Genomic DNA, 57,671 nt, shown 5'->3' on the forward strand with positions numbered 1-57,671 from the left:
CCATCCTAAAAATTGAAAGAACTGTCCAAGACGTGTTTCTGCGATAAGCCGTCCCATGTTTGAAAGTGTATGATTAAGAGGTTCTAGTGGTTCCTTGACGTTATTTGAGTCTAACTACACTGCATATTGCATGTATAGATTATAAATACCTTATCAACTCAGAGCAGATTTACCTTTTTCGTCGCTGCGTTCGGTAGTAAGCACTGGTCACGTGATTGAGCTCTACATTGCTGATTTCGTCGTTCTCCCAATCCGCTTTCGCTTCATCGAGCTCTTCTTCTGATATTCGTCCGTTGACATTTTTATCATAGTCTGCAGCGATGGAGTCAAAGCTGTAAATAGGTTCGAAGACAGGTGAGTTCACACGGACACCATTTTCTCCGTCAAGATACAACTCGAATTCGACACCTGCTCCTTTATCACCTTGATACCATACCGAATCCGTGAGTGCTTGTTCCCTCAGATATTGACGACCATACTCAACATCACCGGGTGGGTTGCTGACTAATTCTCCAGTTCCACCAAACTCACCCTCGCCACAGGCGATGCGTACGACTGATGGGTCCGAGTCATCTGGAGATGGATCTTTCAGGCGGAAATCTTTGTAGAACCCCCATGCCTGTTCAACGCGCTCTCCATGAATGATCTCGTACTGGGTGGCATCGGTATAACTTTCGTGAATCCAGTACCCGTCAGGCTTTTCGGCTCCGTTAAAGACCAAATAGTCCAAAATAATGTCTGAGCCTGCCATTAGAAATCCTGGAGCGAAACCACCTGCCGGGATCGGCGTTTTTGGGATCGCAGACACACCAACAGCTGTAGCTAAGAGTTTTCCATAGCCAGGATTGTACTCGGATTCCCGATCGACTGGTCCGATCCCCTTCTTGTTCGAATCCCCTTTCGGACCCAAGTGCTCTACGGACTCTGGGCAGTCAATGTGTAAGAACTGCCCGCCGATCCCGTCTGACTGGACAGTTCTGTCGTTACGAATCGAACAAAACCCTGACCACGACATCGAAAACGTGTGCTCGTGTGTGTCAGGATCGTACCCCTCGTACTGGAGAACCGCACCCAGTTCGTAGTTTCGCGCTGTGCGCCCTCGCTTCTGGTTTCTATCGTGTTTGCCAACAGCCCAACCGGGAGTTTTTGGTTCAGTCGTTGGCGTGTCATCGGCAGCTGCGGTCGAGGCAAGTGCATTCGCAGTCACCGCCGCTGTAGAGACAGCTCCGATCCCCTTTAGAATGGTCCTCCGACTGAACTTGCTGGATTCTCCAGTCGAAGAATGAGTCTGTGTCTGGGACGGCTTCGATACATCCGTGGTCTCTCTAATGTCTTCAGGCACGTGGGAACACCACGCTCGCAACAATACCTATAGTTGCATTCACATTATTTGGTGAAACTATTTCGAACCGGTGGGGGAGGACTTCACCATTTGAGCCCGGACTCAGGTTGTGGGGGTGCCCACCAACAAATACATAACTAAAAAATACAAATATATAATGTATTATATTCATTAGATACTTATCCATCACAGAGACAACAGGGAGACATGCCCTCCAGCTGCGAACTTGACAACGTACTCTCGAAACGGTCACATCATCTACAAGCGTTAATTGAACAGCCTCGGCCAAAATCTGAGCTCGAAGACATCGTCGAATGTTCCCGATCGACGCTAAACCGTTCACTCCGTGAACTCGCCGATGTGGGACTCGGCAAATACGAAGACGGTATCTGGAAACCGACATTGCTCGGCCGATACAGTTACCAAGCTAGAGCAGACTATCGAGAGCGTTTGAGGAACCTCTCAGAGGCTGCATCCTTGCTTCAAGACCAATCATATGAATGCTCTCTCAGTAGCCAGTTCCTCGAGGGGGCGGAAGTTCACACCGCCGAGTCGTCAGTTCCGGACGCAGTCCTTCAAACGCTATTTGACTTCGAAGACAGTTCGAAAAAAGTGTGTGTCGCTACACCGACTCTCACGACTGGCTTTGCCAGACAGATTCACCATCACGTTGTCGACGGTGCGATCGAATCGCTCGAAATAGTATTCACAGAAAAACAGCTCGAAAAGATTCGTGCATCGTTTCCAGAATTCATTCCAAATTTACTGGGACACACCGGAGTGGATCTATTCCGTAGCTCGATTCCGTTTTCCTACGGTATCTGGCTCGTGGACTCGATCAAAGCAGCAGTTGTCATCTTCACCGAACAGGGGGTTCGCGGAGTCTTAGTCAATGAAAAAGAAAAATCAGTAGAATGGGCGACTACGCAATATGAGCAGGTGAAACACGGGGCCGAAGGAATTGAGAACGTCTGGGAGCGAACCGTCCCTCGCTCCCTTTGATAGTACAACTATAGATTGAGTTGGCTTTCCTGTTCGTCGTCTCGATTTGCACCCTTCCTGCTGCCAATTCTGGTAGGTTTCTGTCGCCGAGGACTTCGCCTCGATATCCAACTCGTCGATCTTGCGAACGGCATCGTCAATCTCATCGAACGAGTCGATGGCGTCACTGTCGGCTGCCCGGGCGACGCCTTTACGGAACCCTATCTCTTTCTCACCGTCTGCCACCAGTTCCCTTGCCGGTCCGTGACTCTTGGCCAGCACTTCGACCGCGTCGTCGCCAGTCGCTTCTATCACTTCCTCGTAGGCTCGTCGCTCGCTCGCATCCATCGCGTTGGTCCGTCGCAGGGCCGTCGAGAGTTGCCCATCCGACAGCTCACCGCGTTTCCAGGCTCTGAGTTGTCCGCCTGTTACGTCGTCGAACTACACTAACGCGATGCTGCTTCTCGAAAGTAGGTCAAGAGAGTCAAAGAGAAGCGTCAGTGATAGCGTTTTGTCTTCGCCAGCGAGAGACCTAACTGCTCGGCAACCTCCTCACACGGCTGGTCTTCGTGTCCACATTGCTTGGGTGGCTCGGTCACTGCCATGAAGACACCCCCTGAATCGAGTTCCTCGACGTAGTACGCCGGTGCCGAGAGGACTTGCTCCCGACCGATCGCTTCGACCGTTTCCTCCCGGAAAACGTTGTACTCGTGCAGTGGCGGACGCGTTCGATCGGCAAGTTCTTCGACCGTCTCGTCATCTCCGATTGCGAGGCCACCGCGGCGGCCAAAGCCCCATTTTGGGTCGAAGATATTCGCTGCAAACTGATGGATCTTGGCGAAATTGTTCCGATATTCTTCAACTTTTTCTTGGTGCTCTTTGATATCAGTGTCCTTGAGTGCATAGATCCACGTTGTGAAAGTCAGATATGGTGTTAATTCGTATTTGGGGAACCCAAGACCATCCTTATCAAATGAGGCTGTTACATTATCCCATTCTGTCGATATTTTCACGCGAAACGATGGTTCCTCGGTTGCCAATTGTGCAGCTTCTTCAGCTATTTCACCGCAGCTGCTCTTTTTTTCTTCACACTCCAAATCTAATCCAATACTATTGAATTCATCCGATATTTTCAGATATCTCTCCACTTCTCTAAAGAATGATTTGTAGGTGTCATACGATGGTTCTGTATCGAATATATATGCAATTTGTATCCAGTCGTAATCTCTCATCATTTATCCTATCTGGTTATGATCGTGTTCGCACTTTCATCTATAACCTGAATCGACACGTCGGCGTTACTCCATTCGCTGGAAGTCGCAATTTTATTTTCCCATTTCTCGATCTGAGACTTTACTAGGCTTTTATCGCCTATCTTGTTTGCCCGGATCTCGAGAGTATTTCCATCGAGCTTCACATCTGAATGAGACCGCATGGCACTTAACTTTCCTTCAAATTGGCTGGCTATCTCATCCTTCTGATAGCCAAACGAACCCTTAGATTCGACGATTTTGCCGGACTTAACCTGAATATCTAGCTCTCCAACTTGGTCCTTCCCGTCGTAGACTTCAAGATTCATCCGCTGGATATTCCCAGCCCCGATTTCGTCGGCCCGGCGCACTTCGTCGAGGGCACCACGGATGTTCCCAGAGACTCCAGCATTCACAAAGTCATCGACAGGACCGCTTTTCAGGCCGTCGATCCCGTCGAGATTGTCGGCATGTTTGGCGAATTCGGCGACCTCGTCAGCGTCGGCGTACCCCGCATCGACGTGTCGCGCGGCGGCCGTGCGGAACGCATCGGCCGCGTCGATGTCGAGGTTGAAAACGTGCTGAAGTCCGTCGTCGTCTAACTCGTTGACGAGCTTGACCCCGGCCCCGTCAGTCTCGTCGACTAACTCTCTGGCCCGGACGTTCGCCTCGCCATCCAGATCATCTATCTTGCGAACTGCATCGTCGATCTCATCGAACGAGTCGGTCGCGTCACTGTCGGCTGCTCGGGCTATCGACTCCCGGAAGTCCATGTCCACACCGCCGTCAGTCATCACGCGCCGCGCCGGCCCGTCACTCTTGGCCATCACTTCTACTGCATCGTCGCCGGACACGCGCGCCATCTGTTTGTAGATCCGGCGCTCGGTGACACTCATCTCCTCGACGCGTCGCAACGCGGTAGTGAGATGCTCCGTTGAGAGATCGCCGTTCTCCCACGCCCGCAGGATTGCCCGCTCGGTCTCAATATCGTCAGAGAGTCGCAACAGCGCCGCCCGGCCGTCGGTGCCGAGTTCCTGTAGCGCCCGCTTGCCCGTCTGGCCGGTCGCCCGCACGACGCGGGTGGCCTTCGAGGCGGGCTTGTAGACGATCCCGTTGTCGTTGATCCACCGCCAGGTGTTGTCATCCAGATCGCGCAACTGTCTGGTCGTCCGCTGGCGGACGGCCAATCAGTCGCGAAATTCGCCAAAAGTTGGGTGCCAATCAGTTACTTCCCGATGCTGTCGATCCGATCACATAACTCATCTAACAGCGGTTCGACGTAATCGGAACCAGCATCGGAATCGTATTCGCGGATAGTATCGAGATATGTCTGAGCTCCGTCAGCGATAGCCACAGCGAGCTCTCGAGTCGGCGCGACAGCTTCCGGTTCGGGGAGTTTTGGCGATTGTTCGCCACGGTAATCCGGGTTCTCGACAGCCTCTTCGCTGTAACAGAACGCCAGATTTGTCCGGCCCTCGTCCACCGGTTCGAACACGAGATACATTGCGTCGATGTAATAGTCAAATACGTATCTCTCTTCGTCAAGGGCGGCTATGGCACCTTCAAGAAGCCCGATCACGTAGGGTTCGATGAAATCTCTGGTGTAAGCGTCGGAACTACCAAGGATGTATGTTTCCCCGACTTGCAGTCTAACACCGACCGAGACGTTGAAATTTCCTTTCTCAAACCCTCTTTGTGCCCGTTCGTCAAAGTCAATCACCAGTGAAACCTCGTTCATACCCAATCATCGGCCGGGAAAGACCATTTTTCTACTGCACTTCCAGACTTTGGATAACCTGTATGTATCGACCCATCGCCATTTACGATTACTTTCATACGCTCAACACCGTAGTCGTATCCATTATCTGATGGCTTGAGCGTGTACTGGATTCTATCTCCACGTCCGGGATCTCTTGATCCTTCTTCGACCGTTTCGTATATTAGCTCTTGTACGTCTTGGTCACTCATCTTGTCAGGCAACTCTTTCGTCTTCCCGTCAACTTCGATTTTGCGACCAGTCGGGAAGAACGAGGCGGCACCGGTGTCTTTTCCATTGGCCTGCTGTCGACGGACGATGTTTCCATTGACATGGCGACCCTCGATATGTTCTAAGCCACTTTCAATGTCTCCTGACTGTAATCGAATGACTTCTCCATCTCGCTTGGTCAACAGTCGAGTCTCGCCCAATTTGTCCTTCTGAGCAACATCCAACAGATCATCAGCCTCGATCGAATCATCGATCAACGCATCACTATCGCGCTGCTCAAGCATCTCGGAGAATCGACGGACATCCGCCGAATCCATGTCCCCGGCGTCGACCAACTCGTCCAGCCGACGGACGTGACTCGCGTCGAGATCACCCGCGGCATATGCCCGCCCGAGACTCCTTCCGACGTTCGGGTTCTCGGTGAACAGATCCGTGACGTCCCTGCCGTTGCTTGCCAAAGAGTCGATATCCCCGATCAACTCCTCCGCGTCGTCGAGCGATACCTCGCCGTCGGTAACCTCTCTTGACAGGACCGCGCCCACCTCCTCAACGTCGTCCTGGGAAATCGTCATCGAGGCGTCGTCGATGTCGTCCAGCACTTCATCGATCTTTCTGCAGGGACTGTTACAGACCTCGCCACGTCGGAGAAGTTCCAGCCCTTCGTCGTCGCTCCGTCTGACGATCCCGTTTGCGATCGAAAACTCGTCATCGGCCATCCCGTCGAATCGCCGCAACGTCGAGGCGAGTTCCCCCGTGTCGATCTCGCCGCGTTCCCACGCTCGCAGGATCGCCCGCTCGGTCTTGATCTGATCGGAAAGTTCTAACAGTGCCGCCCGGCCGTCGGTCCCGAGTTCCTGTAGCGCTCGCTTCCCCGTCTGGCCGGTCGCCCGCACGACGCGGGTGGCCTTCGACGCGGACTTGTAGACGATCCCGTTGTCGTTGATCCACTGCCAGGTGTCGTCATCCAGATCGTGTAACTGTCTGGTCGTCCGCTGGCGGATCGGTTGGGAGACCTCGCTCAAGCGGTTGGCTATCTGGCCGGTATCGACATCCACGTCGGGGAGTCGGCCATTGATTCGACCCGCAAGCGCCATCGTCCTCGTCGAGACGCCTGCCTTCAGCGACGCCCTCGCGCTCTTCAACGCCCGCATCGCCCGGCCGATGCGCGTGCTCGATTGGGAAAGGCGACCGACGATGGCGCTCGATCCTTTGTCGCCGATGGCCATCGAGATGCCGGACCCCGTCACGTAGCCCGTATACCAGCTCTTCCGGAAAGTGTCGTACTCGCTGTTACCCTTCAGGAACGGGTTGCGCGTCCGCTGTTTGTCTTCGATCTGTTCGGCCATCATCTCCGGAATCCGCGACACCACGCCCGGATTGTTCGTGATATAGCCGGCGAACTCCTTCATCTGGTTCGCGTTCTCGACGGGATGGAGCACGAGTTCGACAAGTTCGACGACCGCCTGCTTCCCGGAGGTCGTCACACCCGAGGAGAAACTCATGAGCGTGATGCCCTCGCGTTTTCCGACATCCCCCGGCAGCGGTGCGTTGCCGATCAATTTCGCGGTCTGTCCGAACGAATCCGCCCCGTGGAACGTCTGGACCTTCTTGTTGCCGTGGATGTCGTACGATTCGATCGTTACCGACGTGCCCGTGACGAAGCCACCGAGTCCGACCTGGATCTTCTCCAGCAAGCCTCGTTCGACATCGAACGAGACCTCATAGCTAAACTCATCCCGACCATCCCCTTCGATAATATATTGTTCCTCGCCTTTCTTTCGAAGGTAGGTACCAGCGAGTCCACTTGCATCAGCCGCTCGTAACGAGACATCGTAGGATGTCCGTCCGACGTCCTCCGCAACGATCGAGCGGACGATGACTGTCGGTGGCTCACTGTCGAATATCGCCGGCGCAAACTCGGTTGATTCGCCCTTCGAGACGTGCTCCGCTTCGTCGGAGAGCGTATCCCCGTCACTGTCGGCTTTGCGTGGGTGTAATTTGTTTATCCGCTCAGTCAGATCGTCGAGACCGTCGCCGTCGGTGTCCTCGGTGAATGGATCGGACGTGACTGTCTCCTGATCGAGGACGTCAGCGGCCGAAGATGGGTTCTCTTTGATTGCTTCGGCGTAGGAGTTCGCCTGGTCTACTGAGGACGCTATCGCGGTTTCCCACCCGTCACGCTCTTCGCGATCGGTCAACCCGTCGCCGTCGCTGTCGACCTTCGTCGGATCGCTGTCGAGTTTCCGGTACTCGACGTGAACCTGTGTCGTCGACCCGTAACTGACGTGTCCGCCGCCGCTGGTCACTGTCGAGACCGTTACGTTCTGGGAGATGAGCGGGCCGACCTCCGCCAGGTCGTCGATTCCGTCGCCGTCCGTGTCCGGGTCGTTGGGATCCGTCTCGATCGTCTGGTATTCCTCGTGAGCGTGTCCGATCGGAATTCCTTCCGTCTCGGCGACGTCCGGCAGCCCGTCTCCGTCCGAGTCCTCCGGGAGTTCCCCGGCGACCCGGGAGAAGACCTCCGGGAGGTCCGACGCGCTGTCGACGTAGTGGTACGTGCCGTTGGTTATTCCAGCGATATCGGAGAGTTTCGCCCCGTTGGCGCCGCCGAACCCGATGGCGTGGATCGTGATGTTCCAGTCGGCCGCCGTTCGGGCCTGAGACCGTCCGCCCGATCCCCGTCCGTCAGTCAACAGGATCGCTACCTTCGCCCGCGAGTCGTTACTTGCGCTTGCGAAATGCTGGTTCGCCTGAGAGATGCCGTTCCCGATGTTCGTTCCACCGTTGGCGTCCAGGCTCCGAACGCTCGCGTTGACCGTCTCGAAGTCGGTCGTGAGTGATTGGTCGACGTGTGCGGAATTATCGAAGTCCACGACACCGGCTCGATCCCCCTCGATGAGCCCGCCGACGAACTCGGTCCCAGCCCGCTTCCGGAAGCCATTGGGATCGTTGTCACCCATCGATCCCGACGAATCGATGGCGAACACGACGTCCACCGGCTGGGCAACACCGGCGTCACCGCGTTCCGGAGACTCGTGGGCTGTGACATCATCGATCCAATTCGAGACTGAGAACACGGCAAACGTCGAGAAGTGCTCGGTTTCGGCGCTGACAGTGTTGTTCTCGGGATCAACCGTCGAGTTCAACGGAACGTACAACTGTTTCTCGGGGTCGTACGTCATCACCGCGAGGTCCGACTCGTTTTCCGCCGCCCGCAACGTTTCGTCGTACTCGATCGTAACGGTCGCCGACTCGAAATCCCGGTCGGACTCGATCTCGACGATCTCCGAGACGCTCATGTTCGCGACGCGATCGCCTCGGGCGAACGGTTCGGTCTGCTCGCCGACCGTCACCCCATCTGCCAGATTCCCCTGTCCGGTCAGGTCGACGCGGACGCCGACGCTCTCGTTTTTCGTCGTGCTCGTATAAGTTTCGTTACCATCAACAGTCCCGTCGTCGTCCGTATCCGGATCGGTCGGATCCGCCGGAAGTGCGAGTTCGTCACCGTCGGCAAGCCCGTCCTCGTCGGTATCGGCGACTGTTGGGTCCGTGCCGTGCGTCACGATTTCCGCACGATCCGAGAGACGGTCCCGATCCGTATCGTTTGTCATCGGGGAGGTCCCGTTTTCGATCTCTGCGGCGATCGGAAGTCCGTCGTCGTCGACATCTTCGTTCGGATCCGAGACTCCGTCCCAGTCAGTGTCGGCGAGCACAGGATTGGCCCACTTGTAGAGCCGTTCCTCGACGTCAGTGAGGCCGTCCTCGTCCGTGTCGACGCTCGTCGGGTCGCTGATGGCCCCGACGACCTGCATCGACTGGCTCCGCGCCGAACCGTTCGCCGGGAGGAAGTAGACCTCCCGGTGATCCACGACGCCGTCGCCGTCGGTGTCGTTGCTCGTCGGATCCAGGGATACTTCCCTGCCTTGCCCGATCGGCAATTTGAACGACGCGTGTTCGACGTAGTTCGGCAGCCTGTCGTCGTCGGCGTGTCTGAGCAGACGGACGTCGGCCATCTCGGCCTGGGCACCTTCCGAACCCCGGACGCTCAACGTAATCTCCTCGCCGGCGAACTCGGTCGCAGGGAACCGGAGGGTCGTCCAGGTGCTCCGATTGAACGTCGTCCGGCGAGTTCGATTGTTGTCGTCGTTGTATGCGACGAACGTCCCTGTCGCGTTGTCGGCCCCAGTCACTCGGACCGCTGCCGCGATCTGCGTCCGGTTGTCCGCCGGCACGTCGATCGACCAGATCGGTGTCGTCTCCCCCTCGGGGTTTGTCTCCGGCCCGACGCCGGTCGTCTCCGCGAGCGCGGTGACGCCGGCGTCAGTTTCGTGTTGCCACTTTACGGATCCGTTCGGCGCGATCGCCGTGACCGTTCCCTTCGGATCAATGAATTCGGACTTGTTTCCGACTGAGGCGCGCTTCGTGACAGTGTACTCGTTACCGCCACCGAAGGAATCGACGATCGTGACGTTGACCTCGTATTCGCCCGGTTCGGTGTATGTGTGGGACGTCTGTGCCCCTTCGACGGTTTCGACCGTTCCGTCACCGAAGTCCCACGTGGTCTCGACGATCGAGTCACTCCGCCCGGACTCGTTGGTCATCGAGGCGAACGTGATAGACTCGCCAGGCCGAGCGATCGACGGCTGTACCGAGACCTGCGGATTGACGACGCGGATCGTGACCGGATCAGTTTTCGCCGTCAGGTTGGCGTCCTGTGCACGGACGGTCACGACGTAGGTACCCGCCGGAACGCTACCCAATCGGAACGTCAATTCGCCACCCGGAAGTGACAGCGTGCCGTTGTGGACGGATTCACCGTCCGTCGTCGTGACGTCGAACGTCACGTTGCGCTGGGCGTTCGACTCGATTTGTAACTCGATCGGTTCACTCCGGGTGAATTCGTTCGGCGGCGCACTGACGTTTAGCATTGGATCGCCGACCGACTCGATCGTGATCCGTTCCGTTTTGGCAGTCAGATCACCTTCCCGGGTGCTTAGCGTCGCGACGTACTCGCCAGCACCCAGACCGGGGATCGTCAGTCGCGTGGTCTGTTCTTTGACGCTGACGGACGTATTCACGACTGTCTGGCCACGAGCGGTCGCGACTCGCAGCTGTCCGTCGGCTGTCCCGTCAGCGCTATAGTCCAGCGTCAGGTTCTGCTCGGTCGTGAGTTCCGTCTGGAGCGCCTGGATCGAAAGCCCCGTCGGCGCGGATCCGTCAGACTGGCTGACGGTAATCTGCTCGGTTGTGTCACGCTCGTCGCCCTCGAGCGCCTCGAGAACCACCACGTATTCGCCGGCGGTCACGTCCTCGATCGAGAGCCGCGTCGATTGGTTGCTGGCGGTGACCTCCTGCTGGAGAACCGTCTGATCGTTGGTCGTTCGAACAGTGAGAGCAGCCTCAGTCGGCTGACTGGCAGAGTATCGGATCACGAGTCCCTCGGCGGTCGTGACGTCGCGGTCGACAGCCTGCACCGAGAGGTCGGTGTTGTTCCCGTCCTCGATACCGGTAACCGAGATCTCTTCCGTCGAGTCACTCGCGTTGCCCGACTTTGCCTCGATGGTAGCGACGTACGTCTCGGCGCTCAGGTTCGGCACAGAAAGCTGTGACGTCTGCGTTGTCGCCGTTACGGACCGTTCGAGCAACATTGAGCCGTCAGTTTCGCTGAGACGTAGCGTCGCGTCTACCGCTTCCTCCGCGGAGAGCTCTAAGATGAGTGTCTCCCCCGCCGTAATATTTCGATCGGCAGCCTGCACCGAGATCTCGATCGTTCCCGTCGAGGTCGAATCCTCAACCGTGATCGTCCCCGTCGAGTCGTTGGAAACGCTTCCCTCCGCTTCGATCGTCGCGACGTATTCTCCAGGCTGGAGCCCCGAAACAGAGAGTTGCTTCGGCTGTGTGATGGCTGTCACCGATCGCTGCAACAGCACTTGCCCGCTCGTGGTCTCGAGCTCTATCGTCCCAGCGGTTTCACCCTCCGCGGAGAACTGGAGAGTCAGACCGTCGTCCGGGGTAATGTGCTGTTCGATCGCCTGAATCGAGACTGTGGTTTGATTGGCAGACTCGTTGCGAAGTGCGTTCCCAGTGCCGGCACTGAGTTTGGAAAGAGGCGGTTGGTCAGACGATGTGGATCTTTCCCGGACAGCAGGGCGAACCTGGGTCTGTGACGTCGACGTATCGGTCTCAATCTTCTCGGCTGTATCGTTCCGTTCGGCGTTCGGATCGTACACTGCCCCGGTTTCCGATCCGACGTAGACCGTTCCGTCAGTCCCGACCGTCAGATCGCTGACCGTCGTCTGCGCGTTCAACGGTAGCGTCGTTCGGGTGCGGACCGATCCCGTTTCGGGATCCAACCGGATCAGATCTGGTCTCACTCCTTCGTCAGTCACATCGGTGGCGTACACCGTCCCGTTCGGTCCGAACGCGATCCGGGACACACCCCCGTCAATCGGTGTCGACCACAACGTCGTGCCGTTCTCGGTACCGACGCTCCAAACGCCGGTCGACGTTCCGACGAAGAGACGGTCGCCTCGCTGCTGGAGAGCATTAATGTAGCGGGCCTCGAGCCTCGTCTCCCAACGGGTGAGTATACTGTCGTTTTCCCCAACCTGGGTCGGCGTTTCGAGTGCTGTCCTGTTCAATCGAACAAGCCGCGTCGGTTCGCGTCGGCTTTCGAAGTAGAGCCCGGCGTAGATCCCACCGTCAGTGCCCTCCGTGACAGTGTCGATGTTGTAGTCGGACACGTGCTTGCTGAAGTGAATCAGTGTCCAGGGACGGTACCCGCGTTCGGCGTCGACCAGGGTGACATTCCCCCCTCGATCCCCGGTGGCCGCCGCGACGACACTCCCGGAATGTGCGGTTGTGAGAGTGTGAATATGTCGCTGGAATTCGACGCGTTCACTCCGTGACCCGTCTACCCAATCGAACTGGGAGACGACGGACGTCTCGTCTGTCGCTGCGTATACCGTCCCGTTAGGATCGGCAGCGATAGCGGTCTCCCCGTCACTGGCGAGCGAGCGATTCCAGACTGTCTCGCCGCTGTCGGTCGTGACTTTCCGGAACGTCCCGTTGTCGGTACCGACGTAGACACCTTCGGGGTTCTCAGGTGCGATCGTGTCGGGTCGTGGTATCCGGATAGACTCGTTCCAGGTTGTCTCGTTCAGGACGGTGAAAACGCCGAGTGAGGATACTGTCGCGTTCGCACGCAGAGACTGCTCGTCGACGGTCGTCCCGACACGTTGCCAGCCGCTGGCCATCCCGTTCGCGTTCCAGTGATAGATCGCCAAGTCGTCGAAATCAGACGCGTTCACCGAACTGGAAAGCGGCAGCGAAACCGTCGGATCCCCGGACGGCTGGTTTTCGGTCGAGATCCGGACGGTCGGGCTCACACTGGGAAGGTCGTGACCTCCGTCGCTTGGATACGGAGAGATCGTGACGTTCTCGTCGCCGAACTCGGATCCAGGGAACGACACGAAGGTCCCGGCCTCTCCGCGGACGACGGTTTTCGGATGTCTGTCACGCACTCCGCTGTGCGATCCTACCGGCCGTTGATCGAGTACTCTGTTCGTGGAAGTCCCCTCTCGCGGTGACTCATCCCCACCCAGTTGTGAACCGACGACGCTGGATGCACGGCCCTCAACTGGAACGGATGAGTCAGATCCGTCTGGTGAACTAGCAGTATACGCACCGAACACCGGAGTCGTCACGAGCGACAGTGTGATCAGTACGACCAGTAGCCGGTAGCAGCCCTGCCTCATAAATATTCATCCAATGACCATTCCACAAATATATTTTGATATTGGCTAACAGCTATAACCTTATATTTATATACGCGTCTCTTGCCAGATCCCGGCCTGGCCCTGGCGGACGGACGTGAGTACCAAGATGATCGAGAGACTCTGGTCGTGTATACCCGACGATCAGATCGTCGACGTTCGAGGGCCCCCAACTATACGAAGAATCAGGATTGAGAGTAGAACACGTGAGGCCGAGGACCTCCGAAATGAGCCAGTAGAACGTCTTCCACCTGTCGACAGTGCCATCATTCTGTCAAACGATGCCCCCACTTCAGTCCCCGAAGTTCAGGGCCCGGTTTTAGTAGGGGGCCGCCACAGGTCGAGATATGGAGTTCGTTACGACAGAGACGGTCCCAGGCGAAGAGATCGATGAATCGCTCGGTATCGCCCGCGGCAACACGGTCAAGGCCCGCAACGTCGGGCGGGACATCACCCAGAGCATCCGCAACATCACCGGCGGCGAACTGAAGGCCTACTCCGAACTGCTGACCGACGCTCGCGACGAAGCCATGGAGCGGATGGCAGAGGACGCCCGTTCGATGAATGCCGATGCCATCGTCAACATCCGCCTGGAGAGTTCCGAGATCGCAAACGGCGGCTCAGAGGTCATCGCGTACGGCACCGCGGTCACGCTCAAGTAACGCGGAACGCAGCCGACGAATGGTCGAACGAACTGATCCCGGCAGCGTTGGCGTCGTCGCCGGTCGCGTCGTCGGCGCCCTGACGGTCGTCCTCACGGTCGCCGTCATGCTAACCCACGAAGAGGGGTTCTACCGGGCGGTGCGACTGCTGCTGGCCGGTCTGGAGAGTGACTTCGAGGTCCCGGTCTGGGTCCTGTTCTGGGGGAACGTCGCGCTCGTTGCGATCGGCCGATACGCGTTCTGTTACGTGCTGGGATCGCTACTGGGCGTCGCCTACGACTGGCTCGACCGGCCTGCGATTAGCACCCTGGTCGTGGTCGTAGCGCTGATCGGGATCGTCGACGGCATCTACGGCGGCTTTGGTGCGAAAAGCGTCCTCGTCGGTGCGGGGTATCTGCTGGCCTGGCTCGCGTACGTGCCCGTCTTCGCCTGGTTGCTCGAAGAAGCCCCGGACGAGGAAGGGCCGGTTCGACTTGAGTGATCAGGACCGCAAGCGTCGAATCCGCTCCTCGGTCGGCGGGTGCGTCGAGAAGATCTTCGACAGCAGGCTGCGTTCCTCACTTTTGATACAGAGGGCGCTGGCCTGTTCGTCGACCCGACTCTGGGAGTGATCGGCGGAGTTGATCTTCTCTAGTGCGCGTGCGAGCGGTTCGCCGCCCGTAATCTCGGAGGCGTCACTGTCGGCGACGTACTCGCGGTACCGCGAGATCGCCATCACGAAGATCGTTACGATGAACTGGACGATGTTGCCGACGACCATTGCCATGATGAAGTCGCCGAAGTCGTTGTCACCGGCGAAGAGGACGGCGAACTGTGCGACCAGGGCGACGATCGAGGCGATGCCCTGGCCGATCACCATCATCACGACGTCGCGATTCCGGATGTGGGCGAGTTCGTGGGCGAGCACGCCTTCGAGCTCCTCGTGGTCGAGCATGTGGATGAGTTCCGACGAGACGACGACGACGCCGGCTTTCTTTCGACCGACGGCGAAGGCGTTGGGCACGCCCATTTCGGCGACCATCACCCGGGGCTTGTCGATGCCCATTCGGTCGCTCATCCGCTCGATCGAGCGGTGGATCTCGCGGAAGCGAGGGTCATCTTCGGGCATGTCTTCGGCCCCGACGCTCCGGAGGGCGGCCCACTTACCGATCTTGTACTGGACGCCGACGAAGGCGACGCTGCCGAGCAGGATTACGCCGAGGATGGTGGTCCCGCCACCGAAGGCGGCATAGAGAGCGAGCGCCACCACGGCGTAGAAGCCAAACAGGATCGACCCGACGACGGCCATCCTGAACTTCAGGCCTGGATGTTTCATGGTAGCCCTCGATAGCCCGTGAACACTCATAAACTTCCTGGCATCGAGAGACGAAGTCCGAAGGGCGTCCGGAGTCTACGAGGACGAGTCACGGACTGGAAACCGAGAGAAGTGAACGCGATCTATTCCAGCAGCGACTCGCCGGTCATCTCGGCAGGTGCGTCGAGGGCCAGCAGTTCCAGCAACGTCGGCGCGATGTCACACAGCGAGCCACCCGACCGGACCGTGTGGCCGCCATCGTCGCCCGCAGCGGTCAGGTAGACGATCGGCACGTCGTTGAGTGTGTGGGCGGTGTGGGGATCGTCCTCGGTTCCGAGGTCGTCGGCGTTGCCGTGGTCGGCGGTGATGAGAATGTCCGCCCCCGCCGCCTGGACTGCCTCGACCAGTCGGCCAAATTGTTCGTCGACAGCCTCGACCGCGGTTACCGTCGCGTCGAAGTCGCCGGTGTGGCCGACCATATCGGGGTTGGCGTAGTTGAGCACCATCAGATCGGGATCGTCACTCTCGATATACTCGATGGCTGTGTCGGTGACCCCTTCGGCGCTCATCTCCGGCTGTTCGTCGTAGGTGGGGACGTCCGGACTCTCGACGATTTCCCGTAGTTCCCCCTCGAACTTGACCTCGCGACCGCCGTTGAGGAAGTACGTCACGTGGGGGTACTTCTCGGACTCGGCGAGCCGGAGTTGCGTGCCGCCAGCCTCAGAGACAACCTCGCCCAGCGTGTTCTCGGGCTGGTTGGGCGGGTAGGCCACCGGGAGATCGAACGTCTCGTCGTACTGCGTCATCGTCACGTAGTGAGTCTCCGGTGGCGAGGTTTCGAAGTCCCAGTCCGGGTCGATCGAGTTGAGCATCCGCGTCAGCTGGCGGGCCCGATCCGACCGGAAGTTGAAGAAGATGACTGCGTCGCCGTCTTCGAGTGTTGCGCCGTCCTCGATCAGCGTCGGCTCGATAAACTCGTCGGTCGTGTCACGGTCGTAGGATTCCTCTGTCGCCGTGACAGGATCAGGTGCCGAGAACTCGGCTTCGCGGTGGACGATCGCGTCGTAGGCCTTCTTCGTGCGCTCCCAGTTCTGGTCGCGGTCCATCGCGTGATACCGGCCCGTCACGGTCGCGACGTCGCCGGTGCCGTTCTCGGCGATGACGTCCCGCAGTTCCCGCAGGTAGTCCGCGCCGCCGGTCGGCGAGGTGTCCCGGCCGTCCATGAACGCGTGCGTGACGGCCTCGACGCCGTTGTCGGCGGCCATCTCGATCAGCGCGTGGAGGTGCGTCTGTCGCGAGTGGACTCCGCCATCGCTGACCAGGCCCATGAAGTGGACCTGCCCGTCGTTGTCCTTGGCGTACTCCATCGCCGCCAGTAGGTTCTCGTTCTCGAAGAACGCGCCGTCCTCGATATCGTCGGTGATTCGCGTGGTGTCCTGCTTGACGACGCGACCGCCGCCGATGTTGAGGTGGCCGACCTCGCTGTTACCCATCTGCCCTTCAGGCAGGCCGACACGCCGGCCTGATGCGTCAAGGCGATTGTGCGAACCGCTGTCCCAGTATTCGTCGAAGTTCGGCGTGTCCGCGGCCTTGACCGCGTCGCGGGCGTTTTCGTCGTCGTTGAGACCCCAGCCGTCGAGGATAATCAGTCCTGCGTCCATATCCGGGAGAAGAGTCCCGAGCGTAATACCTTTTGATATTTGCCGGGAAATCACTCCACGTTCCCACGCACGTCCACTGATTAAGCATTATAATTCAGGAGATGATCCGCCTCGGGGAACGTCTCGTGGTACCCGACCGATTTTTGTTTGCGTGCCCGAAAGGGCGCCCAATGACGCTGGACCCAGTGCACGTCGAGGGGATAGCCCGCCTGGCGGGTCGGCTCGGCGATCGCGTCGAAGATGCTGACCACCAGGACCTCGCCGAGACGGCCTGGAGTGACTTTCTGGACCCGCTCTATCGGGACGGCGACGCCGTCATCGAACCACTCGATGGCCAGTTTCGCCGCGCAGCGCCACTCCCCGACGTAGCGTTAGCGGAGCGCCCCTTCGAGACCCAACATGGACTTGACTCGGGGACGATCAACCCGACGACGTTCAAAAACGGGCTGGTACTGGATGTCGCCCAGGCCGCCATGGCCGGCGTGCCCTCGGATCTCGATCTCCATCGCGAGCGGACCGTTGTCGTCAGTGCCCACACCAACGACCAGCGTGAGTCCCTCGGCCAGGACGAATGGGGAGAGGACGATGATGGGTATACGCACACCCGCCTGCTCGAAGTCCCGCGCGTCGACCGGTACGCCCAGACCGTCGTCCACGCCCTGGCGCTGTACCTCGCCGAGAGTCATCACGCACTCGAACACGCCAGCAAGGTCGAGGATCTGCTGATTCTCGACGGGCCGATCTACCCGACTGGCCTGCTCGCCTGGGCCGACCGCCACCCCGAACTCGCCGATCTACTCGAAGGGGACAAACAGCCGCGGGATGTCGTCGAAAACTACGTCCGACTGGTCGAACGCTTCGTCGATCGGGACATTCCACTGGTGGGATTCGTCAAGAACAGCGCCGCGAACGGCCTGATCCGGGCGATCAGGGAACAGGCAACCGCCCCCTGGGCCAACGACAACGCCTTCTTCGAACACGTCCTCTCGCGGATCGAATCGGGCGACCTCCAGACCGACGCGATCACCTACACCAACTGGTTTCATTCGCGAGTCGGGACCGATCGGCCACTCTCGACGGCCGGTGACGCACTCGGGATCGACCGCAACCTCGACCCGGACGCCTACGAAGTGACGTTCTTCGCCCTGTTCGACCCACGCGACGAACTGGTCTACCGGGTTGAGGCACCGTACGCCGTGACGCGGGAGCCAGACCGCCGGGAGCGACTGGCCCGACAGATCGTCGCGGACGTGGCCGCCGAGCGTGGGCCACCCCTCGCAGTCGCCAAGGCCGACGAACTCGCCAGGATCGGCGTGACGGGCAAAGAACAGTTGCGCGAACGCATCGGGCAGGAGTTCGACAGCGACCGGCAGCGTTCCTATAACGACCGCCGCTGGGGGGCTGAATACGAGACGGACGGGCCAGTTACCGAATCCTGAAGCGGACGACCAGGACAACCGAGTCCGAAGAAATACAGACACAGCAGCGCGAAGCCGAACGGACAGGTTCTCCGGCATTGCTATCAGATTACTGTCCCGTAGCGGGTCGAAACGACTGCAGTTCAGCTATAATATCCGTCAGTTCGATTATGAAATCTTCGTGAAGAAAGATTGAATACACAGCAAAAACAACTATTAACCATGACAAAAGAGTGGAAGTGCACCCAGTGTGGCAACTTACAAACCCGGACGATCGTCACCCACGTTAGTGAGGGCGCCCCCGAGGAGTGTGAGATCTGTGGAAACGACGAGTTCGAGGAGACGACGATGGGGGGGACGCACTCGATGTTGGATACTGTCTTGCCCTGAAACGTGAGAAGGGAAGCCTGATCGAAGCACAGGCCGCCTCCAAACGTGGCGCATCCATTCGGAGAGTGATTGCTCTCGTTTCCGAGTCGCTATATACTGATCAATATCACTCACGAGTGAACCGAGCCGTCGGTATCGTTCGGGAGAACATCGGAGGATACGATACCCGGGTATACCCCTATTATAAACCTCTTTAGTCAAATCTGCCTCCTTCTACGTTGATGACGCGAGATTCGACGCGTCCGGACCGTGCATCACGACGGAAATTCCTCATCGCCGCTGGTTCGCTCGGCGTCGGCGTACTGGCAGGATGTAGTGGCGGGGGAAACACGACGACGGCCCAGCCAGCGGCCGACGACCAGCCGACGTCGACGCCCACCGAGACGGCGACGGCCACGGAAACGACGACCGAACAGCAGGCGGCGACCACCGAGGCACAGCAGAGCACGACGGCCCAGAAACAGGACACGACCACGTTGGAGGCTGGTGGCTCCTCGACGGTCTACCCAGTCGCCGAAGACGCGGCGGCCTACTGGAACGCCAACCGGCCGGCCGACGACACCGAGTACTGGCCACACGGCGAGTACGGCATCGACACGGATCTGAATCTCGCGGACTACTGGGCGAGCCTCTACGGGTTCGAACCCGACGATAATAACGCGCCACCGTTCCGATGGACTGTCGGTCTTTCCCACTCGGGGACCGGCGTCCGAAACGTCCGGGACGAGGTCTACGACATCGGCAACTCCTCGGGCAACGTCGAGGACGAGCTCCCCGAGCGGGACTCCTACGATCAGTTCGTCGATCACGTCGTCGCCGTCGACGGTCAGCCGCTCGTGGTCTCCGCTGAGATCAAAGCAGCCGGCGTCACGGGGATCACCGGCCAGGAGCTGAAGGATCTCTATAAGGGCCGGATCACAAACTGGAGCGAACTCGGTGGCCCCAACAAGGAGATCCGCGTGCTCGGACGCGTCCGTGACTCCGGGACCCGAACCGCGTTCGTCAGCAACGTCTTCGACAACCCGACCGAGGACACGCAGGTCGCCAACCGCTACGGCCAGAACCAGCGCCTCGCCCAGGCGGTCGCCCAGGCCGACAACGCTATCAGCTACCTCGCGCTGGCGTTCCTCGGTACCCAGAACGTCGAACCTATCTCCTTAGCGTGGGATGGCACGACTTACTCCTACCAGGACCCGGAGAACGGGCTGGACTCCCGTGAGTACCCACTCTCGCGGGACCTCCACATGTACACCTGGGAAGGGACCTCGATGAAGGAGGCCGCAGTCATCAATATGATGCTGCACCCCTTTGGCCAGGAGACGTTCGTCGCGCCGAACAACTACTTCACGCTGGGCGAGCGCCGCCTCGAAGAGGAGCGCGAGAAGCTCCCCGATCAGACCTGAGACCGCCCACCGTCATTGTCCACCACCGCAGTGAGCACGTCCAGAACTCGGTGTTTTCAGTCCATCACGATGGGAGACAGTTTGATACGAACGGTTCGGCGGAGTATCGATCGATTTACGAGAGCGACGTGGGCTCTCGTCGTCGGAACGGTAAGTCACATCCTCGGGAGCCTAGTGACCCTCCCCTGCCGGGTCGGGCAATGGCTCGTGGCCTTGCCAGGCCGGATTGGAGCAGGACTGATCGGTCTGCCTGGGCGTATCTGGCGATGGCTCGTGGGTGCCCGACGGGTATTCGTCGGCACTGACCCGACACCTGGCGAGGCACTCGTCGGGCTCTCGAGTTTCGTCACTATCGTCGGCGTCGGCTACACCTTTCTCGGACCGAACGAGCTGGTCGTCTACCCGCTCGTGGGATTCATGCTGACGGTGACCGTCGGGTGGTGGACCCACCAGGCGAGAGTCGCGAAGATACTGACCGCGGTCGCGACCGTCGGGACGGTCCTGACCGTCGGATTCATCACGTACTTCCTCTTCCAGAGTGCCTGGCCGGCCGTCGAAGCACACGGCCTGGCGCTGGCAGCCCTGCCACAGGCACCGAACGGGGCGGTTCGGTGGTTCTTCTGGCTCGACGCCGTCCTGCCGGTGACCGGCGGCGAGACGGCCTGGGACCCGCGTTCGGGCGTCGTGTCGTTGTTGCCGGCCATCTGGGCGACGGTACTCGTGACGATCATCGCGGGGCTGGTCGCGGCCCCGCTGGGGCTGGCCGGTGCGCTGTTCATCGCCGAGATCGCCAGCGAGAGCGTCCGCGAGATCGTCAAACCCGCCGTCGAGATCCTGGCGGGGATCCCCTCGATCGTCTATGGATTCATCGGCTTCCAAGTGCTCAACGGCTTCGTGCAAGATGCCTTCCTGGATGCCGGGGCGAGTTTCTTCATCGCCGGGGCGGTCGTCGGCCTGATGGCGCTGCCGACGGTCGTCTCCGTCTCCGAGGACGCCCTTTCGAGTGTTCCCGACTCGATGAGTGACGGGGCCATCGCCATGGGGGCCACGGAGTGGCAGACGATGAAGAGCATCTCGATTCCCGCGGCCTTCTCGGGCATCTCGGCGGCGGTCATCCTCGGGCTCGGCCGGGCAATCGGGGAGACGATGGCCGTCGCGGCGATCATGAGCGCGGGCACCGGCTTCGCTCGACCCCTGTACGACGTCTTCGACCAAGGCGTCACGCTGACCAGTCGGATCGCCACCTCCTATGGCAGCGCGTCGGCTGGGACCATCGACGTCCTGTTCGTCGCTGGCGTCATGTTGTTCGTGATCGTCGCGGCCATCTCGGTGCTCGCCCAGTACATCGAACGACGGATGGAACGGAAACTCACGGGTGAACGATGAGCGAGGCCTACGTGCACGATCGAGAAACAGCACTGGTCAGCGACGAACTCGGCGCGTACGACCGGGCGCTTGACGGCGCTATCGCTGTCGCGGCCCTCAATTTCGTCCTGGGGCTGGCGACGCTGGTCGGGGCGCTCGGACCCGAAACGAGCGGTGTCGCCCTGACCGACGTCATGCTTGCGGTATCGGCCGCCGGGGTCGGCGGCGTTGGGCTCGTCGCCGCCTGTGCTGTCCTGAACGTCGTCGAAATTCCCTCACGGCGCATCCGTGGACTCGGTGTCGGACTGGTCGGCGGAGTGATCCTGTTGACCGTCTTCTCGACCGTTCCCGGCGTCGACATGCAGACGCTGATGGGCGTTGTTCTCCTGTTTGACGGCCTCGCGGTCGGCTTCGCGGGGATCGCCTCGCGGGCCGGGCTCGTCGACACGGAACCGAACGCGAGTGCAGGCGCGCTTGCAGGACTGCTGTTCGGTGCGATCGGGTTCGTCTTGGGGATCGCACTGAACGGGATCGTCTTCGGCGGAACGCTCCCGGTCGTCGTGGTTGGCACGGGACTGGCCGTGATGCTGGCGGCCGCGACCGTTCTCCCCCGCGAGGACCTCGGGTCGACACTACCGGTGGCCCTGGTCGTCTCCTTGCTGGGGCTGGTCGTCGCCAGCTCGGTGGTCGACCCCGGCTGGTCGTCTATCCCGGCGGAGCCGATGAACGGCGGGCTCACTGGCAGCGTGGTCGTCTCGCTGTTCGTCATGCTCGGGTCGCTGCTCGCGGGCTGGGCGGCCGCGAAGTCCCGCGCGCGCTACGGTGCTCGCGGTCGCCAGTACGGCTCGTTCCTCGTCATCTACCTGAACGCGGCCATGACGGTCGTCGTCATGGTCTCGATCGTGGCCTTCGTGACCGTCCGAGGCCTGGATTACACCGTCCACGGCTTCACGATCGGTGCGCTGTCCGGACTGGTCGTCCTCTCGCCGTTTCTGGTCGCAGCTCTCGCGTACGCCCGTCGACCGGCGGGGGCTGCCGACTGGCACGGCGGCGTCAGGGAGACTGTCCGCGTTCTCCCGCTGGCCGTCGTGGGCGCCGTCGCGGCCCTCCTCGTCTCACTGGTCGTCCGGGGCGAGCCGTTCGTCCACCAGTTCACCTACACGATCATGGAGAATCGGCAAGAGCGGACGCTGGAGACGGCCCTCACTGTCACCCCGGAGTTGACTGTCGGGACACTAGTCGTCGCCACCCCCAGTGTGGTCCTGTTCGCGTACTTCTTCCGGAAGTACGGGAGCCTCGCCGGTGTCGGCCGGACCTTCGATCGGCAACCGACTGTCCAGCGGGCCCTCGGGGGAAGCGTCGCCGCCACGGTCGTGCTCGCAGTCGTCCTCCTGCTGGGCGGATCGCAGCCATTCGGCCTAGGGCTCGGAGGAACGCTCGGGTTCGGGGCCGTCGTCATCACGAGCGCCGCCGCCTGCGTCCTGTCCCTGGTCGCCGTCAGTGGTCTCCTGGCCGGCAACGGAAGTCGGGCCAGGCGCGCGCGACACAACGCACAGTTCGTGAAAGTCGGGCTGTTCGGCGCATTGGGCTTGCTCGCAGGCGCAGTCGTCCTGCAACCGACGACCGGGACGACGCCCTCGATCGCGGGCCTCGACCTGCTACCGGCTTCGGCGATCCTCGCCACGGTGGCCGGACTCAGCGTCGCCGCGCTGGCGACAATGGCCCGGCGGGCGACGGGGACGAGTGACGCCGAGCAGCGCTTGACCCGGCGATTACTGGCCGAGGAGATTCGGCTCGGTCTGGCTGGGGCGACCGGCTTCGTCGTGCTGCTCGCGGGTCACGTCGCGACGACGGATGCACCGTTCTCGGTGGCAGGACTGACCCTCAGCGACGGCGGGACGCTCTCCTGGCCGATGGTGCTGTTCTCGTCGATCCCGCTGGGGGCCGAGCCGGGCGGGATCCTGCCTGCCGTCGTCGGGACGGTCTGGATCGTCGTGGGGGCGTCGCTGTTCGCGATCCCGCTTGGCGTCGGCGCGGCGGTGTTCCTGACGGAGTACGCCGAGCGGGGGCGGTTCACCGCCCTCGTCGAGATTACGACCAACGCTCTCTGGAGCACGCCCAGCGTCGTCTTTGGCCTGTTCGGGGCCGCGTTCTTGCTCCCGCGGCTCGGTGACACGCCCAGCCTCATGGCGGCCATGATCACCCTCGGGTTCATGCTCTTGCCGCTGGTGTTGATCACCGCTCGCGAGGCGATCAAGTCGGTCCCCAACGAGTACCGGGACGCCAGCGCGGCGCTGGGCGTCAACAAGTGGGAGACCGTTCGCAGCGTCGTGCTCCCGGCGGCGGTGCCTGGCGTCATCACCGGCGTCATCCTTGGGGTCGGCCGGATCGCGGGCGAGACTGCGCCACTGATCCTCGTGCTTGGCGTCGGCGACGCCGGCCAACCGGTCGATGTCCTCGGTGGCTTCCGGTTGATGGCTAGTCCACCGTTCGTCTACAATGAGGCCCTGCTCGAAGCGTCGAAGGCCCTTCCCAAACAGGTATGGGCGGTCATCGCAGCCGGCGTCAGCGGGTCTCCCTCGAAAGGCTGGTCGACCGCACTGTTGCTGTTGACCGTCGTGCTGTCCTTTTACCTGATCGGGATACTCACGCGACGGCACTTCAGGAGGAAACTCGACTATGAGTAACGCTATCAGCGAAATCGAAACGGCAGGTACCGACGAAACGGGCGGTCTGACTACGAGTGGCGAACGTGCAGAGGAAATCCAGTCCGAGTGGACGGACTACCGGTTGTCGGCAGATCCGAAGCTCTCCGTCGAGAACCTGAACGTCTACTACGGCGACGAACGGGCGATCAGGGATGTCTCAATGGACATCCCCGAGAACAGTGTTACGGCACTGATTGGACCGTCGGGCTGTGGGAAGTCAACCTTCCTGCGATCGCTTAACCGCATGAATGACCGTATCTCGTCGGCCCGCGTCGAGGGGTCCGTGAAACTCGACGGGACCGAGGTCTACGGTCCAAACACGAATCTCGTCGAACTCCGAAAACGCGTCGGGATGGTGTTCCAGGCGCCCAACCCCTTTCCCAAACCGATTCGGGATAACGTCGCCTACGGTCCCCGGAAACACGGCGAGCTCAATCGTGGATTGGTGGCCCGCCTGCTCGGTCGCGACGACAGCGAGGCCGAGCGGGAACTCGTCGAGCGCTCGCTCAAACAGGCGGCCCTCTTCGAGGAGGTCAAGGACCGCCTGGACGACAACGCCCTCGGGCTCTCTGGGGGCCAACAACAGCGCCTCTGTATCGCGCGGTGTCTCGCAGTCGACCCCGAGGTGATCCTGATGGACGAACCGGCGAGCGCCTTGGACCCCATCGCCACCGCCAAGATCGAGGATCTCATCGAGGAACTCGCCGAGGAGTATACCGTCGTCGTCGTCACCCACAACATGCAACAGGCCGCTCGCATCTCCGACCAGACGGCCGTCTTCCTCACCGGCGGGGAACTCGTCGAGTACGACGACACCGAGACGATCTTCGAGAACCCGGCGAGTCAACGCGTCGAGGACTACGTGACCGGAAAATTCGGGTAATTCAATGGCACGAGAGGCCTACCGTGAGGCACTTGCCGATCTCAGGGCGGCCGTCGTCGAGATGGGCGAGATCGTACTCGCCCGACTTGAGACGGCACTGCGTGGGCTCACGGCAGGTGACGAAGAGTTGGCCCGTGAGGTGATCGACGGCGACGACGAGATCAACCGCCGGTACCTCGCGATCGAAACGGACTGCATCGACCTCTTCGCCCTCGAACAGCCGGTCGCGAGCGATCTCCGGTTCGTCGCCGCGTCGTTCAAGATCACGACCGATCTCGAACGCGTTGGCGATCTGGCGACTAACCTCGGTCGCTACACGCTGTCGAGTCGCCGCCAACACCTCCCCGACCTCGATATCGACGCGATCGGGGAGCGCGCCCGCGATCTCCTCGCCGACGCACTCGCGGCGTACGACTCTGAGGACGCCCCAGCGTGTCGGGTCATCGCTCACCGTGACGACGACGTCGACGCGCTGTGTCAGCAGGCCAGCGAGCGCCTGGTGCGGGAGCTACTCGAACGCGACCCGAAAATCGACGCCTGGACGCTCGAAGCGCTCATAGACGAGATTGCGAGCGTCTTGCTGATGATCCGTGATCTCGAACGCATCGGCGATCACGCCGTCAACGTCGCCGCCCGAACGCTATACGTCCTGGAAGGCGATCCGGAGTTGATCTACTGATCCCCGGAATCCGAGTGGGCGACCTCGCTATCCTCGAACTCGTCGAGATACCGCGTGTCGATCGGATCTTCGACGTCTCCCATCACCGATTCCAGCAGGTCGGTCACCGTGACCATGCCCACAACATCGCCGTCTTCGATGACGAGGGCAAGTTCCTGATTTTCGGCCTGAAACTGGTCGATCGCGTCGCTAACGTCGACGTCCGGCGAGAGCGTCATCGGCGGGGCGGCCAGATCCGGAAAGTCTACCTCACCCGCAGCGAGCTCCTCGCGATGGCGCGTCAGGACCGGGACGTAGACTATTCCCTCGAAGTCGGTCAACTCCTCGCCGACGAGGGGATATCGCGTGTGTGGATGCTCCCCTAGCCGTTGGAAATTTTCTGCCGGATCGACTGCCGTCGAGAGCGCGACGATGTCTTCGGCATCGACCATAACCTCACGGACGGGTTGTTCGCCGATTGCCAGGGCGTTCATCACTTCTTCGCGGCGTTCCTCGGAGAGGCCACCTTCTTCGAGGGCCGAACCCACGCGATTGCGGAGGTCGGCCCGGGACTCGATGACGTCCTGCTCGGCTTCCAGCCACGCGCCGGTCATCTCGACGCCGAACAGCTTCAGCGTAAGTTTCGCGATGCCGTCACCCAGCGCGATGATCGGCGAGATGAGATAGTGGAACCAGTACAGCGGTTGGGCACCGTATTTCGAGACCCAGCGGGATCGCTCGACGCCGAGGTATGTCGGCGTCTGTTCGCCGTGGGTCAGGTGGACGAGGTTGATGATCAGGAAGGCGATGATCCCGCCAGCACCGATCGATGCGAGGGCCGTATTGTGGAAGATCGGCTCGAAGATCTCCGCCAGCGCGGGTTCGGCGACGATCCCGACAGCGATACTGGAAGCGGTAATGCCGACCTGACAGGTCGTCAGGTACAGTTCGAGGTCTTGGGTCATCTCCCAGGCGCGCCGGAGTCCTCGGTTGGAGCCGTCGCCGACGAACTCCGCTTCGCTGTACTGGCGAGCACGGGTCAGTGCAAACTCGATCGCAACGAAAAATCCGTTGGTCAGGATGAGAACGAGACCTGCCAGTAATCGGACGGAGAGTTCGAGGGAATCCATCAGCCGACAGTTATATCACCGGGAAGTTATATCTGGTGTTCGGGAGGATTGGTTTGCCCCCACACGAGGGCTGTGCTGATTCTCGGTCGTGTCGAACTGTCCCGTTGTCTTCTATTTCTCGAAAACCAGATCGGCCGGACAGCGGCGACGGACTGTGGCCCAAATGATATCGATATAGTCACAGTTTGGCCCGCTCACGCAGGTTTGGTCGGACTCAATCGAGACGGTCCAGATCGATCGTAATGACGACAGTTCACTGGCTCCCCGTGATCGACGTCCCTCACAGATTCTGTCCCGATGTGATGGGCCGTACTTCCGTCTCTTCCAGGCAGCAATCGGCAGGTGGGTTGGAATTTGGCGATGGCGAAAAGCCCCTCTCGAAAGACTGTCGTCGACGGGCCGACGAGCGCATTTGCCAGCAACGATCACGTTTAACAGCGCGCCTGCCGTACTCGTATTACATGGGTCAAGAAAAGCGATCCGGCGCTGGCTGGACGTTTGTCGCGTCTAGCGAATCCGCGGCGGCATTGCTCGATGCGGCACTGGATCTAGCACCGGACGAACCAATGACGCGATCTGAATTGGCCAACGAGGCCGACGTTACGTTGAAGCAACTGTATTTGGACGAGACGATCGCCGATCTTGCCGCTGCCGGCGTCTTCGAATCGGTCGACCCAAAGCAGGACGGCGAGGCAACTTACGTCCTCAACGCGGACAGCGAAGTGTTGGCGGCTGCTGAACAGTTTGACCGAGCGCTTGGCGACCGCCTGGACGATTGAGCCGATTGCTGGACGGTCCCAGCGCGTGGTCGCTGGCTTGATACCCAACGGCTCGGTTTCGCTGGCTTAACGTCTTTGTGTGACGAGCGCGTACCCCTCCAGCGTAATGACTGCACTCGATTCCGAACGGGACGCGATCGAACGCGGCGAGGTCGCACCGGAGTTCGAACTGCCCGGGACCGATGGCGAGACACACGCACTGGCGGACTTGTCCGATCACGAGGCTGTCCTGGTCGTGTTCACTTGCAATCATTGTCCGTACGCGATAGCGAAGTTCGACCCGCTGAACGAACTCGCCGCCCAATTCGACGATTTGGCGGTCGTCGGCATCAATTCCAACGACGCCGAGGAGTATCCCGACGACTCCTTCGAGAAGATGGTCGAACTCGTCGAGGACGGGACGATCGCTTTCGATTCGTATCTCCGTGACGAGTCCCAGGACGTGGCCCGCGACTACGGCGCGGTCTGTACCCCCGACCCCTTCTTGCTCGAAAACGACGGCGGCGAGTTCCGCCTGGCTTATCACGGCCGCATCGACGACGCGATGAGTCCCGACGACGAACCCGAAACCTTCGAGATGCGCAACATCGTCGAAGACCTGCTGGCCGGCGAGGAAATCACCGCGGAGTTTCGCCCCTCGCGTGGCTGTAACATCAAGTGGAAAGACGGCAGCGTCCGGCAGGAGTAGAAATCGTATCTTGTCTCAGACTGTTTCGACGAAATAGTCGGTGAGTGGAGCGTGCGGCTGTCTTTCGACGCGCCAGTACACGAGATCCATCGCCAGGGCGTGGCCCAGTCCGAGGATAGCGGTCCCGAGGACTGTCGACAGAACGAGTCCCAGGAACGGGTCAGACGGAACGGTGCTGAGTCGTGCGGCGAAGTGACCGAGTACTCCCAGCAGGCCGACTGCGGGTGCTGTCCAGCGTGTTAAGCCGTGATGGCCGATCTGCTCGTTGCTCCATCGAATCGCTGCCAGCGGACCTCGACCGTCTCGAACGATGGTTACTGGCGCCACGAACAACCGCCCGAGGACCACGAGTACCGCTACCAGGGCGATCCATCCGACGATTCCTGTCCCAGCGATTTCCCACGAGAACAGATCGGTGAGCGCTGTCAGGACTACCCCGTACAGACAAAGGTATCCGAACCGAGTGAGCGGGAATCTTCGGGCAGTCTGCGTTTGTGCTAGCCACCACCAGACGAGTCCGGCCGCGACCGTGATCGAGAGTACAGCACCGCTCCAGAGTCCGAGCGTCCCCAGCAGAACCAACGGGCCCAAACCGCCTATCGCGGCAGGATCGAGCGTGGCGGGACCGACCAACTGTGGCATCCCAGGGACTTTGACGAGCGAAAGCGGCGACAGGCGCGTCAGGTCGGCAAGCGGGATCGAGAGCTGTCGGTACCCGGTCACTGATGCGACCGCGACCGTCCCGGCGATCCCAAATACTCCGGGATAGATCATGAACCCGAGTACCCTGCCCAGCCACGTCCGACGCCGCGTATCTTTCGTCATGGTGCCTCCAGTGCGACGAGATGCTTCCCGTACGGAAAGAGGAGTTTGTCATTCCCGACAACGGGGCGACCGGGATCAGCGTTGGCGGATGCCGAGAGTCGGTCGTACGTCCACAATCGATCACCACTCGACGGTTCCAGCGCGACTGCCCGGCCGTCGGCACGGTGCAGGTACAGCGCGTCGTCCGTCCCGGTGATTCGAGTGGTCGTGGGGAGTCGGCGCTGCCATTCGATGGCTTGGTCGTCCCGGTTCACTGCCAGACAGACGTCGCTGTCCGTCCCTTTGGTGTTCACCACCGTGTAGAGTCGCTCTGGACCAACGACGATGTCTCCGATCCCGGCGGTCGATCCAGCCAGTTGGTCGTCGAGTGCTGACGGTGCGTCGATGAGCGGTCGCCATTCTCCGGTTTCGCTGTCCAATGCGACGATCGAGGCAGTCGAATTCCCGGACTGTGACTCCCGAAGGTAGGCGATACCGTCCCGGACGGCAACGAGGGTGGTTTCTGCCCCGGTTTCTACAGTCCTGCTGATTCCTGTGTCGTCGAGTACTGATAGTTTCCCACCCGTCTCGGAACTGGTGGCGGCGAACACACGTCCGTCCTCGACACGGAGGCGGTCGACGGGGTGTGACACTGTCGTCTCCCACTCGGCACGCCTGTCGTCTGCGTCGATCGCAACGACGCTGAACGGACCTGTTTCACCCGGAACGACCGTCACTACAACGCCGTCTTCAATCCGTCCTGCGGCGGCGGTCGCATCGAAACCCCGACGCGAACCCGCCGTCCAACGTTTCGTCGTCCCGCACCAACCGTCGGCGTCGACCGACGGTGGTGGCCTGAGTCCTTCGAGGATGTCCCCTGCACTGCCCCGGTGGTCACGCATTCCGCGGCGGCGAGTGGCTACCAGCGTGCCGTCTCGATAGGCGTTCGTCCGTGCGAATTCGATCAAGGCGTAGGTGTGATGACACTCCGTGTCGCGTCTTTTCCCTTCACCGGTCGTCGTGGCGTCATCCCGGACACGCCCGTCCGCCATATCGACGATCGTGCCGTCGATGCAGTAGGCCCGATCGTCGACGATCAATAGCGGCGTCCGAATTTCCCACGTCCCTGGATCAGTCAGTGTTGCGTCGGACTGCATATCAGTTGCCCAGACGGATGCGTCCCACGCGAGTTGGGGCTCCTCGACCGGCGGGGAGCCGGCGGACTTGAAGTACGTGGCTCCGGAATCGTAGCCAGCCTGGGGCCAATCCGTGGGGTTCGGGTTCGGCAGGGTTCCACTGCCCAGACAGCCTGCCATGACTGGGACTGACGCGCCGATCGAACCGAGAACGCGCCGTCTGGTAACTCCCGCTTCTGGGAACCAATCCATGGGGGCGTATTGACAAAGATATCTTAAATATTCAACGAGTCTTTCGGAAACAGGTGGGCTCTTTCGGGTCGGCTGATTGCCGACCGTCATAGCTTCGTTGTCGACGCCATCGAAAGCGGCCACGTCGCTCGTCGGTTGTCTCACTCCCGGAACGCAGCCGGGACCAGATCGTAGGTCGCACACATCATCGCTGTATACGCGGCCCCGAGGACCGTCGTTCCAAACACAGTGGCGAGGATTAGCCTCGTCGACTCGTTGGTCACGACGATCCAGGGCATCCCGGAAAACCAGTACTGCAAGAGCGCGAAACCGAGAATTGCGATCGTCACGAGTACGTTTCGACAGACCGTCCAACTCCACCGGATCGCGGCCGGCAACCCTCGCCCGTCCCGGACGATCGTCACCGGCACAACGAACAGGCGCGTGACGAGATATGCCACGACGAGTGTCACTGCAATCGGCGCTAGCCAGCCGGAGACCGGGGCGTTTGCGACCAATCCCGGAACCGAAGCGACGGCCGCTACGGCGACGTAGACACCGAGCCATAGTAAGCGACGGCCAGGCGGGAGCCACCCGTCTGTCTCGGGTGCACTTCGCCAGATTGCCGTGGCGAGTGCGAGCGTGATCGCCACAATTGCCAGCATGGCGCTCACAACGTAGACGGTAATCAGCGCGGGATTGAGCCCGAAAAACGTCCCCAGGAGGGGATGTGCGACGAGTGGACCGTTCGGCACGAGCGATAGCATCGGATAGATCGGTCCCTGCCTCGGGAACGCGAAGGTAATCAGCGGCATCTCGACACCAATCAACAGGCCCAACACCAGACCTTGGACGACTCCCAGGAACGCGAACGCGAGCACGAACGTTCGATTCTCGCGAAGGTATTGGCCGGTATATTCGAGCAGCCAGTGCAGTTTGAATGATCTGTCGGTCATGGTTCCCCTAGGGCAACTATCCCTTTCCGCTGGACGAACAGATACAACCGCCCGTCGCCGATTACTGGTTGGCTGATGGCCCCACCACCGTCTATGTTGATCTGCCATCGGATGGCCCCATCTTCCATCGAGACGGCGAAAACATCTCCACCCTCGGTAGCGACGTAGCCAGTCCGGTCTCCGATGGATACGGAAACGTCCGAACTGGAGAGATAGATCGAACCAAACGCAACGGTTTGCTCCCAACGCTGTTTGCCACTGTGCCGATCGAACGCCTGGACCTGTATCAGGTCAGACGTATTGTCGTCGGCACCTTCGGCCAATCCGACCGCTACCAGTGCAAGGTCTAGTCCGACGGCACTCCCCAGACGGACCCAATCCGCTGTAGAAACCTGTGCCTCCCACAGTTGTTCGAGTTGTTCCACGTCATATGCGCTGATCGTCGAGGCTGTTGCATTCTGCCTCGTTTCGACGTAGACAGTGCTGTCTCTTCCCATCACCTGTTGGACTCCGCTGACGGATCGCTTCTGCTGGGTGTGGCCGCCGTCTGGATCGAGGACGTGAATCGTCGATTCGTCATCTTTCTCGACAGCTACATCGTCCCGCTCGACAGCGAGTACGATTCGGCCGTCAATCGCGGCTATCGATGGTGATTCTCGTCTTTCGAACCGTCGACGCCACGTTCGCCGCCCATCGTCGACATCGACAGCGACGACTTCAACGGGATCATGACCGTGACAATAATACCAGGTTCCGTCGACGACTGTCTGGGTGAGGGCTGGCGAATATATTCTCGTAGACGGTGTCGGGGCTGTACTCGCCCACCGACGTGGGACGGGGCTGCCGTCCGGATTGATTCCGAACGTATCCCAGCCGTACGGACTCCAGCCGCCTCCAAGGACGATGCCGTTGTCGTAGATTCGTGTCTCCGCTACCGCGAACAACCGACCGACGTTCGGGACGCGAAATTGAGTCTTGCCGGTGTCACAATCGATGCCGTGTAGCGAGAATTGCTCTGAAAACGATTCTCCGTCTCCGTCTGCGACGAGTGCGTACAGCGTCCCATCAGCGAGCAATAGTGTTCTTCCGGATCTCATTGGAACTGATCGGGACCACGCTATTTCGGCTGTCTCGACCGGACCGGCTGTCGGCGAGTAACTCGTTTGTCCCGGGTCGGATCGGGGTAGTGGCCAGTCAGCGGGACTGAACTCGGAACGGTTGGCAAGTCCCAGACAGCCCGAGGTTGCACCGAGGAGTGCTCCGACGCTGCCGAGAAGAGCTCTGCGGGACAGGCGGACCATAGTATCTGTCCAGAAACTATCCCAAAGAATGTTCCGGATCGTTGTCCTGTCGCTGTCAGATGCCCGCCGAACAGGTGCCGTTTTCAGATCGATCTGAACCCGCAGTAGTGCATTCAGGGCTTCTACTGAGAAGGCAATACCACTGCTCGACACAACCGTTGTCAGTCGGCCCCGTGACCGTGGAGGCATGACTCGCCGGGTCGCAGACGCACTCGTCTTCCTTGCGCTGGTGAGTGCGAGTGGTGCCCTCGCCGTCGGACACGTCGGCGTCCCCTGGCTGGGGGCAGACGGCGAGGCGGTGTTCGTGGAAGCGCTGACGATCGTCGCGATCCTGGCAGGGGCGATCGGGGCCTATAGACTCGTACTCCGCTACGTCACTACGCACGCGGTGGACAAGCGCCGCCGTCACGACGCCCGGAACGTCCTCCGATTGGGTTTCGGAATCGTCGCCACCGTCGCTACGCTGGGCGCGCTGACCGACCAGTGGCTCGGGATGCTGGTCTCGCTTGGCGTCGTCGGCTTCGCCGTCACCTTCGCGCTCCAGCAGCCCCTGTTCTCGTTGATCGGCTGGTTTTACATCCTGCTCAACCGATCCTACCAGGTCGGCGACCGGATCGCCATCGAGGACACCCGCGGCGGGGGAGACGCGCCCGCAACGCCATGTATGAGGCGATTCTCGAACGGTTCAACGACAATCCGGATCGCGTGGCGTTCCCGGTCAGTCGAAGTCGGTGAGTCCTCGTCTTGACACCCACACGACCGACGCTGTTTTGTCTTGTTCGCCCCTCCTGCCGGTATGCCCACGGTACCGGAGTGGATCGAAGACTACGCGACTGTCGTCGGCCCGGAACCAGACGACGTTATCGAGGAGATGGACGAGTACGCCGACCGCGAGGGATTCCCGACGGTCGGCCCCGCGGTCGGCGGCTGGCTCGAACTCCTCGCCCGGATGGTCGGCGCCGAGCGCGTCTTCGAGTTCGGCTCGGGCTATGGCTATTCGGCCTACTGGTTCGCTCGCGCGCTCCCGGCCGACGGCGAGATCGTCCTCACCGAGGTCGATCGGGACGAACTCGATCTCGCTCGAGAGTACCTTGATCGCGGCGACTTCGAGGCGACGATCCAGTACGAACACGGCGATGCCCTCGACATCGTCGACACGTACGACGGCCTCTTCGACGTCGCCCTGATCGACAACGAGAAGACCCGCTATCGTGAGGCCTTCGAAGCGATCCGGGAGAACATCTCACCCGGTGGGATCGTCGTCGCAGACAATGCGATCGCCGGCGGCTCGATCGACGCTGACGCCGTCACGGACCTGTTGACCGGCGACAGCGAGAGCGCCGACGAGATGTCAGAAGGGATCGCGACCTTCATCGAGGCACTACACGAAGAGTCGGACTTCGAGGCGTCACTCTTGCCTGTCGGTGAAGGTGTCGCAGTCGGGCATCGCACCGAGTGACTGCCACCGCTGTCATTCTCGCCGCTGAGAACTGCAAGTCCATGACTTATTAGGGCGGGCTTGGAACAGACGCATAACGTCCACCTATGAGTTTGATGATCGACATCCGGAAACTCGCACTGTTCAACAAGATGGCAAAGGAGGGTGGCAATACAGTCGCCGACCACCTCAGCCAGATGACGGATATGGAGACGGAGATGGAGATTACCAAGATCAACTTCATCGACATCCCCGACATCAAGACCCACGTCGGCGACGACAAACAGATCGGCATCAGCATCCAACTCGAGGAACCGCCCCACGGGCACATTCTCTTTCTGTTGAACGCAGAGAGCGCAAAGGATCTCGCTCGCGGGATGATCGGTGATATGGGCGGAGCTGACCCGGACCAGGACGGATTTACCGAGATGGAGCGGTCGGCGATCCAAGAGATCGGTAACATCATGACCTCTGGGTTCATCGACGGCTGGGCGAACGTCCTGGACACCACGATCGACATGTCCACGCCGACGTTCACTTATGGACCGGGCAGCGGGATGATCGACGAACTCGTGGGCGATCGAGACTCGGAGATGGCGTTGATGTTCGACTCACGCGTCCAGGCGCTAGATTCGAATGTCGACGTCAAGGTGTACACGTTCCCGCAACTCGACGAACTCGTCGAGTTGATGCAGGCGATCGAAGCGTGAGAATCAGTCGAGTCAGGCGGTAAGTGGTCGCTTCGTGGCACCGATCTTCTCGCTGTCGAGGCCATGGCGGCGAAGTTGCTTCGGGCTGACGTCTTCCAGACAGGGAAGTACCATATCGACCCCCAGTTCTGTCGCCACGTCTACGATCTCGCTGGTTGGGTCGCCCCGCCGGAAGTGCCCTTCGACCTGTATCCCCCGGCTATCGCCGTCTTCGACGAGCGACTGCAGGTATTGCTTGCCTTCGTCTTCGAACTGATCGATGACCATTTCGACGCTGCTCAACGCCGGCTCGCTGTACCGTTGCGTGTCCACGACGTACAGTGCGTGGACTGTCGCGTCCATTCGTTCGGCCAGTTCGAGCGCTCGATTTGTCACGGATTCGGCCCGTTCGCTCCCGTCAGTCGGCACCAGTATCTCTGTAGCCATTCCCCTTCACATCGTGAGATATGCAGTCCGTGATCAAATACTTTGCGATTATTAATAATGAAGGTTTTCACAACGGATACCCACGTCGACTATACGCCGGCCACAATCTACGTGCTCGACTTCCTGAACTCAGGACGTCCGACTACGCGGCGGGCAGTCTGATCGTGACAGTTGTCCCGTCGTCGGTATCGAATGTGAGCGTCCCCCGGTAGGCATCGACAATCGTGTACAGCACCCACAGTCCGACGCCCGTTCCGTGTTCGAGTTGCGTGATTTCTGTATCCTCTTCGAGGGGAGTCAGTTCGTGGTCGGGGATGCCGGGGCCATTGTCCGCGACGGCGATTTCGACGTGACCGTCGCTCTGGGAGCCAGTGATATGCACGTTTGTTCCACCGTGAACGACCGCGTTCTCGACGGCTTCGTGTATCGCGACGGCGAGTTTGTCATCGGCCTGGACGAGACAGTCCTCGGAGATATCGACGTCAATCGCAGCTTCCGGGTACTCCTCTCGTAGCTCCTTGTGGACGGACGTGACTGTCTCTTCGAGGTCGACGGCACGCTCGTCCGATGGATCGTGATCGATGGCTGCCTGGAACTGGCCGAGTTTGTCGTTCATCGTTGCCAGTCCTTCGGCCGTTTCAGCGACGACTGTTGCCATTTTCGCCTGTCGCTCGTCCTCGAGTTCGACAGCCAGACTCTCAGCGTTGCCCAGCAGGATCTGGGCGTCGTTCCGGAGATTGTGTCTGACGATCCGGTTCAGGACTGCCAGCTTCTGGCGTTCTCGGGCCAGTTCCCCGACTCTGATCCGGCGGACGTCGTTGACACCGATCAAGACGTGGGCAACGGCACTGACGCCCAGGACGTCGGCGATGACGGCCGCTGGGAGTGTGACCGACGGACTGGCGAGGACGAGTCCGAGCACGAGGGCCAGGACCACGACGCCTAGGGCGTTCCAGCCCGCCACCCGGATGACGTGGGATGTCTCTAATTCCTCGAAGGCGAATAGGCCAGCACCGGTCGCGACCAACAGCAAGCCGACCACGATTCCTAGCCCAGCCAATCCGAGGTCATAGATGGTCGGAAGCCCGGCCGCGGCGGCTGTCAGTGCAATGAGAAAGACACCCATCCCGGTCGCACTCACTGACGCGCCCGCCAGGACTCGTTTGATATCCATACTGATACGTGGGAGAGCCGAAAGTTAACGCTGGCGTCGGCCAATGACAGTGTCTCTCTGTCGGTCAACACTGCCAGTCCCGGTCGGACGAACAGTCCTATCGACATGTGATACTAGCTCTGATTCCACCCGGATACCGATCCGAGAGATCACTCAGTGAGTACTCGATCTGTGCGCCTCAACTGTCGAGTTGGCTACTATACAGTGGCTTTCTCCCCGACTCGAAGATCCACCGACAGCCCGCAATAAATTCTCACGTGGGTATTATCATAATCATTCGACAATTGACACAAGCCAAACCCTTTTGGTCGGTCCGTTCGTCTTCTTCGTACGGCACCATCGGGGCCGATGATATTCAATGACAGCACACGAACTCATCTGGCGAATCGCAGGCGGTTCCGGTGACGGAATCGACTCAACGAGCCAGAACTTCGCGAAAGCCTTGATGCGGGCAGGGCTGAACGTTTTCACCCATCGACACTATCCATCCCGTATTCGTGGCGGCCACACGTACGTCGAAGTACGAGCGAAAGACGAGGAAGTTACGTCCCGAGGCGACGGGTACAACTTCCTGCTATCGCTCGGTGATAGTTTCGCTCGCAACCCCTCTGAGGATGCCTATTATGGCAACGAGGAACTGAAGCCACTCGCGGAGAACCTGGACGAACTCCGTGAGGGCGGCATCATCGTCTACGACACAGGGTTGTTTGACGAGGAAGACGTCGCCGAACTCAACTTAGAGGAGCGTGCCGAGGAGAACGACTGGCACGTCTATCCGGTTAACCTCCGGGAAATCGCACGGGAACACGGTCGGGACGTCATGCGCAATACCGCTGGCGTCGGCGTCACGGCCGCCCTGTTGGACATGGACGTTTCGTTCTTCGAGGAACTGATCCGTCAGAACATGTCCGGGGACATTCAGGAAGACAACCTGAACGTCCTCGAAGATGCTTTCGAGCGTGCCGAGGAGTTCGAGCACACTCACGACCTGACTGTGCCGACCGGCGAGAACGAACAGGAACTGGGGCTGATGAACGGCTCGAACGCCATCGCGTATGGCGCCCTGGACGCCGGGTGTCGGTTCATCGCCGGCTATCCGATGACCCCGTGGACGGAAGTGTTCACGATCATGTCCCAGCACATGTCCGAGTTCGGCGGCATCGCCGAACAGGTCGAAGACGAAATCGCCGCCGCGGCGCTGGCGCTGGGCGCGAGCCACACTGGTGTCAAGGCGATGTCTGGCTCTTCGGGCGGCGGGTTCGCACTGATGTCCGAACCGCTCGGCCTTGCCGAGATGACTGAGACGCCGATCGTCCTGATTGAAGCGATGCGGGCCGGCCCGTCGACAGGCATGCCGACCAAGCCCGAACAGGGCGACCTCGAGCACGTCTTGTATACGAGCCAGGGTGACTCCAACCGCGTTGTCTTTGCCCCTGCGGGTATCAAGGAGGCCTACGAGCAGACGCGCCTGGCCTTCGAACTCGCCTACGATTATCAGCTCCCGGCGATCGTCGTGTACGACCAGAAAATCGAGGGCGAACTCCGGTCGATCCCCATCGATTTCTTCGATCGGGAACCCGACCCGGACGTCGGGCAGGTCCTCTCTGAGGAAGAGATCACGGAGGCAGCCCACCACGAATCGGGCACCTTCAAGCGCTTCGACGCCGAGGCCGAGGGCGGCGTGAGCCCGCGGACGGTCCCCGGCCAGAAAGGAGGCCGCCACCTCACGTCGGGCAACGAGACCAACGCCTACGGCCACATCGACGAGGATCCGGACAACCGGGTCGCACAGATGGCCCGCCGGATGGGCAAACTCGACAGCATTCGCGAGGACCTCGACGAGAAAGAGTCCTCGAACCAGGCCTATCGCGGTCCCGAGGACGCCCAGTACGGGATCATCACCTGGGGTAGTCAGCAGGGCACGGTCTTCGAGGCCGTCGACCGACTCAACGAGAACGGCCAGGCGGTCAAGGCTCTCGGCGTCAGCGACCTGATGCCCTACCCCGAGGCCGAAGTCACGGCGTTCTTAGAGAGCGTCGAGGAGGCCGTCGTCGTCGAGATGAACGCCAGCGGCCAGTTCAAGGGGCTTACCCAGAAGGAACTGGGTCGCTTTGGCGACAAACTGTCGAGCCTCTTGAAGTACAACGGCAACCCCTTCGAACCCGCCGAGATCGTCGACGGGTTCGAGGCGATCGTCGGGGACGACGACGCCGTTCCAGGGGATTCGACTACGTTCGTCCCAGCGGCAGGTGACTAATCATGAGTGCATTCAGTGCCATCGACGAGGATCGCGAGATCGACCCCGAAGAGTATACGCCCGGAATCGAACCGCAGGCGACCTGGTGTCCGGGCTGTGGTGACTTTAGCGTCCTCAAGGCGCTCAAGCAAGCGATGCCCGAAGTTGGCCGGACACCCGAAGAAGTGCTGACGGTGACCGGGATTGGCTGTTCGAGCAAACTCAACTCCTACTTCGAGTCCTACGGGTTCCACTCGATTCACGGCCGGTCGCTGCCGATCGCCCGGGCGGCCAAGCTCGCCAACCCCGACCTCGAAGTGATCGCCGCCGGCGGTGACGGCGACGGGTATGGCATCGGTGGCAACCACTTCATCCACACGGCCCGGGAGAACCACGATATGACGTATATCGTGTTCAACAACGAGATCTTCGGGCTGACGAAGGGCCAGACGTCACCGACCAGTCCCAAGGGCCACAAGTCAAAGACCCAGCCTCACGGCTCGGCGAAGGACCCGATCCGCCCGCTGAGTCTGGGCCTGACTGCGGGAGCGTCGTACGTTGCGCGAACGGCTGCAACCAACCCGAACCAGGCAGCCGAGATCCTGGCGGAAGCGATCGAACACGACGGGTTCGCCCACGTCGACTTCCTGACCCAGTGTCCGACCTGGAACAAGGACGCCAAATCCTACGTTCCCTACACGGACGTCCAGGAATCCGACGAGTTCGACTTCGACGTCACGGACCGCAAAGAGGCCGCGGAGATGATGTACGAGGTCGAGTCCAAACTCTACGAAGGCGAAGTGCTGACCGGTCGGTTCTACGTCGACGAGGACCGGCCGTCCTACACTGAGGAGAAGCAGGCCACCGGTGAGATGCCCGAGGAACCGCTGGCAGAGAAGTACTTCGACGAGGATAGCGAGTGGAAGCGGAGCTACGACCTGCTTGAACACCACACGTAATCGGATCGACCGGTCTCGTGTCGTGAGGCGTTCCGCCGGCTGCAAAAGCCGGCTATCCCTTTCACGTTCGGAAGATATTTTTCCACGTATAACAAAAGAAGGTTCATGAGCGCTGAAGCGACGGCCGAGCGTATCCTGGGCGTCTTGGAGGATGACGCCCAGGCGTCCTACGCCGAGATCGCAGACCGGGTTGGTGTCTCGAAGCCGACAGTCCGGAAGTACATACAACAACTCGAAGATGACGGCGTTATCGTCGGGTATTCGGCGGATGTCGATCCCAAGAAACTCCCGAGTGAATCCATTGCCATCGTCGGCGTGGATGTCGAGAGTGAGGCTTACGTCGAAGTATCCCGGGCGCTACAGGATGTTGGGGCGATCGAGGCGTTGTACACTTCGAGTGGCGACCACACGCTGATGGCTGAAGTCCGTGCGACCGACGGTGACGCGCTCGGGGACGTCATCAACGACCAGATCGAAGCCTTAGACGGTGTCGCAGCCGTCCATCCCTCGTTTTTGCAGGAACGTCTGAAGTAATCGATCGGCGCGTGCCGGAGCCAGGAGAGAGGGTTTTAGGTGCTGTAGGTCCCACGGTCGGGACATGCGCACCCGGTTGGTGGTGGGCTGTGGGGCACTCGGGACGACGCTGGTCGAAACCCTGAGCGAACGACCAGGGCGGGTCGTGGTCATCGTGCCAGGCGAGCGCGCCGAGACGCTCCGTGAACGACTGCCGTCCGTCGACGTGATGGTCGGCGATCCGACGGAGTCAAGCGTCTTCGAAACGGTCCCCGACGCCGACAGTGTGGTTGTCGCCGGGGACGATCCATCACGCAATCTACAGACAGCTACAGCCGCCGCCCAATCATTGCCAGACGCGTTTCTCCTGGCGTACACTGGCCGGGAACCACCAGCTGATGTCCGGCAATCACTGGCCGGTCTGGCCGATCGGCTCGTGGATCCTGGTACCGTCTTCGAGACGTTCCTGTCCGAACGTGTCGAGACCGGCGGGACGTCGATGCACGAGTTGCGGTCCGTCCTGACCGATATCGATGGCCCGCTCGCGGTTGTGATGCACGACAATCCGGATCCTGACGCCATCGCCAGCGCCGTCGCGCTTCAGCGTATCGCTGAATACGTGGGCTGTTCGGCTCAGGCGTGTTATTTTGGGTCGATCAATCACCAGGAGAACCGGGCGATGGTCAATCTCCTCGAGTACGACCTCCGCAACCTCGATGCCGAATCGGATCTCACCGAATTCGGTGGGTTCGCCTTGGTCGATCACGCTCGGCCCGGCGTCAACGATGGCCTGCCCGAGGACACCACAGTCGATGTGGTGATCGACCACCATCCGCCACGTGGTCCCGTCAGTGCTCGGTTCGCGGATCTCCGGAGCGATGCCGGCGCGACGAGTACGCTACTGGTCGATTATTCTCGCCGACTCGGGATCGAAATCGAGTCGGACGTGGCGACCGGGCTGTTGTTCGGTATCCGCGTCGATACCGACGAGTTCAGTCGGGAAGTCTCGGTCGCGGACTTCGAGGCTGGCGCCGAACTCCTTCCCAAGGCTGACCTAGGCGCGCTGGAACGTATCGAGAATCCGAGTGTCAGCTCCGACACGTTGGAGACGATCGCTGCGGCAATTAGGCGTCGGCAATCACACGGCTCGGTACTGTTGAGCGGCGTTGGGGCGATCAACGATCGCGACACGCTGGCACAGGCCGCCGATCGACTTCTCAACCTCGAGGACATCACGACGACGCTCGTGTACGGAATCCAAGAGGGGATCATCTATATTTCGGCACGGTCCCGCGGGACGGATCTCGATCTCGGCGAGACGCTTCGCGCTGCATTCGGCCAGATCGGGAGTGCCGGTGGCCACGCGGATATGGCGGGCGCACAGATCGAACTGGGGGTCCTGGAATCGATCGACGGAGACGATCCTTCTCTTCTGAATATTGTCGACAATCTCGTCGCCGATCAGTTTCTGAATGTTCTGGACCTGCATCCCTCGCAGGTTTCTCTTGGGACCTACGGGCAGAGCGACGAATCGACAGTCGATGTTCCCGAGAGCGATGGCTGGGTGACCAGCGAGACCGACCAGGATCGCCGCGATGGGGCCCCCGGTGACTGGCGTGACCGGGGTTCGACAGCTCGCAACGGCGAGTAGGCGACCCGAATTTCCGCGCGCTGGCGAGGGATTTTTCAACCGAGACACCATCAGTGACGACGATGGCCAGTGCTGATGATTCGCCGACTGTCGAGGAATACATGACCCACGAGGTCGCGACAGTCGCTCCGGACGAGACGGTAGGTGAGGTAGCACGTCGGATCGCCCAGAGTAGCGATCACAGCGGATTCCCGGTTTGTACCGGACGACACGTGCAGGGATTTGTGAGTGCAAGCGATCTCCTTCTCGCCGATGAGTCGGCCGCAATCGAGACGGTAATGTCGACCGATCTGATGGTCGGCCACCCCGAGATGGACGTCGACGACGCGGCCCGCGTCATTCTTCGATCGGGTATCCAACGCCTCCCGGTCGTTGACGACGACGGCGATCTGGTCGGGATTATCACGAACACCGACGTACTTCGGAGCCAGATCGAGCGGGCGACGCCCGGGAAGGTCGATGAGTTACGCGAGACGATCGAGGACGTTCACGACACCGAGACCGACCAGGAACGTCGCGTTGTCCCGCTGTCTCAACTCAGACCGACACAGACGAAAGTCTACGGAGACGAACTCGAAGGCCGGATGTACGAAATAGAGCGTGGATTGGCCGAACCACTCGTGGTTATCGACAACGCCGGTGACCTGTTGTTGGCAGATGGCCACCACCGGACCACCGCTGCTGCCGAACTCGGCACCGAGGAAATGGACGCCTACGTGATCGCCATTGAGGAATCGGTTGATCTGGAGATGGCCAAGACCGCCAAGGAGGAAGGCCTGACGTCTATCGAGGACATCTCGATTGTCGACTACGCCCGCCACCCGCTCGTCGAACAGACCGAACGGTATCAGGACGAGGAGTGACGCTCCTGGGCGTTTCGTCTGGGCTACTGCGACTCGGGTCAGGTCGTGGAGTTCTCGATTCTGGGCGTACTTTCGTTCTGTAACTGCTAGCCCGGTCCCGGATACCAGGTAATGTCGCCGCTTTGCGGACGCTCATGTAGTCGAACGTGCAGGTCACTGTCGTGAGTTACTAATGAACGATAGTGATGAATTGGGGTTAGAAGCAAGGCTATCGGATCGGGACTATCACCGACCGCCGCCACAGTTCGTTGGACAGGCAAATATCAGTGATCCAGCTGTCTACGACAGCTTCGAGGATTTCCCTGCCGGGTTTGAGGCATATGCCGACCTGCTGACGTGGGAAACGCGGTGGGACGAGACGTTCGACGGGAGCGACCCCCCCTTCTTCGAGTGGTTCTCCGGCGGGTCGCTGAACGCGTCGGTGAACTGCATCGATCGACACCTCGCCGACCGGAAGAACCAGGCCGCACTGATTTGGGAGGGCGAAGGCGGCGAACAACGGACCGTGACGTACCAGGATCTCCACCGGCGGGTCAACGAAGTTTCGGCGACCCTGCGGGAGGTCGGTGTGTCCGAAGACGATGTCGTCACGCTCCATCTTCCGATGGTGCCGGCACTGCCGATTACCATGCTCGCGTGTGCCCGGATCGGGGCCGTCCACTCAGTGGTGTTCGCCGGCTTCTCGGCGAACGCCTTGGCCGACCGGCTGGCCGACGCCGACAGCGACGTACTCGTGACGATCGACGGCTACTATCGCCGTGGGGAGTGGCTCGATCACAAGGCCAAGGCGGACACGGCACTTGCGGATCCGGATACCGATGTCGAGACGGCTCTGCTGTGGTCTCGTCACGATGACCTCAACGCGGAGATCGAACTCACCGGCGAGGACCCCTACGTGCTGGTCGACGACGTCCTCGCAGAGAAGGAGGGTGCCCACGTCGAACCGGTTGCCCGGGACGCCGAAGATCCACTGTTCCTGATGTATACCTCAGGAACGACGGGCAAGCCCAAGGGCTGTCAACACCGGACTGGTGGCTACCTGGCTTACGCCGCGGGCACCTCGAAATACGTGCTGGACATCAAGCCGACGGACACCTACTGGTGTGCCGCAGACATCGGGTGGATCACCGGGCACTCCTACATCGTCTATGGCCCGCTGGCACTCGGGACGACCAGCGTCATGTACGAAGGCACCCCTGATCATCCCGATCGATCACGCATCTGGGAGATCGCCGAACGCTACGACGTCGACATCTTCCACACCTCACCGACGGCGATCCGACAGTTCATGAAGTGGGGCAGTGAACATCTCGCCGGCCACGACTTCGACTTCCGGCACCTCACGACCGTCGGCGAACCGATCCAGCCAGAAGCCTGGGAGTGGTACTACGAGCACGTCGGCGACGGCGACGCGGTCGTCGTCGACACGTGGTGGCAGACCGAGACCGGTGGCCATTTGATCACGAATCTGCCGGCCCTCGCCGACATGAAGCCGGGCAGTGCGGGCCGTCCATGCCCGGGCATCCAGCCCGCGCTCTACGAGGACGACGGCACACGAATTAAATCTGAGAGTGGTCGGGCCGGGAACCTGGTGATCGAGCGCCCCTGGCCGGGGATGCTCCAGACGGTCTACGGCGACGATGAGCGCTTCATCGCCGAGTACTGGCAGCGGTTCTCGGATACTGACAGTGACGATTGGCGCGATTGGGTCTACGAAACCGGCGATGGCGCGGTCCACGGCCAGGACGGCTATTACCGGATTCTCGGCCGACTCGACGATGTGATGAACGTTTCCGGCCACCGCCTCGGGACGATGGAACTCGAAAGTGCCGTCGCGGAAGTCCAGTCTGTCGCCGAGGCCGCTGTCGTCGCTCGCGAGGATGCCGAGCGCGGCCATGTTCCCGATGTCTACGTCGTCCTCCGGGACGGCGTCGAGCAGAGCGAGGACGTCCGCAAACAGGTCATCGCGTCCGTCGAAGACCAGATCGGTGCCTTTGCCCGCCCCGATCGCGTCCTGTTCGTCTCGGATCTGCCAAAAACTCGCTCGGGGAAGATCATGCGACGTGTGCTGGAGAACATCTCCAACAGCGAGGACCTCGGCGACACGACGACGCTTCGGGACCCAACTGTCCCCGAGCAGATCCGGAAACAGGTCCAGACTGGCGGGGAACCGCCACGAACCTAGCCCGATTGGCTAGCCTCACTCGCCCCCGGGTTCGTGCGTGTCGAACCGTGCGGCGACGTACGCGACGGCACCTAAGAGGACGCCGATAGCGATACCAACCGTGATCATTCCGTAGGCGGCCATGCCCAGCGGAGACGCGGGGAGTTGCACCACCCCGAAGAGGACCGGATCGACAATGTCTGGTCGCGTTGCCCCGAGGATCGCGCCCATCAGTCCGGCGATGGCGATCACCACGAGGTAGACGACCAGCACGACCCGGCGGCCCCTGTTGACAGTCCTGACTGACACACACTCGCTACGTGCCGGAGCCGATTAGGCTTTTCACGTGCCGACCGAAGAGCTGGTATGGAAGAGAAAGAACTCCTGCTGGCAGCACTGGTCGCGATCGCGCTGATGATGGGGATCGCCGCGTTCGTCCTCGTTATCGGGTAACAAAATCCGGCAGTATCGACTCGCTTACGCCTCGGTGTCGCCAGGCTGTGGACTGTCAGTTGCTTCGTGCTTCTCGCCGCCGTCAGTGACGGTCTGCTGTTCGCCCCCATCGGCCGCAGTCAGCCGGTCGGCGTGCCAGCCGAACTCACGGGTGAACAGGCCGGACTGCTTGAGATCCCAGGGGTCGGTGTCGGTCACCTTCGGGGCGTCGAGCCATGAGGAGACGACGTTCCAGACGAAGATCACCTGGCCGACGAGGAGGATCACCGCGCCGACGGTCGCAGCCTGGTGGAGCAGTGTTTGGGCCTCGAGTGGGCCGACTGTGACCATATCGTAGCTCGCGTAGCGGCGCGGCATCTCCATGTAGCCGAGCAACAGCATCGCGAAGAAGGTCACGTTGGTGCCGATCATCGACAGCCAGAAGTGCCACTTTGCCAAGGTCCGCTGGTACATCTTCCCGGTGAAGATGGGGAACCAGTAGTAGATGCCCGCGAAGACGGCAAAGGCGATCGCCCCCATGACGATGTAGTGGAAGTGCCCGACGACGTAGTAGGTATCCGTCAGGATCAAATCAATGGGGATGGCAGCCAGGAAGACGCCGGTGACGCCACCGATGATGAAGTTCGAGATGAACCCGATCGAGAACAGCATCGGTGCTGCCAGTCGAATCCGGCCGTTCCACATCGTCGTGATCCAGTTGAACGTCTTCACGGCGCTCGGTATCGCGATAGCTAAGGACACCGCCATGAACGAGGCTCGCAGGCGTGGGTCGATCCCGGTCGCGAACATGTGGTGGGCCCAGACGCCAAAGGAGAGCACGCCGATGGCAAGCGTCGAGTAGACAACGAACTTGAACCCGAACAGTTTCCGGCCTGAAAAGCGCGGAATGATGTAACTGATCAGTCCCATCGGCGGGAGGACGAGGATGTACACCTCCGGATGGCCGAAGAACCAGAACAGGTGTTGCCAGAGGATCGGGCCGCCGCCTTCTCCGACCGCGTAGAACAGCGTCCCGAGGTTCCGATCGAGCAACAGCATGACGATCGCACTGCCAAGCAGCGGGAACGCGAAGAGGATCAGTCCCGATTGGGTGAGCATCGTCCAGGAGAAGATATCCAGATTCGCCCAGTTGACGTCCTCTCCCCGTTCGGTGAAGATTGTCACGATGAAGTTGATCGCCCCCATCGTCGCCGAGACGCCGGTCAGGTGCAACCCCAGTAGCATCAGGTCCGCGCCGACGTGGGCTTGTTCGACCGACAGCGGCGTGTACATCGTCCAGCTGGTCTGTGCGGGCGCGATTCCAGGGACGAGGAAACCACCCCAGATGAGGAGCGCACCAGGGGGCAACAACCAGAATGCGATGGCGTTGATCCGCGGGAAGGCCATGTCGTCGGCCCCGATCAACAGCGGCACGAAGTAGTTCCCGAAGGCAGCGATGATCGGCGTCCCGAACAAAAACAGCATCGTGATGCCATGACTCGTCAGCAACGCGTTGTAGAATTGTGCGCTGACCACGTCTGAGGCCGGCGTAATCAGTTCGAACCGCATGACCATCACCATCAGTCCGCCGATCGCCAGCGCGAGGAGTGCAAAGACGCCGTAGAGAATCCCGATGTCCTTGTGATCGACGGTCGTGAGCCACCTGATCACGCCCGAGGGCTTCTCGCGGTGGCCGTACCCGGTGTCCTCGCCGACGGCGACGGCGCTGCCACCGGCCAGGGGTGTATACTGCCGCCAGTCCTCGATGCGCGTGAGGAGTGCAGCGACCCCGACCAGGACGAGCCCCATCAGCACCGTCAGCGCGAGCTGCTGTCCTGCCATACTCGTCAGTCAGCGTGGGCCGTACAAAAAGTGTGTGTTGGCGGCACCATTCCCTTATGTAGTCGTCCCCTGCTATTGGGGGCTTTTTATGTACTGGCTCGGCATAATAGAAATACTTTAGTTGGAGGATTCGCCGTCACCACACTACAGTCCGTCACTCCCGTGTTTCGGGTAGTACGCCCGGGGGCTCCTCCGGTTCGCCGTCGCGTTCAGCGTTGGCGATCGCTCGGCCGGAATAGTACGTCAGGACCGTGAGCAGGACGATCATCGTGCCGACGATCGCCAGTTGCAGGCCGGAGGCGACGGTGTTCCACCCGAAGGGGCTGGCGACGATGAACGCGACGAAGAAGAACACGAGAATGCCTAACGGAATGATATTGACGGTCAGATCGAGTAGGGTTTCGTGATCGAGCGGACCGATTTCCATGGTCGGTCGTTCGGCAGTACGGATAAATAGGCTGTTGGAACCGGAAATCGGGCCGCGCCGGAAGCGCGCTCAATCGGTTCGGTTACTCCAGGAGGAAGCCAGTGACGCCGACGGCGACGAGAATCGCGCCGCTTCCGACGATTGCGAGGCCACGCCCGACGATGCCGTTCGGGTCGGTCACGACAGAGAGGGCGTCCAGGGTGGCCGGGTCGACCTGGCTTGCCACCAGTGCGACGCCAAGGAGGCCGAATGCAATGCCGAGGCCGGCAAGGGGACGCCAGACACTACTCGCGTAGCCCGATTCGACGAGAATACCGGCGACACTCCCACCCAGCAACAGCAGGCCGCCGACGGCGACCGCGAAGTACCCGACGAAGATGCCCAGTTCCGCGAGTGCGAACCCGAGCGCGATGAACACCGGCCAGGGGCTCGCGCGGCGAAAATCCCCCGTCACCTTCGCCTGTTCACTCATGGCTACGTCTTGGCTTGCCGACCGGAAAGGTCCGTCGGAGGCGGCCGGTCTGTCGGGGACCGTACAGCACGCGGGCGCAAAGTATATGGCCCGCATGGGACTTGTTCGTCACAATGACCACACAAGCCATCGAGCGAGTCGAGCAGTGGGAGACGCGCTCGTTCGAGGGAGGCTATCGTGGGCTCCAGACGCTTGCTGACCGGGAGTTCTCCGGCGTCGTTCGCGCCACCGGTGGCACGCTCTGTATGCTCAACGGCACTGTTGTCGGCATCGTCGGTGGGACCATCGACGATTTCGAAGACGCCGACGGGACCGCCTACGCTTCTCCGACGCCCGCGCTCTCCCTGCTGATCGTCATGCAAGCGCGCAGCGACGAGGTTCGAGCGAAGTATTACACCGAGGATACACCGCTGTCGAAGGTCGATTCGACGCTTTCGGACGGCGGATTCACGGGCTTCATCCAACTGTCCGAAAACGTTCTCAGCGGGGATTACTACATCGTCTATCACGGCGGCCGATCGATGAGCGTCGCCTTCGTCGGCGAGAGTTCCCAGCTCCTCGTCGAAGACGAAGCCTTCCAGCGGGCCGACGACGAAGTCGGGATCTACGAGGTCCGGCCGGTCGATATCGAACCGATCGAGATTCCCGAGCCGGAGACTCAGTCCGAGTCCACGGGTGGGGCTGCTGCCGGGTCGTCGGACGCATCGGCGACCGATCCCGAGGAAGTGTCTGATCCTGTCTCCAGTGAGACTGACGCCGAGGCGGCCAACGATACCGCACCCAACGATTCCGACGCGATACCGGCTGATCAGGAATCATCAGCACAGACCCCAACCGACGAGACAGCGACGCCGTCGACAGTCGGGGAACCCAATACCAGTGCTGAGCAGCCCGAATCCGACGTATCAGATGGGGATGTCTCGACCGAACCAGCTCCGGCGGACGAATCGACCAGTGAATCGAGTGTCGAGCCGACGGCCGAGACGAGAGCGGACTCGAACGCTGAGGCGAGTACGGAACCAACTGCACATGCCAGTGAGTCGCCGTCGAACGAACCGGCCCCTACCGAGACATCGGCGGCGGAATCATCCACGACGGACACGAACTCCGAATCGACGACGCCTGCCGGAGCGGCCACCCAAGAGCGTGTCGACCGGGCGGACCGACATGCCCAATCACCCACAGAGTCCGCCGAATCGACGCGACATCCGGGGGAAGACGACACGGACACACCGACAGCGGGGGGAACGACGGCTGATCGCCCGTCGGAGGCTCGCGAACAATCGGCGGACCCGACCACCGAGGGGCCTACTTCGTCCGGCCAGTCGTCGACGGCCGATCAGCGACGCGAGACTGGGACAAATGGAGTCGACCGCCCGGCCGAGCGATCTTCGTCCCGTCCAGGGGAATCGCCATCGTCTGGAGGCCCTGTCGAATTGGAAACGCGAACGCTTCCCTCACTGGATCCGGAACGCTCTTGGAACGGGGACAAGCGCGAACGCCAGCCCGAGGTCCCGACTGGTGAGTCAGCCAAACCACTGTCCTCCAGCGAGCCCGACCAAGCGAGTGAACGCTCTTCGACTGCCCAGAGCGACGTCACCGATACGGGCCACTCCACGGACACAGCCCCGACTGCCCAGCCAGAGAACCAGCGACGTAACGCGCAAGTCGCCCCATCCAGTGACCCCGAACCAGCCTCCGAACCGGAGCCCGAACCACAGGTGGATGCCGAGACGGTCGCGACGCTCCGGGAGACCATCGAGGACCGTGAACACCGCATCGAAACCCTCGAATCGAATCTCGAAACGGCTCGACGAGAACGTGACGAACTCGAAACCGAGCGTGATGACCTGCAGGCAGAACTCGAGCGATTGGAGGGGGAACTGTCTGACCTCCGTGATGAACGGGAGATGCTGAAATCCCGACTGGATGCTCATGACGACGCCGACGCCGATACCCCTGAACGACGACTCGGACAGCAGGAGGCCTTAGATGGGACCGACCTGTTCGTCAGATACGCCTCGAAGGGGGAGCCGACGCTGAAATCAGCCTACGAGAACGGCGCGACCCGGGCAGACGTCAACCAAAATCTCGACGTCGAATCTCATACCCAATTCGAGTCGGAGGGGACGGTTGTTTCCGGAGAGTCCTTCGAGACGCACCTGCACAGTACCGTCGAGCACCGCTACGTCTCCTGGATCGTGCGGCAACTGCTCTTCGAGATCCGCGATACAGGCCATCAAGACGCGCTTGCAGACCTCTACGACGCGCTCCCCCGGATCGATCGGATCGAACTCAACGGCACGATATCTGTCGAATATACAGAAGACGGTCAGACGAAACGCTCACAGGAGTCCTTCGACGTGGTATTGCGCGATCGGATGGGAAACCCGCTGGTCGTCGCAAACATCAACGATTCTCGACAGGCGGCCACCGAGGACCAGATGTCCTCGCTGGTCACGGCCGCTACTCGCATCGGCGAATCGAACGCGAGCCTCGCCGCTGCGATGTTCGTCACGTCGAGTTTCTTCGAACCCGGTGCCTTGGAGACGGCCGCCGATGCGACTGGCGGTGGCCTCCTGAGCCGGGACAAGCGGGAGAGTTACGTCAAGATTTCCCGAAAACAGGGCTTTCATCTCTGTCTGGTCGAAGCACGCGAAGAACAGTTCCACATGGCTGTCCCCGAACTGTGACTTAACGGGTAGAAACGACCCGATTAACTCTCGACTTCGGCTGCGTCGTCGATCTTCATGCCTTCCAGCTTTTCGATGGTCTGGTCGACTTTCTCGTCGAGATCGTCGACGAACTCCTGGGTCTGTTCGGTTGTGATTGCACCCTGGCTGGACGGCTCGATGAGGTTCTCCTCTTCGAGAACGCGAAGCGAGTACCGTACCTTGTGATGGGGATATCCCGTCTCGTTGGACATCTTCACGATGCCAATCGGTTCGTTCTCGATGACCATCCGCAGAACCTGCAGATGTCGCTCCAGCATGTCCACTTCTTTCTCAAGCCTATCTATCATGGCACATGTTAACTTGTGTTCGGAGGTTTTAAAGGTTGTTGTCCGTCTACGAAAATTTCCTCGCGTCACGTAGAGTGGCCGGGAGTATAATCCTTGTGATAGAGTCACTATCAGAGGTACGGGACCGAAATCGGTTTATCGGGAGGGAAAAAACCCGGAGTTAATGACTGTCACGATCGTCGGGTCGCAGTTAGGAGATGAAGGGAAGGGTCGAGTTGTCGACCTTTACAGCGACGGAGCCGACGTAGTCGTCCGCTATCAGGGCGGGGACAACGCCGGCCACACCGTGTGTCACGCCGGCGAGGAGTACAAACTTTCACTCGTTCCAAGTGGCGCGATCCGGGGTAAAGTGGGCGTTCTCGGCAACGGCTGTGTCATCAATCCACGGACGTTGTTCGACGAACTCGAAATGCTCGCCGATCGTGGCCTCGACCCGGACGTTCGGGTCGCCGAGCGGGCACACGTGATTATGCCGTTCCATCGCGTCCTCGACGGGATCGAGGAAGACGTCAAAAGCGAGGACGACCAGGAAGTCGGGACGACCGGCCGCGGCATCGGACCGACCTACGAGGACAAAGCTGGGCGACGCGGGGTTCGGGTCGGCGATCTGCTCGATCCCGCGGTACTCAAAGAGCGCCTGGAATACGTCGTCCCACAAAAACGGGCGGTCGTCGAGGACGTCTACGGCCTCGATCCCGACGGCTTCGAGGAGTACCCCAACGCCTTCGACATCGACGCACTGTTCGAGGAGTTCAGCGAATACGGCCGCCGCATCGAACGTGCGGGTATGGCCGTCAACGCTGGCGCGTATCTCAGTGACGCCCACGAGTCGGGCGAGGCCCTCATGCTCGAAGGGGCCCAAGGGACGATTATCGACATCGATCACGGCAACTACCCCTTCGTTACCTCCTCGAATCCGACCGCTGGCGGGGCGACGGTCGGAACCGGTCTATCGCCGGGCGTCATCGGCGACGGTGAGGTCATCGGGATCGTCAAAGCCTATCTCTCACGGGTCGGTAGCGGTCCGTTGCCGACGGAACTTGGGGGCGTCGTCGGTGACACGCCCGGCTACGACGAGCAGGGCGACGGCGAAAACGAAGATATGGCGACGTACATTCGCGAGGCCGGCGACGAATACGGGACCGTGACTGGCCGTCCGCGCCGGGTCGGCTGGCTCGATCTGCCGATGTTGCGTCACTCGACTAGAGCAAGCGGGTTCACCGGGCTGGCGATCAACCACATCGACACGCTCGCCGGCTTGGACGAACTGCAGGTCGCGACTGCCTACGAACTCGATGGCGAACGACTGGAGACGATTCCGCCAACCACCGAACGGTGGGCGGACTGTGAGCCCGTCTACCGGACCTTCGAGGGCTGGGAGAACCAGGAGTGGGCGGACATCGTCGAGGACGGCTACGATGCGCTGCCCGAGAACGCTCGCGCCTATCTGGAGTTCATCAGCGACGATCTCGACGTCCCGATTTACGCGATCGGTGTCGGCCCCTCGCGTGAAGACACGATCGTTCGCCAGCACCCGTACTAAGTGGGCTCGATACCTGCGTTTTGCTTTCTTCTGACGGTTCGTGGATTGGGGCGTCAGTGAGATCTGTTGCGCCATTGCTGGTCCGGTGATACGTGGCTGTCCCGTTCCAGTCGTCACGTCGAGCGGCACGCTTTTGGCTCGCGGGAGCCAGACATGTGGTATGCAGGAAGAGCTGTTAGACATCATCTGCTGTCCGCTGGACAAACAGGACCTCGAACTCGACGTCGCAGAACGCGAGGACGGCGATATCGTCGCCGGCACGTTGACCTGTAGCGAGTGTGGCGAGGCCTATCCTATCGAAGACGGTATCCCGAACCTCCTCCCGCCGGACATGCGGGAAGATGCTCCGGCCTGAAGCTTTTTCAACAGTCCCTGCGGATTGTCACGTGTGGCCGATCCGCTGGTAGTCCACGTCAACCGTGAGCAACTCCACGAGTTAGCGGTGCCCGCGTCCTACGAGACGACTGGCACGTTCGATGTCCGACTGGTCAATCACGGGGAAGCCTCACACGTCCATTTACGCCTCGACGATGCCCTCTCTGACATCGCGAGACTCGACGCGAACAATCACTACGTCGATGAGAACCACGAACGCTTCGTGACTGTTTCCGTCCGAGACGGTGTTGCCCAACGAGGGAAACTCAAGGTCGTTAGCGGGTACGGGGCGACGACGAGATACGTCGATATTATCCTCACTGAACCCGACGAGCCGAACGGATCAGTCACGGTCGACGAGTCGTTGGCCCACCCCCAGCCCACTGAGACAGAGCCCACAGACAGTGTCTTCGAAGCGGACCCAACACTCCCAGTGATTGGTCTGGCCGGTGTGGCGCTGGTGCTCGCCCTCGCTGTCGCCGTCCTCGTCAAGCAGTTTGTCGTCGCGCTGGGTGCGCTTGCCGTCTTGCTCGGTGTGCTCGTGGCCGGATACGTTCTCGTCGCCGAGTGACTGTCCTCAGTCCGACGTGTCTTCTTCGCTGCCGTGGGTCCGATCAGTTTCCTGGAAGGCTGGCGATTCCACGTCCCCGAACCGCTTGGCTCGAAGATACCGCGCTCGATAGCGATTGGCTCCGTCTCCGAGGTCGGCTTCACGGATCTCGTCGACCCGACCGTCGGCGACAGCGTCGACGATTGCTTCGAGCTGGTCGCGTTCGCTGGGTGTGAGTTCGATCTCGTAGGTCCGCGTCGCTTCGTCTTCGAGGCTCGTCCACTCCTTGGCGGCGGCGACGAACAGCGAACACGGCTCTCGGCAGGGGAACGGTCCGTCGCCTCGCGGCACGTCGAGGGGCTCGTCCGCAGTTTCGTCCCACTCCCGGCGCTTGAGACACTGTGAGTCGACACAACAGGCGTCGGCGGCCCACTCGAGGGCTTCGGATGGGAGTTCCGAGACCGACCGGTATCGGCCAGTCTGGCGCTCGGCGGCCTCGCGGTAGTGGGTCACGTCCAGCGTCCCCTCGCGCTCCCGAAACCAGTTCTCGATCGTGGCCGGATAGAATTCGCTCACGACCGAGAGCACTTCGTCGGGGCCGAGGTCGGGGAACAGCCAGCCGGAACGCAACGTCGGCGCGGTCTTCAGCGGTCGATAGCGATCACGGTCGTCGTGTCTGGCGATCGTCTCTGCGTCGTTCGGACCCCCGTGGACCTGAAGGTCACCGGCGGGAACATCCCGGTCGTCGACGTGGCGAAGCTCGTATCGACGCCGCCCCCCCTCGGACAGTCTCGCTGTAAGCAACAGTTGCCCCCAGGTCCGGGTCACGCCGGTTTCGAGGGCGTCGTAGCGTTCCGGGACCGCTGATGGTTCGCCGTCGTTCGCCCGTTCGAGCCACCGGAGGAACGCCCGAAAAGCCGGCCGCTGGGGGGCGGTCTCGTGCCAGTAAACCCAGTTCCTGACGTAGGGAACGAACGGCTCGGGTAGGTCGTCGAGACGTCTGTCGTCGACAGTCGTTGTCGAGTCCTCGACGGCGACTTGGAGCGTTTCACCGTCCAGACTGGCCGACAGTCCGTCGTACTCGACGCCTGCGGCTGCCGCCTCGCGAAGGGCCTCGACCGGCTCGCGGTCCATATGCGTCTGTAGATTCTCGGCGGATAAAACGCTCCGCCACCGGCAGGTCACGTCAGGGATGCAACGACGCGGCTCTCGTCCGATTTCGTGTGTCACCCTCTCAGGCCGATCGAACTGGGGCGTCACCCGCTCGTAGACGGTCGAGACTGTCGCCGACAGTGGCACCGGCGTCGGCTGCCCGCTCGGCGACGACCTCCGCGAGCAACGGCTCCGTTCCGACGGCACCGGCATACCAGATCCGGTGGCCCTCGACCGTCGCTGGCGTCTCCCACCCCTCGCGGTAATCCTCGGTCAGCCCCATGTCCTCCGGAATGTCCTCCTGGGTGTGGTACCCGTCGGCGATGAACAGGGGCACGACAACTACGTCGGTACTGGTGAAATAGTCTGTCACGTCGTCGACCTCCGGTTCCTCGTCCATGAAGAGGGCCTGTACTTCATCGAAGCGGCCACGAGCACGGATCCGATCGGCGTGATACGTCACGGCTTTTGCGGAGTTCTCGTTGCGTTCGGTGCCGTGCCCGACCACGGCGAGGCCAACCCCATCGCCGACGTCGGGGTCGCCCGTGACTGACTCCGCGCGCCGGACGATGACGTCGCTCATCGCGTCGTGGGTCCCCACGGGGCCACAGTAGTGGACCGTCTGGCCGGTGTCTTCGGCCGAGAGCGTGGCGGTGACGGCGCTGGTCCCATTCGAATCCCAGCCGGTCCAGCCCTCAAGACGGAACTCCCGGGGGATCACCTGCTCGGTGAAATACCCCTCGCTGATGAACAGCGGCACCAGATAGACCTCATCGCTGGGGACGGTCCGGAGGGCCTCCCGGAAGTGGGGTTCTTCCTTCCAGAACGCCGTTTGGACGGTGTCGAACGCGCCGGTCGCGCGGATGCGGCGGGCGTGCTCGTGAGCCGGCCGGCTCGACTCGGGATTGAGGTGGGAGCCGTGGGCGGCGATCACCAGCGCTGACATGGCCAGGCGTTGGCCGAGGACGGCCTTAGCCGTTGGCCTACTGGGGATTTATGCGACTACCGGCCCCACCCAGCGGTATGACACTCGCAGAGCAGGCCCGGGAGGCTGTCCGGGCCCGGCCGTTCATCCACGAGGCGTTACGGGCCGGAGTGATCAACTACTCCGCGGCCGCTCGGCTGCTTGACGTCGGCGAGGTGGACGCCGTTGCCGCCGCCCTCCGCCGGTACGGCGAGGAACTTCCAGCACGCGACGAATCGGCCCGGTCGGCGCGGGTCACGATGCAGAGTGGGGTTGGCCGTGTTGGGGATCCTGCTGAAGGCCTCCTGGTGGTCGGCGATGGGGCGTTCGCTCCGGGAGAAGGGTCCCTGACGGCAGTCCTGGTCGCCGGGGATGTCGACCCGTGGCTGTTGACTCGCGCCCTCGCTCGGCTGGACGCCGAAGACGTCAGCGTGACGGCGGCAGGTGTCGCGGACGAATCGCTCGTTGTACTCGTCGAACGTCGGGACGGTCCCCGGACGGTCCAGTTCCTCGAAGGGCTGGTGTAAGGGTCCCAGCAGACAGCACTGCCGGAGGCGCGGGGGGCTCGACTGCCCGCCACTGACGTGATTCGTCACCCGATCCGACGGATTGAAACGCTCGCCGCCGAACCTTCAGCCAATGACCCTTCGTGTGACGAACACGCTTTCGGGCGAAAAAGAGGGCTTCGAGCCACGCGATTCCGACTCCGTCCTGCTGTATTACTGTGGCCTGACGACCTCCGATCCGCCCCATCTGGGCCACGCCCGTGGGTGGGTCCACGTCGACGTTATGCACCGCTGGCTCGACTGGCTTGGATACGACGTCCACCACGTCGAGAACTTCACCGACGTCAACGAGAAGATCGTCGCCCGCGTCGGCGAGGTCGGCGACAGCGAGGCTGACGTGGCCCGCAACTACATTCAGGACGTCATTCGGGACATGCGATCGCTGAACCTCAAGCGGGCCGACGTTTATCCCCGGGTCTCAGAGCACGTCCCCGAGATCATCGACCTCGTCGAGACGCTGATTGACCGGGGCTACGCCTACGAAGCCAACGGCTCGGTGTACTTCGACGTCACTGAGTTCGAGAAGTACGGCGACCTCTCGAACCAGACCGTCGAGGAGCTGGACGCCCAGGGCGATCCCGAGGAGCGCGGCGAGAAACGCCACCCGCAGGACTTCGCGCTCTGGAAGGCTGACGGCGTCGCTCCCGCGGACATCGCCGAGCACCGCCATGACGGGGCTGCACCAGCCGAATCGGCCTGCGAGACCGCCCAGACCTGGGACTCGCCGTGGGGCGAAGGGCGACCGGGCTGGCACGTCGAGTGCTCGGCGATGAGCATGACCCATCTCGATGAGACGCTTGATATTCACGTCGGCGGCCAGGACCTCGTCTTCCCCCATCACGAGAACGAGGTCGCCCAGAGCGAGGCGGCGACCGGCCAACAGTTCGCCAACTACTGGCTACACGTTGGCCTGCTGGAAACGAAAGCGGAGAAGATGTCCTCCTCGCTTGGCAACTTCGCCACGGTCGAGGAGGCCATCGCCGAGCACGGCCTCGGCGTCGTTCGGACCTTCCTGCTGTCGACGGCCTATCACAGCCGGGCGACCTACAGCGAGGGAACGATGGCCGAAGCCGCCGATCGCTTCGAGACGCTCCGGCGGGGCTACGAGCGCGCCGTCGAGGCCGCCGACAGCGTCGACGCGGGGACGAAGGTCGAGGATGACGACCTGCGGGAAGCCGTCGAGGCCGTCCGCGAGGACGTCCCCCGAGCGATGAACGACGACTTCAACACTCGCGAGGCGCTGGCCGCGCTGCTGGAGTTGACGAACGCGGTCAACCGCCACGTCGACGGCCACGACACCTACGACTACCGGGGTCTTCGAGGGGCGATCGAGGCCTTCGAGGAGTTCGGCGTCGACGTGCTCGGGTTGCCGCTGGCGGAAGATGAGGGC

49 protein-coding genes (1 of these 49 running past the window's edge) are annotated in these 57,671 nt (G+C 61.1%); 27 read left to right on the forward strand and 22 right to left on the reverse strand.

All coding sequences use genetic code 11. The features are described from left to right. Nucleotides 1-169: 169 nt before the first annotated feature. On the reverse strand, nucleotides 170-1,342 hold the full coding sequence (locus tag HZR20_RS10725; RefSeq protein ID WP_181686654.1) for a hypothetical protein: 1,173 nt from the start codon (nucleotides 1,340-1,342) through the stop codon (nucleotides 170-172). 207 nt (nucleotides 1,343-1,549) lie between these two features. On the opposite strand from HZR20_RS10725, the gene HZR20_RS14885 reads away from it, so the two are divergent. Beyond that, on the forward strand, nucleotides 1,550-2,344 hold the full coding sequence (locus HZR20_RS14885; protein ID WP_449272333.1) for a helix-turn-helix transcriptional regulator: 795 nt from the start codon (nucleotides 1,550-1,552) through the stop codon (nucleotides 2,342-2,344). Here the strand turns inward: HZR20_RS14885 and HZR20_RS10730 are convergent. From HZR20_RS10730 to HZR20_RS10750, 5 genes are all read right to left on the reverse strand, one after another. After that, entirely contained in the window at nucleotides 2,249-2,671 is a 423-nt protein-coding gene (locus HZR20_RS10730) for a hypothetical protein (RefSeq protein WP_181686656.1), read from the reverse strand. The two genes, HZR20_RS14885 and HZR20_RS10730, sit on opposite strands and share 96 nt — an antisense overlap. 149 nt (nucleotides 2,672-2,820) lie before the next feature. Further along, a complete protein-coding gene (locus tag HZR20_RS14600; protein ID WP_258560427.1) occupies nucleotides 2,821-3,555 on the reverse strand; it encodes a hypothetical protein in 735 nt (244 codons plus the stop codon). A gap of 8 nt (nucleotides 3,556-3,563) precedes the next feature. Further along, nucleotides 3,564-4,730: a hypothetical protein gene (locus tag HZR20_RS10740; RefSeq protein ID WP_181686657.1), complete on the reverse strand. Its 1,167-nt coding sequence runs from the start codon at nucleotides 4,728-4,730 to the stop codon at nucleotides 3,564-3,566. A 68-nt stretch (nucleotides 4,731-4,798) separates the two neighbouring features. Next, entirely contained in the window at nucleotides 4,799-5,311 is a 513-nt protein-coding gene (locus tag HZR20_RS14605; protein ID WP_258560428.1) for a hypothetical protein, read from the reverse strand. Then, nucleotides 5,308-13,083 carry a VWA domain-containing protein gene (locus tag HZR20_RS10750; RefSeq protein WP_181686659.1) on the reverse strand — a complete coding sequence of 2,592 codons (7,776 nt, stop codon included), beginning with the start codon at nucleotides 13,081-13,083 and terminating at the stop codon, nucleotides 5,308-5,310. The genes HZR20_RS14605 and HZR20_RS10750 overlap by 4 nt, the downstream gene beginning before the upstream one ends. Before the next feature lie 599 nt (nucleotides 13,084-13,682). Here HZR20_RS10750 and HZR20_RS10755 point away from each other — a divergent pair. Next, the gene (locus tag HZR20_RS10755; protein WP_181686661.1) at nucleotides 13,683-13,997 is read left to right on the forward strand and encodes a YbjQ family protein; all 315 of its coding nucleotides are present in this window, start codon (nucleotides 13,683-13,685) and stop codon (nucleotides 13,995-13,997) included. A 19-nt stretch (nucleotides 13,998-14,016) separates the two neighbouring features. Then, nucleotides 14,017-14,478 (forward strand): hypothetical protein, encoded by a 462-nt coding sequence (locus tag HZR20_RS10760; RefSeq protein WP_181686663.1) that lies wholly within the window; start codon nucleotides 14,017-14,019, stop codon nucleotides 14,476-14,478. On the opposite strand, the gene HZR20_RS10765 is transcribed toward HZR20_RS10760, so the two are convergent. Both HZR20_RS10765 and gpmI read right to left on the reverse strand, forming a co-directional pair. After that, entirely contained in the window at nucleotides 14,479-15,285 is an 807-nt protein-coding gene (locus HZR20_RS10765; RefSeq protein ID WP_181686857.1) for a M48 family metallopeptidase, read from the reverse strand. A gap of 149 nt (nucleotides 15,286-15,434) precedes the next feature. Continuing rightward, the gene (gene gpmI / locus HZR20_RS10770; protein ID WP_181686665.1) at nucleotides 15,435-16,952 is read right to left on the reverse strand and encodes a 2,3-bisphosphoglycerate-independent phosphoglycerate mutase; all 1,518 of its coding nucleotides are present in this window, start codon (nucleotides 16,950-16,952) and stop codon (nucleotides 15,435-15,437) included. Between the two features lie 170 nt (nucleotides 16,953-17,122). Between gpmI and HZR20_RS10775 the strand changes: the two genes are divergently transcribed. The 7 genes from HZR20_RS10775 to phoU all read left to right on the forward strand — a co-directional run bounded on the left by HZR20_RS10775 (nucleotide 17,123) and on the right by phoU (nucleotide 25,798). After that, a complete protein-coding gene (locus HZR20_RS10775; protein WP_181686667.1) occupies nucleotides 17,123-18,391 on the forward strand; it encodes a DNA double-strand break repair nuclease NurA in 1,269 nt (422 codons plus the stop codon). Nucleotides 18,392-18,592: 201 nt separating this feature from the next. Beyond that, nucleotides 18,593-18,760, forward strand: coding sequence for a hypothetical protein (locus HZR20_RS10780; RefSeq protein ID WP_181686669.1), 168 nt, complete (start codon nucleotides 18,593-18,595; stop codon nucleotides 18,758-18,760). 221 nt (nucleotides 18,761-18,981) lie between these two features. After that, nucleotides 18,982-20,163 carry a substrate-binding domain-containing protein gene (locus HZR20_RS10785; protein WP_181686670.1) on the forward strand — a complete coding sequence of 394 codons (1,182 nt, stop codon included), beginning with the start codon at nucleotides 18,982-18,984 and terminating at the stop codon, nucleotides 20,161-20,163. A 273-nt stretch (nucleotides 20,164-20,436) separates the two neighbouring features. Beyond that, nucleotides 20,437-21,549, forward strand: a complete 1,113-nt coding sequence (pstC, locus tag HZR20_RS10790; protein WP_309484926.1) for a phosphate ABC transporter permease subunit PstC — start codon at nucleotides 20,437-20,439, stop codon at nucleotides 21,547-21,549. Continuing rightward, nucleotides 21,546-24,215: a phosphate ABC transporter permease PstA gene (pstA, locus tag HZR20_RS10795; protein ID WP_181686674.1), complete on the forward strand. Its 2,670-nt coding sequence runs from the start codon at nucleotides 21,546-21,548 to the stop codon at nucleotides 24,213-24,215. The genes pstC and pstA overlap by 4 nt, the downstream gene beginning before the upstream one ends. Further along, entirely contained in the window at nucleotides 24,208-25,119 is a 912-nt protein-coding gene (gene pstB / locus HZR20_RS10800) for a phosphate ABC transporter ATP-binding protein PstB (protein ID WP_181686676.1), read from the forward strand. The genes pstA and pstB overlap by 8 nt, the downstream gene beginning before the upstream one ends. Before the next feature lie 4 nt (nucleotides 25,120-25,123). After that, nucleotides 25,124-25,798, forward strand: coding sequence for a phosphate signaling complex protein PhoU (gene phoU, locus HZR20_RS10805; protein WP_181686678.1), 675 nt, complete (start codon nucleotides 25,124-25,126; stop codon nucleotides 25,796-25,798). On the opposite strand, the gene HZR20_RS10810 is transcribed toward phoU, so the two are convergent. Then, nucleotides 25,792-26,907 (reverse strand): CNNM domain-containing protein, encoded by a 1,116-nt coding sequence (locus HZR20_RS10810; protein WP_181686680.1) that lies wholly within the window; start codon nucleotides 26,905-26,907, stop codon nucleotides 25,792-25,794. The two genes, phoU and HZR20_RS10810, sit on opposite strands and share 7 nt — an antisense overlap. Before the next feature lie 461 nt (nucleotides 26,908-27,368). On the opposite strand from HZR20_RS10810, the gene HZR20_RS10815 reads away from it, so the two are divergent. Continuing rightward, a complete protein-coding gene (locus HZR20_RS10815) occupies nucleotides 27,369-27,686 on the forward strand; it encodes a hypothetical protein (RefSeq protein ID WP_181686682.1) in 318 nt (105 codons plus the stop codon). Between the two features lie 106 nt (nucleotides 27,687-27,792). Further along, a complete protein-coding gene (locus tag HZR20_RS10820; RefSeq protein ID WP_181686684.1) occupies nucleotides 27,793-28,374 on the forward strand; it encodes a thioredoxin family protein in 582 nt (193 codons plus the stop codon). 15 nt (nucleotides 28,375-28,389) lie between these two features. On the opposite strand, the gene HZR20_RS10825 is transcribed toward HZR20_RS10820, so the two are convergent. The 4 genes from HZR20_RS10825 to HZR20_RS10840 form a co-directional block, all read right to left on the reverse strand. After that, entirely contained in the window at nucleotides 28,390-29,199 is an 810-nt protein-coding gene (locus HZR20_RS10825) for a hypothetical protein (RefSeq protein ID WP_181686686.1), read from the reverse strand. After that, nucleotides 29,196-30,566 (reverse strand): outer membrane protein assembly factor BamB family protein, encoded by a 1,371-nt coding sequence (locus tag HZR20_RS10830; RefSeq protein ID WP_181686688.1) that lies wholly within the window; start codon nucleotides 30,564-30,566, stop codon nucleotides 29,196-29,198. The genes HZR20_RS10825 and HZR20_RS10830 overlap by 4 nt, the downstream gene beginning before the upstream one ends. 140 nt (nucleotides 30,567-30,706) lie before the next feature. Then, complete coding sequence (locus tag HZR20_RS10835; protein ID WP_181686689.1) at nucleotides 30,707-31,501, reverse strand: hypothetical protein; 795 nt, start codon at nucleotides 31,499-31,501, stop codon at nucleotides 30,707-30,709. After that, nucleotides 31,498-32,598, reverse strand: a complete 1,101-nt coding sequence (locus HZR20_RS10840) for an outer membrane protein assembly factor BamB family protein (RefSeq protein ID WP_181686691.1) — start codon at nucleotides 32,596-32,598, stop codon at nucleotides 31,498-31,500. Before HZR20_RS10840 ends, HZR20_RS10835 begins: the two co-directional genes overlap by 4 nt. A gap of 391 nt (nucleotides 32,599-32,989) precedes the next feature. Here HZR20_RS10840 and HZR20_RS10845 point away from each other — a divergent pair, with 391 nt between their 5' ends. The 3 genes from HZR20_RS10845 to HZR20_RS10855 all read left to right on the forward strand — a co-directional run bounded on the left by HZR20_RS10845 (nucleotide 32,990) and on the right by HZR20_RS10855 (nucleotide 34,950). Then, nucleotides 32,990-33,550, forward strand: coding sequence for a mechanosensitive ion channel family protein (locus tag HZR20_RS10845; protein ID WP_258560429.1), 561 nt, complete (start codon nucleotides 32,990-32,992; stop codon nucleotides 33,548-33,550). Between the two features lie 48 nt (nucleotides 33,551-33,598). Further along, nucleotides 33,599-34,261 (forward strand): O-methyltransferase, encoded by a 663-nt coding sequence (locus HZR20_RS10850; protein WP_181686692.1) that lies wholly within the window; start codon nucleotides 33,599-33,601, stop codon nucleotides 34,259-34,261. 86 nt (nucleotides 34,262-34,347) lie between these two features. Beyond that, entirely contained in the window at nucleotides 34,348-34,950 is a 603-nt protein-coding gene (locus tag HZR20_RS10855; RefSeq protein WP_181686694.1) for a chemotaxis protein CheC, read from the forward strand. Between the two features lie 12 nt (nucleotides 34,951-34,962). On the opposite strand, the gene HZR20_RS10860 is transcribed toward HZR20_RS10855, so the two are convergent. Further along, entirely contained in the window at nucleotides 34,963-35,376 is a 414-nt protein-coding gene (locus tag HZR20_RS10860) for a universal stress protein (RefSeq protein ID WP_181686696.1), read from the reverse strand. A 142-nt stretch (nucleotides 35,377-35,518) separates the two neighbouring features. Beyond that, the gene (locus tag HZR20_RS10865) at nucleotides 35,519-36,550 is read right to left on the reverse strand and encodes a sensor histidine kinase (RefSeq protein WP_181686698.1); all 1,032 of its coding nucleotides are present in this window, start codon (nucleotides 36,548-36,550) and stop codon (nucleotides 35,519-35,521) included. A 358-nt stretch (nucleotides 36,551-36,908) separates the two neighbouring features. Here HZR20_RS10865 and HZR20_RS10870 point away from each other — a divergent pair, with 358 nt between their 5' ends. The 6 genes from HZR20_RS10870 to acs all read left to right on the forward strand — a co-directional run bounded on the left by HZR20_RS10870 (nucleotide 36,909) and on the right by acs (nucleotide 44,957). Next, nucleotides 36,909-38,807, forward strand: a complete 1,899-nt coding sequence (locus tag HZR20_RS10870) for a 2-oxoacid:acceptor oxidoreductase subunit alpha (protein WP_181686700.1) — start codon at nucleotides 36,909-36,911, stop codon at nucleotides 38,805-38,807. 2 nt (nucleotides 38,808-38,809) lie between these two features. Beyond that, a complete protein-coding gene (locus tag HZR20_RS10875) occupies nucleotides 38,810-39,745 on the forward strand; it encodes a thiamine pyrophosphate-dependent enzyme (protein ID WP_181686702.1) in 936 nt (311 codons plus the stop codon). 105 nt (nucleotides 39,746-39,850) lie between these two features. Continuing rightward, nucleotides 39,851-40,279, forward strand: coding sequence for an HTH-type transcriptional regulator LrpA1 (lrpA1, locus tag HZR20_RS10880; RefSeq protein ID WP_181686703.1), 429 nt, complete (start codon nucleotides 39,851-39,853; stop codon nucleotides 40,277-40,279). Nucleotides 40,280-40,343: 64 nt separating this feature from the next. After that, nucleotides 40,344-41,909, forward strand: a complete 1,566-nt coding sequence (locus tag HZR20_RS10885) for a DHH family phosphoesterase (protein WP_181686705.1) — start codon at nucleotides 40,344-40,346, stop codon at nucleotides 41,907-41,909. A 62-nt stretch (nucleotides 41,910-41,971) separates the two neighbouring features. Continuing rightward, nucleotides 41,972-42,772, forward strand: a complete 801-nt coding sequence (locus tag HZR20_RS10890; RefSeq protein WP_181686713.1) for a CBS domain-containing ParB/RepB/Spo0J family partition protein — start codon at nucleotides 41,972-41,974, stop codon at nucleotides 42,770-42,772. Between the two features lie 172 nt (nucleotides 42,773-42,944). Then, on the forward strand, nucleotides 42,945-44,957 hold the full coding sequence (acs, locus tag HZR20_RS10895; RefSeq protein WP_181686715.1) for an acetate--CoA ligase: 2,013 nt from the start codon (nucleotides 42,945-42,947) through the stop codon (nucleotides 44,955-44,957). 15 nt (nucleotides 44,958-44,972) lie between these two features. Here the strand turns inward: acs and HZR20_RS10900 are convergent, their stop codons facing one another. The 4 genes from HZR20_RS10900 to HZR20_RS10915 all read right to left on the reverse strand — a co-directional run bounded on the left by HZR20_RS10900 (nucleotide 44,973) and on the right by HZR20_RS10915 (nucleotide 48,109). Then, entirely contained in the window at nucleotides 44,973-45,245 is a 273-nt protein-coding gene (locus HZR20_RS10900; protein WP_181686717.1) for a DUF7520 family protein, read from the reverse strand. Nucleotides 45,246-45,413: 168 nt separating this feature from the next. Beyond that, complete coding sequence (locus HZR20_RS10905; RefSeq protein WP_181686719.1) at nucleotides 45,414-47,210, reverse strand: cytochrome c oxidase subunit I; 1,797 nt, start codon at nucleotides 47,208-47,210, stop codon at nucleotides 45,414-45,416. 154 nt (nucleotides 47,211-47,364) lie between these two features. Then, complete coding sequence (locus tag HZR20_RS10910) at nucleotides 47,365-47,637, reverse strand: DUF6684 family protein (protein ID WP_181686720.1); 273 nt, start codon at nucleotides 47,635-47,637, stop codon at nucleotides 47,365-47,367. Nucleotides 47,638-47,719: 82 nt separating this feature from the next. After that, nucleotides 47,720-48,109 (reverse strand): DUF7541 family protein, encoded by a 390-nt coding sequence (locus HZR20_RS10915; protein ID WP_181686722.1) that lies wholly within the window; start codon nucleotides 48,107-48,109, stop codon nucleotides 47,720-47,722. A 113-nt stretch (nucleotides 48,110-48,222) separates the two neighbouring features. On the opposite strand from HZR20_RS10915, the gene HZR20_RS10920 reads away from it, so the two are divergent. Then, on the forward strand, nucleotides 48,223-50,802 hold the full coding sequence (locus tag HZR20_RS10920) for a DUF7527 domain-containing protein (protein WP_181686724.1): 2,580 nt from the start codon (nucleotides 48,223-48,225) through the stop codon (nucleotides 50,800-50,802). Between the two features lie 23 nt (nucleotides 50,803-50,825). On the opposite strand, the gene HZR20_RS10925 is transcribed toward HZR20_RS10920, so the two are convergent. Further along, a complete protein-coding gene (locus HZR20_RS10925) occupies nucleotides 50,826-51,131 on the reverse strand; it encodes a hypothetical protein (RefSeq protein WP_181686726.1) in 306 nt (101 codons plus the stop codon). A gap of 163 nt (nucleotides 51,132-51,294) precedes the next feature. Here HZR20_RS10925 and HZR20_RS10930 point away from each other — a divergent pair, with 163 nt between their 5' ends. The 3 genes from HZR20_RS10930 to HZR20_RS10940 all read left to right on the forward strand — a co-directional run bounded on the left by HZR20_RS10930 (nucleotide 51,295) and on the right by HZR20_RS10940 (nucleotide 53,620). Next, nucleotides 51,295-52,674 (forward strand): adenylosuccinate synthase, encoded by a 1,380-nt coding sequence (locus HZR20_RS10930; protein WP_181686728.1) that lies wholly within the window; start codon nucleotides 51,295-51,297, stop codon nucleotides 52,672-52,674. A gap of 160 nt (nucleotides 52,675-52,834) precedes the next feature. Beyond that, nucleotides 52,835-53,029, forward strand: coding sequence for a methytransferase partner Trm112 (locus tag HZR20_RS10935; protein ID WP_181686730.1), 195 nt, complete (start codon nucleotides 52,835-52,837; stop codon nucleotides 53,027-53,029). 33 nt (nucleotides 53,030-53,062) lie between these two features. Further along, the gene (locus tag HZR20_RS10940; protein WP_181686733.1) at nucleotides 53,063-53,620 is read left to right on the forward strand and encodes a DUF7524 family protein; all 558 of its coding nucleotides are present in this window, start codon (nucleotides 53,063-53,065) and stop codon (nucleotides 53,618-53,620) included. A gap of 6 nt (nucleotides 53,621-53,626) precedes the next feature. Here the strand turns inward: HZR20_RS10940 and HZR20_RS10945 are convergent, their stop codons facing one another. Beyond that, the gene (locus tag HZR20_RS10945) at nucleotides 53,627-54,733 is read right to left on the reverse strand and encodes a DR2241 family protein (protein WP_181686735.1); all 1,107 of its coding nucleotides are present in this window, start codon (nucleotides 54,731-54,733) and stop codon (nucleotides 53,627-53,629) included. 100 nt (nucleotides 54,734-54,833) lie between these two features. After that, nucleotides 54,834-55,697: a CbiX/SirB N-terminal domain-containing protein gene (locus tag HZR20_RS10950; RefSeq protein ID WP_181686737.1), complete on the reverse strand. Its 864-nt coding sequence runs from the start codon at nucleotides 55,695-55,697 to the stop codon at nucleotides 54,834-54,836. A 77-nt stretch (nucleotides 55,698-55,774) separates the two neighbouring features. Here HZR20_RS10950 and HZR20_RS10955 point away from each other — a divergent pair, with 77 nt between their 5' ends. Further along, nucleotides 55,775-56,242: a DUF7523 family protein gene (locus tag HZR20_RS10955; protein WP_181686739.1), complete on the forward strand. Its 468-nt coding sequence runs from the start codon at nucleotides 55,775-55,777 to the stop codon at nucleotides 56,240-56,242. A 112-nt stretch (nucleotides 56,243-56,354) separates the two neighbouring features. Continuing rightward, nucleotides 56,355-57,671, forward strand: the 5' portion of a protein-coding gene (cysS, locus tag HZR20_RS10960) for a cysteine--tRNA ligase (RefSeq protein ID WP_181686741.1). The gene runs 174 nt beyond the window's last position; the window shows 1,317 of its 1,491 coding nt (coding positions 1-1,317); the start codon lies at nucleotides 56,355-56,357; the stop codon falls past the right edge of the window.

The organism is Halorhabdus salina (genome assembly GCF_013839425.1).
In the GTDB taxonomy this organism is placed as follows: domain Archaea; phylum Halobacteriota; class Halobacteria; order Halobacteriales; family Haloarculaceae; genus Halorhabdus; species Halorhabdus salina.

What these genes read in the sequence shown, in the direction of transcription:
- HZR20_RS14885 (WP_449272333.1), top strand. Translation starts at nt 1,550, where the DNA reads ATGCCCTCCAGCTGCGAACTTGACAACGTACTCTCGAAACGGTCACAT.
- HZR20_RS10730 (WP_181686656.1), bottom strand. Translation starts at nt 2,671, where the DNA reads ATGGATGCGAGCGAGCGACGAGCCTACGAGGAAGTGATAGAAGCGACT.
- HZR20_RS14600 (WP_258560427.1), bottom strand. Translation starts at nt 3,555, where the DNA reads ATGAGAGATTACGACTGGATACAAATTGCATATATATTCGATACAGAA.
- HZR20_RS14605 (WP_258560428.1), bottom strand. Translation starts at nt 5,311, where the DNA reads ATGAACGAGGTTTCACTGGTGATTGACTTTGACGAACGGGCACAAAGA.
- HZR20_RS10755 (WP_181686661.1), top strand. Translation starts at nt 13,683, where the DNA reads ATGGAGTTCGTTACGACAGAGACGGTCCCAGGCGAAGAGATCGATGAA.
- HZR20_RS10760 (WP_181686663.1), top strand. Translation starts at nt 14,017, where the DNA reads ATGGTCGAACGAACTGATCCCGGCAGCGTTGGCGTCGTCGCCGGTCGC.
- HZR20_RS10765 (WP_181686857.1), bottom strand. Translation starts at nt 15,285, where the DNA reads ATGGCCGTCGTCGGGTCGATCCTGTTTGGCTTCTACGCCGTGGTGGCG.
- gpmI (WP_181686665.1), bottom strand. Translation starts at nt 16,952, where the DNA reads ATGGACGCAGGACTGATTATCCTCGACGGCTGGGGTCTCAACGACGAC.
- HZR20_RS10775 (WP_181686667.1), top strand. Translation starts at nt 17,123, where the DNA reads ATGACGCTGGACCCAGTGCACGTCGAGGGGATAGCCCGCCTGGCGGGT.
- HZR20_RS10780 (WP_181686669.1), top strand. Translation starts at nt 18,593, where the DNA reads ATGACAAAAGAGTGGAAGTGCACCCAGTGTGGCAACTTACAAACCCGG.
- HZR20_RS10785 (WP_181686670.1), top strand. Translation starts at nt 18,982, where the DNA reads ATGACGCGAGATTCGACGCGTCCGGACCGTGCATCACGACGGAAATTC.
- pstA (WP_181686674.1), top strand. Translation starts at nt 21,546, where the DNA reads ATGAGCGAGGCCTACGTGCACGATCGAGAAACAGCACTGGTCAGCGAC.
- pstB (WP_181686676.1), top strand. Translation starts at nt 24,208, where the DNA reads ATGAGTAACGCTATCAGCGAAATCGAAACGGCAGGTACCGACGAAACG.
- phoU (WP_181686678.1), top strand. Translation starts at nt 25,124, where the DNA reads ATGGCACGAGAGGCCTACCGTGAGGCACTTGCCGATCTCAGGGCGGCC.
- HZR20_RS10810 (WP_181686680.1), bottom strand. Translation starts at nt 26,907, where the DNA reads ATGGATTCCCTCGAACTCTCCGTCCGATTACTGGCAGGTCTCGTTCTC.
- HZR20_RS10815 (WP_181686682.1), top strand. Translation starts at nt 27,369, where the DNA reads ATGGGTCAAGAAAAGCGATCCGGCGCTGGCTGGACGTTTGTCGCGTCT.
- HZR20_RS10820 (WP_181686684.1), top strand. Translation starts at nt 27,793, where the DNA reads ATGACTGCACTCGATTCCGAACGGGACGCGATCGAACGCGGCGAGGTC.
- HZR20_RS10825 (WP_181686686.1), bottom strand. Translation starts at nt 29,199, where the DNA reads ATGACGAAAGATACGCGGCGTCGGACGTGGCTGGGCAGGGTACTCGGG.
- HZR20_RS10830 (WP_181686688.1), bottom strand. Translation starts at nt 30,566, where the DNA reads ATGGATTGGTTCCCAGAAGCGGGAGTTACCAGACGGCGCGTTCTCGGT.
- HZR20_RS10835 (WP_181686689.1), bottom strand. Translation starts at nt 31,501, where the DNA reads ATGACCGACAGATCATTCAAACTGCACTGGCTGCTCGAATATACCGGC.
- HZR20_RS10840 (WP_181686691.1), bottom strand. Translation starts at nt 32,598, where the DNA reads ATGAGATCCGGAAGAACACTATTGCTCGCTGATGGGACGCTGTACGCA.
- HZR20_RS10845 (WP_258560429.1), top strand. Translation starts at nt 32,990, where the DNA reads ATGACTCGCCGGGTCGCAGACGCACTCGTCTTCCTTGCGCTGGTGAGT.
- HZR20_RS10850 (WP_181686692.1), top strand. Translation starts at nt 33,599, where the DNA reads ATGCCCACGGTACCGGAGTGGATCGAAGACTACGCGACTGTCGTCGGC.
- HZR20_RS10855 (WP_181686694.1), top strand. Translation starts at nt 34,348, where the DNA reads ATGAGTTTGATGATCGACATCCGGAAACTCGCACTGTTCAACAAGATG.
- HZR20_RS10860 (WP_181686696.1), bottom strand. Translation starts at nt 35,376, where the DNA reads ATGGCTACAGAGATACTGGTGCCGACTGACGGGAGCGAACGGGCCGAA.
- HZR20_RS10865 (WP_181686698.1), bottom strand. Translation starts at nt 36,550, where the DNA reads ATGGATATCAAACGAGTCCTGGCGGGCGCGTCAGTGAGTGCGACCGGG.
- HZR20_RS10870 (WP_181686700.1), top strand. Translation starts at nt 36,909, where the DNA reads ATGACAGCACACGAACTCATCTGGCGAATCGCAGGCGGTTCCGGTGAC.
- HZR20_RS10875 (WP_181686702.1), top strand. Translation starts at nt 38,810, where the DNA reads ATGAGTGCATTCAGTGCCATCGACGAGGATCGCGAGATCGACCCCGAA.
- lrpA1 (WP_181686703.1), top strand. Translation starts at nt 39,851, where the DNA reads ATGAGCGCTGAAGCGACGGCCGAGCGTATCCTGGGCGTCTTGGAGGAT.
- HZR20_RS10885 (WP_181686705.1), top strand. Translation starts at nt 40,344, where the DNA reads ATGCGCACCCGGTTGGTGGTGGGCTGTGGGGCACTCGGGACGACGCTG.
- HZR20_RS10890 (WP_181686713.1), top strand. Translation starts at nt 41,972, where the DNA reads ATGGCCAGTGCTGATGATTCGCCGACTGTCGAGGAATACATGACCCAC.
- acs (WP_181686715.1), top strand. Translation starts at nt 42,945, where the DNA reads ATGAACGATAGTGATGAATTGGGGTTAGAAGCAAGGCTATCGGATCGG.
- HZR20_RS10905 (WP_181686719.1), bottom strand. Translation starts at nt 47,210, where the DNA reads ATGGCAGGACAGCAGCTCGCGCTGACGGTGCTGATGGGGCTCGTCCTG.
- HZR20_RS10910 (WP_181686720.1), bottom strand. Translation starts at nt 47,637, where the DNA reads ATGGAAATCGGTCCGCTCGATCACGAAACCCTACTCGATCTGACCGTC.
- HZR20_RS10915 (WP_181686722.1), bottom strand. Translation starts at nt 48,109, where the DNA reads ATGAGTGAACAGGCGAAGGTGACGGGGGATTTTCGCCGCGCGAGCCCC.
- HZR20_RS10920 (WP_181686724.1), top strand. Translation starts at nt 48,223, where the DNA reads ATGACCACACAAGCCATCGAGCGAGTCGAGCAGTGGGAGACGCGCTCG.
- HZR20_RS10925 (WP_181686726.1), bottom strand. Translation starts at nt 51,131, where the DNA reads ATGATAGATAGGCTTGAGAAAGAAGTGGACATGCTGGAGCGACATCTG.
- HZR20_RS10930 (WP_181686728.1), top strand. Translation starts at nt 51,295, where the DNA reads ATGACTGTCACGATCGTCGGGTCGCAGTTAGGAGATGAAGGGAAGGGT.
- HZR20_RS10935 (WP_181686730.1), top strand. Translation starts at nt 52,835, where the DNA reads ATGCAGGAAGAGCTGTTAGACATCATCTGCTGTCCGCTGGACAAACAG.
- HZR20_RS10945 (WP_181686735.1), bottom strand. Translation starts at nt 54,733, where the DNA reads ATGGACCGCGAGCCGGTCGAGGCCCTTCGCGAGGCGGCAGCCGCAGGC.
- HZR20_RS10950 (WP_181686737.1), bottom strand. Translation starts at nt 55,697, where the DNA reads ATGTCAGCGCTGGTGATCGCCGCCCACGGCTCCCACCTCAATCCCGAG.
- HZR20_RS10955 (WP_181686739.1), top strand. Translation starts at nt 55,775, where the DNA reads ATGACACTCGCAGAGCAGGCCCGGGAGGCTGTCCGGGCCCGGCCGTTC.